General features: G+C 60.2%; 46 protein-coding genes (1 of these 46 running past the window's edge). 28 read left to right on the plus strand and 18 right to left on the minus strand.

Features of this window, described 5'->3' with window-relative positions; all coding sequences use genetic code 11:
- Positions 1-743: the 3' portion of a phosphoglycerate dehydrogenase gene (locus NET03_RS06170; RefSeq protein WP_252128023.1), read on the plus strand. 232 nt of this gene lie to the left of the window's left edge; only the last 743 of its 975 coding nucleotides appear in the window; its start codon lies off the left edge, out of view; its stop codon occupies positions 741-743.
- Positions 744-751: 8 nt separating this feature from the next.
- Positions 752-1,813: a M42 family metallopeptidase gene (locus NET03_RS06175; RefSeq protein ID WP_252128024.1), complete on the plus strand. Its 1,062-nt coding sequence runs from the start codon at positions 752-754 to the stop codon at positions 1,811-1,813.
- Here the strand turns inward: NET03_RS06175 and NET03_RS06180 are convergent.
- Complete coding sequence (locus NET03_RS06180) at positions 1,810-2,706, minus strand: VOC family protein (RefSeq protein ID WP_252128025.1); 897 nt, start codon at positions 2,704-2,706, stop codon at positions 1,810-1,812. The two genes, NET03_RS06175 and NET03_RS06180, sit on opposite strands and share 4 nt — an antisense overlap.
- Positions 2,707-2,814: 108 nt before the next feature.
- Between NET03_RS06180 and NET03_RS06185 the strand changes: the two genes are divergently transcribed.
- A complete protein-coding gene (locus tag NET03_RS06185; protein WP_252128026.1) occupies positions 2,815-3,609 on the plus strand; it encodes a class I SAM-dependent methyltransferase in 795 nt (264 codons plus the stop codon).
- A 303-nt stretch (positions 3,610-3,912) separates the two neighbouring features.
- Here NET03_RS06185 and NET03_RS06190 read toward each other — a convergent pair whose 3' ends face one another.
- The 5 genes from NET03_RS06190 to NET03_RS06210 all read right to left on the minus strand — a co-directional run bounded on the left by NET03_RS06190 (position 3,913) and on the right by NET03_RS06210 (position 8,683).
- Positions 3,913-4,146, minus strand: a complete 234-nt coding sequence (locus tag NET03_RS06190; RefSeq protein ID WP_252128027.1) for a hypothetical protein — start codon at positions 4,144-4,146, stop codon at positions 3,913-3,915.
- The gene (locus NET03_RS06195; RefSeq protein ID WP_252128028.1) at positions 4,143-5,678 is read right to left on the minus strand and encodes an FAD-binding oxidoreductase; all 1,536 of its coding nucleotides are present in this window, start codon (positions 5,676-5,678) and stop codon (positions 4,143-4,145) included. Before NET03_RS06195 ends, NET03_RS06190 begins: the two co-directional genes overlap by 4 nt.
- A gap of 15 nt (positions 5,679-5,693) precedes the next feature.
- On the minus strand, positions 5,694-6,962 hold the full coding sequence (locus NET03_RS06200) for a (Fe-S)-binding protein (protein WP_252128029.1): 1,269 nt from the start codon (positions 6,960-6,962) through the stop codon (positions 5,694-5,696).
- A 100-nt stretch (positions 6,963-7,062) separates the two neighbouring features.
- Positions 7,063-8,478: a purine-cytosine permease family protein gene (locus tag NET03_RS06205; RefSeq protein WP_252128030.1), complete on the minus strand. Its 1,416-nt coding sequence runs from the start codon at positions 8,476-8,478 to the stop codon at positions 7,063-7,065.
- A 25-nt stretch (positions 8,479-8,503) separates the two neighbouring features.
- The gene (locus NET03_RS06210; protein WP_252128031.1) at positions 8,504-8,683 is read right to left on the minus strand and encodes a hypothetical protein; all 180 of its coding nucleotides are present in this window, start codon (positions 8,681-8,683) and stop codon (positions 8,504-8,506) included.
- A 278-nt stretch (positions 8,684-8,961) separates the two neighbouring features.
- Here NET03_RS06210 and NET03_RS06215 point away from each other — a divergent pair, with 278 nt between their 5' ends.
- Both NET03_RS06215 and NET03_RS06220 read left to right on the plus strand, forming a co-directional pair.
- Complete coding sequence (locus NET03_RS06215; protein WP_252128032.1) at positions 8,962-11,274, plus strand: xanthine dehydrogenase family protein molybdopterin-binding subunit; 2,313 nt, start codon at positions 8,962-8,964, stop codon at positions 11,272-11,274.
- A gap of 450 nt (positions 11,275-11,724) precedes the next feature.
- Complete coding sequence (locus tag NET03_RS06220; RefSeq protein ID WP_252128033.1) at positions 11,725-14,055, plus strand: xanthine dehydrogenase family protein molybdopterin-binding subunit; 2,331 nt, start codon at positions 11,725-11,727, stop codon at positions 14,053-14,055.
- Positions 14,056-14,223: 168 nt separating this feature from the next.
- Here the strand turns inward: NET03_RS06220 and codA are convergent, their stop codons facing one another.
- Positions 14,224-15,525: a cytosine deaminase gene (gene codA / locus NET03_RS06225; RefSeq protein ID WP_252128034.1), complete on the minus strand. Its 1,302-nt coding sequence runs from the start codon at positions 15,523-15,525 to the stop codon at positions 14,224-14,226.
- A 217-nt stretch (positions 15,526-15,742) separates the two neighbouring features.
- On the opposite strand from codA, the gene NET03_RS06230 reads away from it, so the two are divergent.
- The gene (locus NET03_RS06230; protein WP_252128035.1) at positions 15,743-15,961 is read left to right on the plus strand and encodes a Sec-independent protein translocase subunit TatA/TatB; all 219 of its coding nucleotides are present in this window, start codon (positions 15,743-15,745) and stop codon (positions 15,959-15,961) included.
- A gap of 147 nt (positions 15,962-16,108) precedes the next feature.
- Here NET03_RS06230 and murJ read toward each other — a convergent pair whose 3' ends face one another.
- The 3 genes from murJ to NET03_RS06245 form a co-directional block, all read right to left on the minus strand.
- The gene (gene murJ / locus NET03_RS06235) at positions 16,109-17,728 is read right to left on the minus strand and encodes a murein biosynthesis integral membrane protein MurJ (protein WP_252128036.1); all 1,620 of its coding nucleotides are present in this window, start codon (positions 17,726-17,728) and stop codon (positions 16,109-16,111) included.
- A 210-nt stretch (positions 17,729-17,938) separates the two neighbouring features.
- Positions 17,939-18,490, minus strand: coding sequence for an adenylyltransferase/cytidyltransferase family protein (locus tag NET03_RS06240; protein ID WP_252128037.1), 552 nt, complete (start codon positions 18,488-18,490; stop codon positions 17,939-17,941).
- 764 nt (positions 18,491-19,254) lie between these two features.
- Complete coding sequence (locus tag NET03_RS06245; RefSeq protein ID WP_252128038.1) at positions 19,255-19,992, minus strand: DUF72 domain-containing protein; 738 nt, start codon at positions 19,990-19,992, stop codon at positions 19,255-19,257.
- Between the two features lie 70 nt (positions 19,993-20,062).
- Here NET03_RS06245 and NET03_RS06250 point away from each other — a divergent pair, with 70 nt between their 5' ends.
- From NET03_RS06250 to NET03_RS06300, 11 genes are all read left to right on the plus strand, one after another.
- Complete coding sequence (locus NET03_RS06250) at positions 20,063-20,662, plus strand: GNAT family N-acetyltransferase (RefSeq protein WP_252128039.1); 600 nt, start codon at positions 20,063-20,065, stop codon at positions 20,660-20,662.
- Positions 20,663-21,341: 679 nt separating this feature from the next.
- A complete protein-coding gene (locus tag NET03_RS06255; protein ID WP_252128040.1) occupies positions 21,342-21,731 on the plus strand; it encodes a DNA-binding transcriptional response regulator in 390 nt (129 codons plus the stop codon).
- A 764-nt stretch (positions 21,732-22,495) separates the two neighbouring features.
- Positions 22,496-23,272 (plus strand): response regulator transcription factor, encoded by a 777-nt coding sequence (locus tag NET03_RS06260; protein WP_252128041.1) that lies wholly within the window; start codon positions 22,496-22,498, stop codon positions 23,270-23,272.
- Positions 23,265-24,401 (plus strand): PstS family phosphate ABC transporter substrate-binding protein, encoded by a 1,137-nt coding sequence (locus NET03_RS06265; protein ID WP_252128042.1) that lies wholly within the window; start codon positions 23,265-23,267, stop codon positions 24,399-24,401. The genes NET03_RS06260 and NET03_RS06265 overlap by 8 nt, the downstream gene beginning before the upstream one ends.
- 186 nt (positions 24,402-24,587) lie before the next feature.
- Positions 24,588-25,466, plus strand: a complete 879-nt coding sequence (gene pstC / locus NET03_RS06270; RefSeq protein WP_353655789.1) for a phosphate ABC transporter permease subunit PstC — start codon at positions 24,588-24,590, stop codon at positions 25,464-25,466.
- On the plus strand, positions 25,463-26,359 hold the full coding sequence (gene pstA, locus NET03_RS06275) for a phosphate ABC transporter permease PstA (protein WP_252128044.1): 897 nt from the start codon (positions 25,463-25,465) through the stop codon (positions 26,357-26,359). The genes pstC and pstA overlap by 4 nt, the downstream gene beginning before the upstream one ends.
- Before the next feature lie 14 nt (positions 26,360-26,373).
- Entirely contained in the window at positions 26,374-27,186 is an 813-nt protein-coding gene (gene pstB / locus NET03_RS06280) for a phosphate ABC transporter ATP-binding protein PstB (protein WP_252128045.1), read from the plus strand.
- Positions 27,187-27,300: 114 nt separating this feature from the next.
- Positions 27,301-28,065 carry a phosphate ABC transporter ATP-binding protein PstB gene (gene pstB, locus NET03_RS06285; protein ID WP_252128143.1) on the plus strand — a complete coding sequence of 255 codons (765 nt, stop codon included), beginning with the start codon at positions 27,301-27,303 and terminating at the stop codon, positions 28,063-28,065.
- 117 nt (positions 28,066-28,182) lie between these two features.
- A complete protein-coding gene (gene phoU, locus NET03_RS06290) occupies positions 28,183-28,899 on the plus strand; it encodes a phosphate signaling complex protein PhoU (RefSeq protein WP_252128046.1) in 717 nt (238 codons plus the stop codon).
- Positions 28,900-28,913: 14 nt separating this feature from the next.
- Positions 28,914-29,189: a YciI family protein gene (locus tag NET03_RS06295; RefSeq protein ID WP_252128047.1), complete on the plus strand. Its 276-nt coding sequence runs from the start codon at positions 28,914-28,916 to the stop codon at positions 29,187-29,189.
- 87 nt (positions 29,190-29,276) lie between these two features.
- A complete protein-coding gene (locus NET03_RS06300) occupies positions 29,277-30,782 on the plus strand; it encodes an aldehyde dehydrogenase family protein (RefSeq protein WP_252128048.1) in 1,506 nt (501 codons plus the stop codon).
- Between the two features lie 22 nt (positions 30,783-30,804).
- Here the strand turns inward: NET03_RS06300 and NET03_RS06305 are convergent, their stop codons facing one another.
- Together NET03_RS06305 and NET03_RS06310 are read right to left on the minus strand one after the other, a co-directional pair.
- Positions 30,805-32,802, minus strand: coding sequence for a glycoside hydrolase family 15 protein (locus NET03_RS06305; protein WP_252128049.1), 1,998 nt, complete (start codon positions 32,800-32,802; stop codon positions 30,805-30,807).
- A gap of 21 nt (positions 32,803-32,823) precedes the next feature.
- Positions 32,824-33,651: a DUF2085 domain-containing protein gene (locus NET03_RS06310; protein ID WP_252128050.1), complete on the minus strand. Its 828-nt coding sequence runs from the start codon at positions 33,649-33,651 to the stop codon at positions 32,824-32,826.
- A 161-nt stretch (positions 33,652-33,812) separates the two neighbouring features.
- On the opposite strand from NET03_RS06310, the gene NET03_RS06315 reads away from it, so the two are divergent.
- Positions 33,813-35,921 carry an N-acetylmuramoyl-L-alanine amidase gene (locus tag NET03_RS06315; protein WP_252128051.1) on the plus strand — a complete coding sequence of 703 codons (2,109 nt, stop codon included), beginning with the start codon at positions 33,813-33,815 and terminating at the stop codon, positions 35,919-35,921.
- 7 nt (positions 35,922-35,928) lie between these two features.
- Here NET03_RS06315 and NET03_RS06320 read toward each other — a convergent pair whose 3' ends face one another.
- The 3 genes from NET03_RS06320 to radC form a co-directional block, all read right to left on the minus strand.
- On the minus strand, positions 35,929-36,354 hold the full coding sequence (locus NET03_RS06320) for a hypothetical protein (protein WP_252128052.1): 426 nt from the start codon (positions 36,352-36,354) through the stop codon (positions 35,929-35,931).
- A 102-nt stretch (positions 36,355-36,456) separates the two neighbouring features.
- Complete coding sequence (locus NET03_RS06325; protein WP_252128053.1) at positions 36,457-36,963, minus strand: hypothetical protein; 507 nt, start codon at positions 36,961-36,963, stop codon at positions 36,457-36,459.
- A gap of 81 nt (positions 36,964-37,044) precedes the next feature.
- Positions 37,045-37,758: a RadC family protein gene (gene radC, locus NET03_RS06330; protein WP_252128054.1), complete on the minus strand. Its 714-nt coding sequence runs from the start codon at positions 37,756-37,758 to the stop codon at positions 37,045-37,047.
- A 316-nt stretch (positions 37,759-38,074) separates the two neighbouring features.
- On the opposite strand from radC, the gene ftsY reads away from it, so the two are divergent.
- From ftsY to NET03_RS06375, 9 genes are all read left to right on the plus strand, one after another.
- Positions 38,075-39,037, plus strand: coding sequence for a signal recognition particle-docking protein FtsY (gene ftsY, locus NET03_RS06335; protein WP_353655790.1), 963 nt, complete (start codon positions 38,075-38,077; stop codon positions 39,035-39,037).
- Between the two features lie 2 nt (positions 39,038-39,039).
- The gene (gene ffh, locus NET03_RS06340; protein ID WP_252128056.1) at positions 39,040-40,500 is read left to right on the plus strand and encodes a signal recognition particle protein; all 1,461 of its coding nucleotides are present in this window, start codon (positions 39,040-39,042) and stop codon (positions 40,498-40,500) included.
- Between the two features lie 27 nt (positions 40,501-40,527).
- Positions 40,528-41,583 (plus strand): sensor histidine kinase, encoded by a 1,056-nt coding sequence (locus tag NET03_RS06345; RefSeq protein WP_252128057.1) that lies wholly within the window; start codon positions 40,528-40,530, stop codon positions 41,581-41,583.
- Positions 41,580-42,245: a response regulator gene (locus tag NET03_RS06350; RefSeq protein WP_252128058.1), complete on the plus strand. Its 666-nt coding sequence runs from the start codon at positions 41,580-41,582 to the stop codon at positions 42,243-42,245. Before NET03_RS06345 ends, NET03_RS06350 begins: the two co-directional genes overlap by 4 nt.
- Before the next feature lie 326 nt (positions 42,246-42,571).
- Positions 42,572-45,925, plus strand: a complete 3,354-nt coding sequence (locus tag NET03_RS06355) for a vitamin B12-dependent ribonucleotide reductase (protein WP_252128059.1) — start codon at positions 42,572-42,574, stop codon at positions 45,923-45,925.
- A 211-nt stretch (positions 45,926-46,136) separates the two neighbouring features.
- The gene (locus NET03_RS06360; RefSeq protein ID WP_252128060.1) at positions 46,137-49,325 is read left to right on the plus strand and encodes a putative bifunctional diguanylate cyclase/phosphodiesterase; all 3,189 of its coding nucleotides are present in this window, start codon (positions 46,137-46,139) and stop codon (positions 49,323-49,325) included.
- A gap of 54 nt (positions 49,326-49,379) precedes the next feature.
- Positions 49,380-49,868, plus strand: coding sequence for a redoxin domain-containing protein (locus tag NET03_RS06365; RefSeq protein WP_252128061.1), 489 nt, complete (start codon positions 49,380-49,382; stop codon positions 49,866-49,868).
- Between the two features lie 113 nt (positions 49,869-49,981).
- On the plus strand, positions 49,982-50,899 hold the full coding sequence (locus NET03_RS06370; protein WP_252128062.1) for a hypothetical protein: 918 nt from the start codon (positions 49,982-49,984) through the stop codon (positions 50,897-50,899).
- A gap of 1,525 nt (positions 50,900-52,424) precedes the next feature.
- Positions 52,425-52,673 (plus strand): hypothetical protein, encoded by a 249-nt coding sequence (locus NET03_RS06375; protein ID WP_252128063.1) that lies wholly within the window; start codon positions 52,425-52,427, stop codon positions 52,671-52,673.
- 350 nt (positions 52,674-53,023) lie between these two features.
- On the opposite strand, the gene NET03_RS06380 is transcribed toward NET03_RS06375, so the two are convergent.
- Positions 53,024-54,085: an Ldh family oxidoreductase gene (locus NET03_RS06380; protein WP_252128064.1), complete on the minus strand. Its 1,062-nt coding sequence runs from the start codon at positions 54,083-54,085 to the stop codon at positions 53,024-53,026.
- 186 nt (positions 54,086-54,271) lie between these two features.
- Between NET03_RS06380 and NET03_RS13800 the strand changes: the two genes are divergently transcribed.
- The gene (locus NET03_RS13800) at positions 54,272-55,144 is read left to right on the plus strand and encodes a universal stress protein (protein ID WP_252128065.1); all 873 of its coding nucleotides are present in this window, start codon (positions 54,272-54,274) and stop codon (positions 55,142-55,144) included.
- Positions 55,145-55,222: 78 nt separating this feature from the next.
- Here the strand turns inward: NET03_RS13800 and NET03_RS06390 are convergent, their stop codons facing one another.
- The gene (locus tag NET03_RS06390; protein WP_252128066.1) at positions 55,223-56,242 is read right to left on the minus strand and encodes an alpha-ketoacid dehydrogenase subunit beta; all 1,020 of its coding nucleotides are present in this window, start codon (positions 56,240-56,242) and stop codon (positions 55,223-55,225) included.
- Positions 56,239-57,276: a thiamine pyrophosphate-dependent dehydrogenase E1 component subunit alpha gene (locus NET03_RS06395; protein ID WP_252128067.1), complete on the minus strand. Its 1,038-nt coding sequence runs from the start codon at positions 57,274-57,276 to the stop codon at positions 56,239-56,241. Before NET03_RS06395 ends, NET03_RS06390 begins: the two co-directional genes overlap by 4 nt.
- Positions 57,277-57,671: the final 395 nt, after the last annotated feature.

Below are 57,671 nucleotides of genomic sequence, written 5' to 3' on the forward strand. Positions count from 1 at the left end.
GCGGCGTCGGCTACGACAACATTGACGTCGCGGAAGCGACCCGCCGTGGCATCGTCGTGAGCAACTGTCATGGTGCCAACGAGCACTCGGTCGCCGAACTTGCCTTCGGCCTTATGCTGAGCCTTGCCCGGCGCATCCATGGATCCGACCGGGCAATGCGGCAGGGACGCTGGGAACCATACTTTGGAGTCGAGCTCTGGGGCAAGACGCTGGGCGTCGTTGGACTGGGCCGCACGGGTCGGGCCGTTGCGCTGCTTGGGCGTGGATTTGGGATGCGTGTCCTCGCTCACGACATTGTGTGGGATACGACTTTTGCCAACGCCCATGAAATCAGCTACGTTCCGCTCGATAAGCTCCTGCGCGAGTCGGACTTCGTCTCGCTCCACGTTCCGCTGACACCCGAGACGCGCTATCTCATCGACGAACGGGCACTCGCGCTGATGAAGCCGACTGCATTCCTCATCAACCTGGCACGCGGGCCGGTCGTCAAGCAGTCGGCGCTGGTGGAGGCGCTACGCCGCGGGCAGATTGCTGGCGCTGGACTGGACGTCTTCGAGGTCGAGCCGATCCGCGACAACCCGTTTATCGAGTTCGAGAATGTCGTCATGACGCCACACCTCGGCGGCTCGACCCAGGAAGCGCGCGAGCGCACCCTCTATCTGGCACTGACCAACGTCTGCAACGTGCTCAACGGCCGGCCACCCCATGCACAGGTGAACCCTGAAGTGCGCCTTGGATGGTGAGGAGAACCATGTTGCGCGACGAGCAAAAGGCGTTCCTACTCCGCTTGCTTGAAGCTCCGAGCCCCTCTGGGTTCGAAGAACCGGCTGCTCGAATCTGGCGGGAGGAAGCAAGTCGATTTGCTGACGAGGTTTGGGTGGACCACAACGGGAACAGCTTCGCCCGCCTGCGCGGCAGCGGACCGACCGTCCTCATCGAGGGTCACATCGACGAAATCGGCCTCATGGTGACCCACATCGACGAGCAGGGCTTTATTTGGTTCCGTGGGATCGGTGGCTGGGACGACCAAATCTTGACTGGTCAGCGCGTACGGATCCTCTCCCGACAGGGGCCAGTGTTCGGCGTGATTGGCCGCAAGCCAGCCCATTTGCTGAGCGAGGAGGAAAAGGGTCGCGCGAGCCGTATCAAGGAACTGTGGATCGACATTGGCGCGCGGGACGGGACTGAGGCTCGCGAACTCGTCCGCATTGGGGACCCGATCGTCATCGAGCAGCCTCCGATTGAGCTTCGCAATGGTCGATTGGTCGCCCGTGGCCTGGATAACCGGATGGGAGCGTTTATTGCACTCGAAGTGCTTCGTGCACTCGCGAGCGAGCGACCGCCGCTGGAGGTCGTGGCGCTTGCCGCAACACAGGAAGAAATTAGTTTTCTTGGTGCTCGCGCAGCGGCATTCGCAGTGGAACCGACTGTGGCGATCGTGATCGACGTGACGCATGCCACCGATCACCCAGAAGCAGAGAAGCGTGGCGGAGGCGACGTGCGGATTGGCGGCGGGCCAGTCCTCGACCGCGGCTCAATGGTGCATCCGCACGTCTTCGAACGCCTGCTCGCAGCAGCTGAGGCGGAAGGCATTCCAGTTACGCTCTCGGCAGCGCCAATTCGCACCGGCACGGACGCCGATGCGATTGCCCCAGCACGTGCGGGCATCCCTTGCGGGCTCGTGTCAGTACCGAACCGCTACATGCACTCGCCGAACGAGTTGGTGAGCCTGGACGACCTGGACGCTGCAATCCGCCTCATCACCCGCTTCGTGCGCGACCTTGGCCCAGAACCAGACTTCCGGCGCCGCTAATCGGCCTCAAGCGGTGTCCAGAGCTCGAGCTCAAGGTCGTCATAGTCGCGTGTCCGAAAACCTTCCCCGAGTTCACCGCAAAGTCCGCGCTCGACCGGTCGACCTGCCCGCTCCAGTCGGTCGAGCGCGGCACTCCAAGCGGAACGGTCAGGAATGACCATCGCAAAACGCACAAGACCACGGCAACCTGGTGGTGCGGGATCAGCACGACGGCTGTTCCAGATATTTAGGCCGAGGTGGTGGTGATAGTCACCGGCAGCAACGAAGAGCGCACCGGGATAGGAACGTTGTGTTACCTGGAAGCCGAGGAGTTCCACGTAGAAGCGTTCCGCAAGGTCCAAGCCAGACACTTGTAAGTGCACATGTCCCACCCGTGCGTCTACAGGCATTGTCTGCCACGGCTCCGGGCTCGCGTCGAGTTCTCGGAGCAGATCCCGTACATCCAGAGGCTCAGTGACCATCGAGATCGACTCGCGCGTTCCGCGCGGCCAGCGCTCTGGCGGGCGATCAGCATAGAACTCGAGACCGTTCCCTTCTGGATCAGTAAGGTAGAGCGCCTCACTGACCTGGTGGTCGGAAGCACCAAGGAGCGGCCAGCGGCGCTCTACCAAGTGGCGGAGCACTCGCGCCAATTCTGTGCGAGTCGGCAAAAGGATCGCCGTATGGTAAAGACCAGGAGCACGCTGCGGTCGAGCAGGCGCCTCTGGTGTTATCTCGAAGAGAAAATGCGGCTTCGCGGAACCTGGTGGAAGTGCAGCCAAACAGCCGTCCGCTTGTGGGACAAGCTGGTAACCAAGGGTCTCCCGGTAAAAGAGTCGGATGAGTCGCTCATCAGCAACACGCAGGGTGACGGGACCAAGCTCAAGCGTTGCGGGAAGCATCATGGTGTGCATGGAGAAGGCTCCTTCCGATGCAAAATCGTCGATGCAAGGATAACAGGCAGGGCTGCACAACTTGCCTGCCACCGTGGACAGTCACTCTGAGGAAGCGAAGGAACAGTGTTGAGGAGACCAACGACTGAACGCGTTACACCAGAAAGCGCTGCGCTGCGCGTCACCTTCTGGCAAAGTCTAGCAGCCTATCACTGGGCATGCAACGTTGCTGAAGGGCGACGTGTCCTCGATGTTGGCTGCGGCGAGGGATACGGCACGAGAGAACTGGCACGGCACGCTCGGTTCGTTGTCGGTCTCGATGTCGATGCAATAGTGTTGCGGGCCGCACGTCGTCGGTATGTGGCTACGAATCTTCGGTGGATCTGCGGAGAGGCTGATGCACTGCCGTTTCGTGACGGAAGTATTGATCTTCTGTGTTGTTTTCAGGTGCTCGAGCACTTCGAGCAGCCAGAGCATTTCCTCCGCGAGGCACATCGGGTTCTGACAACACGCGGACATCTCCTGCTGACAACACCTAACCGAGCTGCCATCCTCAGCGGACTGAATCCGCACCACGTCCGTGAATACGATCCGGAGAGTTTGCAGGAACTCCTCCGTAGGGTGTTCGAGCATGTCCAACTCCTCGGCGTTTTCCCCAGCGAGCGGGTTGCAGCGTACCGCGCTGCCAATCGCCGCACGGTAGAAAAGGTCCTGCGGCTTGATCGATTGCAGCTGCACCGTCGATTACCAGGCAGGTTGCGGGGCGAACTTCACGCGTTGGGTACGCTCCTGGTACGGTGGTGGCTGAACCGACGCCTGCACAGCTTGGTTGAAGGGATCGCTGTTGAAGACTTCCGTGTTGGCGAGGGCGATGTCACGCAAGCAATTGATCTCGTTGCGGTTGCGCGGAAAGAGGAGTACTAGCTCACGAGAGGACAGCGCACAACCTCGAGCCTCCGAGGAGTTCCGGCGGTGTGACAGGCTCCATCGAGCGAATCCTGCACGCTTGCAGCAAACGCGACGCGATCAGCGCGCGACACGGAACGGGTCGGAGAAGAGCTGAACCGAGTCGAACAGGACAGGCACAACAGTGAGCCTGGTTCCGGGTGGGAGTATCCCCGGACGCAACGAGCTCGACCATGAGAATTGATGCGGTTTCCCCAAGAGGAGAGCGGGCAGTGCTCGCTCAGTGAGCACCGCCCGCCCACCGAAAGGAGGGTACCATTCTCAATGTCCGTGGCCGGGCCCGTGTACTGGGGCGTCGGTGACTTCGCTCAGGAGCACCGTCTTGTGGGCGAAGTGGCGGTGCATCCAGTCGAGATACTCCCACCGATTGCGGACGATCCGTGTCTGCTCTGGATCGGTGACATCTTGGGGAACACGAGTCATCAAGCTCGGATCAACCTCAAAGACGTGCAAATCCTCACGGCAGAGCACCACGCCTTTGCGAACCCGCTTCATGCGCCCACCTCCTCGTCGACGTAGGCAAGATGCAAATAATTCTTGCTGGGATTGAGGATGTTGTTCGGATCGAGCAGACGCTTCATTTTCTTCATGAGCTCGAACCCACCCTCATGAAGCTCTACTGGAATGAACTCAGCGTCCCCCTCGCGGCACGCCCCGTGACAAGCGCTGATTGAGCCTTGATGTTCAAGTGTGGCCCGGGTAATCTCCCGCTTGAGGTTCACCCACGCCTGCCAAGTTTCCTCGTTGAGCGCCTGCTCCCAGATCCCGATGTCAATTTCCACGAGATAGTCACCCCAGCCCTTGTAGGGATTGTTGCTGTAGAAGAACATGCCCCAGTTGTCGAAAATCCCGTACTTCTGAATATACCGGTCAGTGATCTCGTGCCACTTTTGCTTGATAGCAGGGAGTTCCGAGTAAATGATCGCGGCGTCCTCGCAGTGCCAGCTCATCGGAACAACCGTTCCATCTGGTAGGCGACCGTGGAGTGGCGTCGCGTACCGATCGTGTCGTGAGGCCCAGTCACCCGCGGAGAGCTCGTCACCGAGGTATTCGCCTCCGGTCTCCTTCGCGATCCGGAAGAGCCGGTTCGCTGCCGCACGCACCTCCTCCTCGACGCCGTAGAGCGCTGTGGCAACGACCGCCTTGATCCGATCTGGCAAAGGAATGTATGCCTCATCGTCACGGCGGAGATAGTCGACCTTGCGCTCATCAAAGAGAATGACGGCGGCCAGTGTGCCCAGCCCAGACGTCGAGAGTGCCCCGGTACTCCGGTAGGCCTCCTCAAACGACTCATACCCGAAGAACGCGGCAAGTTCGGCTTCCGGCTTCGGGAACAGCTCGAGCGTCGCCTCCGTGACCACGCCGAGCGTTCCTTGCGTACCAATGAAGAGCTGCTTCAGGTTATAGCCGGTCGAGGCCTTGCGAACCTTGGGCGCGCCACCTCCGTCACTCAGGCGCACAATCTCTCCAGTTGGGAGTACCACCTGCAAGCTGATCACGAGATCGCGCGTGTGCCCATAGCGCGAGCCGATGAGCGACCAACCACTCGTCCCGATTCGCCCGCCGATGATGGAGACCGGATAGGATGCAGGATCGTCCGGATAGAAGACCCCGTAGGGTGCCAGGTACTCGTTCAGCTTGAGCATATTGAGGCCAGGCTGAACCGTGACCGTGCGATTCACCAGATCCAGCTCGATAATCTTGTTCATCTTCTTAATATCGAGCAGGATTCCCTTGTGAAGTGGCACTGCCCCATCGGCAAGACCGGTCCCACCAGCACGCGGGACGACCGGCACACGGAACTGATTTGCGATACGCAGGATTGCCGAAACCTCTTCCGCGGTCTCCGGCAGCACAACCACATCGGGCATGTGCTCGGCGAACCGATGCACCGGGAACGGCGCCGGCACACGCGTGCGAGCGATCCGCGCTCCGAGATCGGTGCGCACTTTCTCTTTCCCGAGTGCCTGCTCGAGTGCCGTGATGACTTGATCGGTAACCGGATTCGGAACCGTCAGCGTCGCCATCGTTCCCTGCCCTTCTCAGTCGTTCAACCCCATCGCCTCGGCGACCATTTCAAGGAGATCGAGCACCTCAAGCTGCTGTTCACGACCGGATGAGGTCAGCGGACGCTCTGACCACGGGCAGGCACTGACGAGAGCCTGGACGTTCAACTCCTTGGCCCGCGAGATACGGAGGTCAGCAATCTTTTTCGCCAGATCCGGATGCTCGACGGCAAAGCCACCACCCGCACCGGAGCAGTAAGCCCACTGAGTCACGTGGTCGACGTCGATGAAGGTCAATCCCGGGATGGCGCGGAGAATCTTGCGCGGAGCCTCCCACTTCCCCAACCGCTTGTTCATCCGGCAGGGATCGTGGTAGGTGACCGTCTTCTCAATCGGCTTGACAAACTGGATCTTCCCCTGATCCAGGAGCTCGGCGACAAAGTCGATCATAAACACGAACTCCGGGAGTTCCTCTTGCGGGAACAGCTGCGGGTACATGTCAACGAAACTGATGTAGTCGTGAGGATCGAGAACAAAGACCCGCTTGGCCCCGGCCTTCTTCCAGTCGGCAACGTTGTGCTCGGCAAGGTAGCGCGCGTGATCGGGATATCCCATCTCGAGCGATGGACCACCACAGCACCACTGCTCATACATGAGGCCAAAGGGGACACCGGCAGCATGGAGGATCTTGGCGACCGCCTTCGGCAGGCTCGTCCGGTAGTAGGCGGCTTCGCAGTCGACGAACAGGATATTCTCTCCACCCCGGGGAATTTCAAAGGGCAGGTCCTTCGCCCAGTCGGCAACACGATTGGGGTCGACCGGTTGAATATTCTCGTAATCGAGGACTGGCTCGTTCTTTCCCACCATCGTCGCCTCGACCCAGCGCTGCCAGCGCGGCCAGAGACCGAGGCCGGCCTTATTCGCGGCAGCACGCATGTCCTGGACGAGCTTCACCGTGCGCGTTCGGTTACGGTAGAAATCGCCGACGAAGAGGGTGTTGGGACACCGGAGCTCGCAGCCACCACAGAGCGTGCAGTAGCTGTAGTTCTCGGCCACATCCTCCAGATGCGCCGCTCCCTTTTCGATCGCCACCACATTGGCGTGAAAGGCTGTCGGAGTGTGTTGTTCGTTCCGCGTGACCTGATAGACTGGACAGACCTCCCGACAGAACTTGTGCCCAGAGCTGAAGCAGCCATAGGCCTGGAGCAGATGCCCTCGGACGAACTCCTGCTCGATCTCCCGAACCCCATCGTGTCCGTTTGCCGCAACCATTTCCGGCGGCGTCGTGCGGATCTCGTCGCTCATGTGACCTCCCTCCATCCTGGCTCACATCCCACAGACCGAGTTCCTCAGTGCGCTTGCGACATTCTCACCTCCACCGGAACCGCACCACCAGCCGACCGCTTCAGTCTCCCTTCTGCGCTGCCACCAACTCCCGCCGGGAGACCGTCAGACGCCGGGTCAAGAAGGTGAGCGCAAGATAGACAGCAGCAGTCAGGAAGAATGTCGGGATGCCAGCCGTAATGTAGGTGAACAACGGTCCAGCACGGTCAGTCGCCGGGTCATAGGTCCAGAAGTAGAAGATGCCGCCCAAGACAATCGCGGCGTATGCTTCCCAGTTAAAGCCGGCCACATACTGGTAGCGGCCCGCATGCTGACGGTACAGGTCACGCAACGAGATGTGGAAGCGCTGGACGAAAACATAGTCGGCAACCATTACACCACCGAAAGCGGCCATGATAAAGGAGATATAGGCAAGGAACTTCGTGTAGCTGTCATACATGGTCGGGGTAAGCATGAGCAACGCCGCAGGAACGGTCGTCAGGAGGGCCCAGAACCACTTCCAGCGTGGGAAGAGCGTCTTGATGCTAAGGCTCTGTGAGTAGATGAGCACCGTCGCGGAGGTCAGGTTGGCCAGAATCAGCATGAACAGGCCAAAGAGACCAAAGAGTGGACCACCTGCCTCAATCATCCACTCAGTTGGTTCATACGTTCCGACAAGCAACGCTGTCAGTGCGCCAAGGATCGCGGCGACGTTGAGGAGAACGCCCCATCCCAAGTAGGTTCCAATCAGTGCCGTCCGCTCATCTTTGGCCAAACGATTCCACTGGCCAATGTACGGGAGCCAGGAGAAACCAAGACCGACATTCCACTCAATCGCCGAGGCGAGTCCGCGCACTGAACTGTCATACGGCGCTGGTGGCTGAGCGTTCCAGACTGTGGAGACTCCTTTATCGACGAAAATGTAGAAGATCAGCCCAATGATGATCAGGACCATCGCCGGCACGCCGACTCGGATGAAGAGCCGGATCGCGATCGGTCCCTGCAATGCAAGCCACCAGGCGACCGCGAACGCAGCGAGGGCGAACATCGGTGCACCAACCGTTCGGGAGGCCAGCCATTCCGGCCCTCCGAAGGCTGCAACGACGCGGATCGCCGACTCGCCGAGCATGAAACAGGCAATGGTGATCCACCCAAGGTTCAAGATAGCGAAGATGATGAGGAAGAGATTACTGCCGCGTGGGCCCAGGATAGCTCGTGCACCAATGAAGGTATCAACACCATACCGGGCGTAGAGGATCGCCAAGACACTAATCAAGAAGACCGGAATCGCGTTCCCAAAGAGGATCGCGGCAATTGCCGGTCCTGCAGGGAGCACAGACCCCGTGTAGCCACCAACGAGGAAACTCCAGGCAGCGATTCCAAAGCCGACCTGAACTAGAAGGAAGTCTAACAAACCAAACTGCCGTTCCCCTCGGAGAACCGGCAGGATACCAAAATAGACCTCCCGCTGAACTGCCTGCTCTCGCCCTTCAGCCATGTCTCGCCCACCTCCTCCTGCCGTCTTAGCGATGTAACAAGAGGTTCAGTACCAGCGCCGCGAAGAGGAACAGCACCACTGCCGTCACCACCCACATGTAGACCCAGTCGAGGTTTGAGAAGGGCTCAGGACGCTCGCCCTCTTCGATGCGCCGAATCCGCTCATCCAACTCTGCTTGCAGTTGGGGCTCCAGTAGCTGCTCCATAGCCACCTCCTTTATGCCGAAAATGACCACCTGAGTCCCCATTAGTAAGGTAAACACGCGCGACCCGCAGTACAAGATTTCCGAATACAATTCCCATGATGCATTTTTGTAGTCAGACACAACGAGCGGGACATTGCACAGCGCGTCGCGAACAACTCCCAGCTAAAGTTCCTCCGAGACAACAGCGTCGACATGACAGTTCAGTCCTGACAATGAGGCAAAGATCCGCTATACTGGGTGCGAAGCAGGATCGTCAGCGTCAGGGAAGGGGTTAGGCGATGGTATTGAGTCGAATGGTCGGGGCTCGCGTCCGCCGGAAGGAAGACCCTCGCCTTATCACAGGAACGTCTCAGTATGTCGATGACATGACGCTTCCTGGCATGCTCTATGCGGCCTTCGTCCGCAGCACGTACCCGCATGCGGCCATCAAGAAGGTGGACGCCTCCGCGGCACTGGCCATGCCCGGTGTCGTCGGTGTGATCACTGCTGAGCAGCTCGGCCACTGGCTGAAGGGCACGGTACAGCTTGGTGGAGGGGAAGGAGAGGGAGAAGCCACACCGCAGGAGGCTCCATCGGGGCCGCCACAGCACGAACTCCTGGCCGTCGATCGTGTCCGCTACGTTGGTCAGCCGATCGCAGTCGTTTTGGCGACAGAACGCTATCGTGCCTATGACGCAGCAGCCGCTGTCCAAGTCGAATACGAGCCGCTCCCAGCGGTTGTCGACCCCGAGGAAGCGATGAAGGACGGTGCGCCGCAGATCCATGCGACGCTCCAGAACAACATCGCGATGCACACCAGCCATCAACACGGCGATGTCGACAAAGCGTTCGCCGAAGCAGACATCGTCATCAAGCAGCGCTTCTACCAGCAGCGGCTCGTTTCCGTTCCCATGGAGCCCCGCGCTGTCGCTGCAGCACCTGACCCGTTGACGCGTGGTGTCACCGTCTGGTCATCCACACAAGCTCCTCACAACAACCGGAACACACTGGCTCAGGCATTGGGGCTCAGTCACGGCCAAGTCCGCGTCATTGCACCGGAAGTCGGTGGCGGCTTTGGTGCCAAGATCGGAGCCTATCCAGAGGACATCATCCTTGCGGCGATTGCGCTCCATTTGCATCGCCCCGTCAAGTGGTATGAAACACGCTCGGAACACTTCATCGCCACCAACCAAGGACGTGGGCAGGTGGCCTACTATGAGCTCGCCGCGACGAAAGAGGGGCGGATCCTCGGTTTGCGCCTCAAGGTCATCCAGGATCTGGGCGGCTACCCGAAGGTCATGCTCTTGGCACCACTCACCGCAATGATGTCGGTCGGTGTCTATGACATCCCCAATCTCGCGATTGAGACCTATAGTGTTTGCACGAATACTACGCCAATTGGGGCTTATCGTGGTGCCGGTCGACCCGAAGCCGCCTACTATATCGAACGGATGATGGATCTCCTCGCCCGCAAGCTCGGGAAGGACCCGGCCGAGGTACGCCGGATCAATTACATCCCGCCAGACAAGTTCCCCTATCAGACACCCGCCGGCGCTCGCTACGATTCCGCCGAGTACGAAAAGTCGTTGAACAAGGCGCTGGAGATCTCGCGCTACCACGAGTGGCGCCAAAAGCAGCAGGAGCTCCGCCAGCAGGGTCGCTATATCGGCATCGGGCTGGCCACCTACACGGAAATCTGCGGCTTTGGTCCCTACGAAAGCGCTTCGATCCGGGTCGAACCAACCGGAGCCGTTATCGCCTATACGGGCACGTCCCCACACGGACAGGGGCTGGAGACCGCACTCGCTCAGATCATCGCGGACGAAATCGGCGCCGACTTTGACCAGATCGTCGTGCTGCACGGGGATACTCAGAGCGTCCCGGAAGGCGTTGGCACGTTGGGCAGCCGGAGTTTGGCCGTCGGTGGCGGCGCCATGCTGATGGCCGCGCAGCGTATCCGCGAGAAGGCGATTCGTATCGCCGCACACTTGCTTGAGGCGGCGGTTGAGGACGTGGAGTACGCCGACGGTAAGTATCGGGTCAAGGGCGCACCGGACCGCGCGGTCACCCTCGCCCAGATCGCCCAGGCTGCCTACAGCCCGGGGCTCCCAGCTGACATCGAGCCCGGACTCGTCGTGACCGACTACTATGCGCCACCAGGAACGCTGTTCCCCTTCGGCACCCACGTGGCGGTCGTGGAAGTCTTCCCCGAAACAGGCGAGGTCAAGCTCCTCGAGTACTACTCGGTCGACGACTGTGGCCCCCGCATCAACCCCCTCCTCGTCGAAGGCCAGGTCCACGGTGGCCTCGCCCAGGGTATTGCCCAAGCCCTCTGGGAGGAGGTCCGCTACGACGACTCCGGCCAACTCCTCACCGGTACCCTCATGGACTACGCCATTCCGAAGGCGCACCTGCTACCGAGCTTTGTCACTGACGAGACGGTCACACCGAGCCCAATCAATCCGCTGGGGGCCAAAGGGATCGGCGAGGCAGCAACGATCGGGGCTACTCCAACCATCGCCAACGCGGTGATGGACGCCTTAGCGCCCTTCGGGATTGAGCACCTCGATATCCCGTTGACTCCAGAAAAGATCTGGCGCGCTCTGCAGTAGGCCAGGGCAAGCGTCTAAAGGCGATATCAGGTGAACTTGAGTGGCCCGGGGCAATGCTCCGGGCCACCTGTCTTCAACGCTCCTCGTTTTGAGCGCCGTATCGTTTCAAAAATGAGCACGGCGCGCCTTCCAACCGGATTGCGTGACCAAGGTATCCCGCGCATGAGTAGTCAGCCTACCTGTGCCGGGAGACTTGTGTTTCAAGGAAGTACAGTCCCTTCTGCTGCAGAGCACCGGGATCTGCGCAATTGCCAGCGAAACTGTTGTAGACCTGGAGGGCAATACGATTTTCATGACTCACGTGAGTCCGCCGCGGCTTTAGTATTTAGCCCCTAACCAGATACCAGTCATGTGATGACCCTTGACTTTTCAGGCGATTCGTCTCAGGCTAGAGTTGTGTACTTGGCATGGGAGCAATCGACGGGAGCCGTCGAGGAAGGGAGTACAGCAATGGTGATCAGTCACTATGTCGGCGCCCGGGTACGGCGGAAGGAGGATCCCCGTCTCATTACGGGAACGTCTCAATATGTGGATGACATCAAGCTTCCCGGAATGTTGCACGTCGCTTTTGTCCGCAGTAGCTACCCGCATGCTCGCATCCGGAGCATCGACAGTTCAGCCGCCCGAGCCATGCCAGGCGTCGTCGGTATCTATACCGGGCGCGATTTGGCCGCGTCGCTAAAAGGGAAACCAGAGCTCATGCCTGGTGAAGCACCGCACCCCGAGGAACAGAAGCCCGAAGGAATTCCGGTGCCACCAGAAGAGCCCATCGCCGTCGACCGCACACTTTTCGTTGGACAGCCAATCGCCGTTGTGGTCGCGACGTCCCCAGCGATCGCCCGTGACGCTGCCGAGGCGGTCGTGGTGGACTATGAGCCGTTGCCGGCAGTTACCGACCCCGAAGCGGCCATGCAGGAGGGAGCACCACTGCTCTATCCCGATATCCCCAACAATATCGGTGAACGTTGGGAGCGTGTCGAAGGTGACGTGGACGGTGCCTTTGCACGAGCCGATGTGGTCGTCAGGCAGCGGTTCCGCCAGCAACGGCTGGCTGGGATTCCCATGGAGCCGCGGGCGATCGTTGCCGCACCGGATCCTCTGACGCAAGGAGTGATCGTTTGGAGCTCGACCCAGGCACCACACTGGAACCGTAACGCCCTCGCCGCAGCGCTTGGCCTTTCCCACGGCCAGGTCCGAATCATCGCTCCGGAGGTCGGTGGTGGCTTCGGAGTGAAAATCGGAGCGTACCAGGAGGACTTTATCCTTGCTGCCCTCGCCTTACAGCTGCATCGGCCTGTCAAGTGGGTAGAGACTCGTTCTGAGCACCTCATGGCCACTAACCATGGGCGCGACCAGGTCGTCGACTACGAACTTGCAGCCACCGGTGAGGGTCGGGTCCTGGCACTGCGGGCGCGTATCGTGCAGGACCTCGGCGCCTATCCGCGCGGGCTGTATCTCCCTTCCACAACCGGTCTTATGGCCTGCGGCTGTTATGACATACCTGCAGTCGACATCAAAGCCTATGGTGTGTACACGAATACGATGGCAGTTGGTGCCTACCGTGGTGCTGGCCGGCCCGAGGCCGCTTACTACATCGAACGGATGATGGATCTCCTGGCCCGCAAGCTCGGGAAGGACCCGGCCGAGGTACGCCGGATCAATTTCATCCCGCCGGACAAGTTCCCGTACACCACGGCGGCCGGCGAGAAATACGACACTGGCGATTATGAAAAGCCGCTGGCCAAAGCTCTCGAAATCTCGCGCTACCAGGAGTGGCGTCAGAAGCAGCAGGAACTCCGCCAGCAGGGTCGCTATATCGGCATCGGGCTAGCCAGTTACGTTGAGATTTGCGGCTTCGGTCCCTACGAAAGCGCCGTCGTCCGAGTTGAGCCGAGTGGAGCGGTCACCGTCTACACCGGCACGTCTCCGCATGGCCAGGGACTGGAGACTGCTCTTGCACAGCTGGTCGCTGAGAACCTCGGTGCGGACTTTGATCAGATCACTGTTTTGCACGGCGACACACAAAGCGTCCCCGAAGGACACGGGACCATGGGCAGCCGGAGTCTTGTCGTTGGCGGCAGTGCCGTTCTCATGGCAATCGACCGCGTGAAAGAAAAGGCGACGCAGATCGCGGCGCACCTGCTCGAGGCAGCAGCGGAGGACATTGAGTTCGCAGATGGCAAGTGGCGCGTCAAGGGAGCGCCGGACCGCGCGGTCACTCTCGCCCAGATCGCCCAGGCCGCCTACGGCCCCAACCTTCCGCAGGGTATGGAACCGGGACTTGTCGCCACTGATTTCTTTGCCCCGCCTGATGAGGTCTTCCCCTTCGGCACCCACGTGGCGGTCGTGGAAGTCTTCCCCGAAACAGGCGAGGTCAAGCTCCTCGAGTACTACTCGGTCGACGACTGTGGCCCCCGCATCAACCCCCTCCTCGTCGAAGGCCAGGTCCACGGTGGCCTCGCCCAGGGTATTGCCCAAGCCCTCTGGGAGGAGGTCCGCTACGACGACTCCGGCCAACTCCTCACCGGTACCCTCATGGACTACGCCATTCCCAAAGCAGCAATGCTCCCCTCGTTCACCACTGATCAGACCGAGACTCCAACCCCGCTCAACCCGCTTGGCGCCAAAGGAATCGGTGAGGCAGCAACGATCGGCTCAACCCCAACCATCGCCAACGCGGTGATGGACGCCTTAGCGCCCTTCGGGATTGAGCACCTCGATATCCCGTTGACTCCAGAAAAGATCTGGCGCGCTCTCCAGGAGGCCAAGGTCGCTTCCTGAACCGGGGCGGGAAGGGGAACCGGGTGGTGCCTCAACACGACGGCACCACCCGGTTCATTGTCCTCGGTGCTGAGGGGATTCTGCCCTTGTCGGGCGCTCTGTAGGCGCAGGCTTTCGGCACGCGAGACTCTGCTGAGGGTAGACGGCCACAACCCGAAACACCATCAATCATCCACCGAGCAAGAGCCCTTCGCCTGGCCGCTCATAGCGAATCATGACAAAATCCTCGCCGCGCCACACCTCCACCCGTGGTGCTGTTGCACGACTCACTACGCGCCCGTCCTTCACACACCAGAGTGCTGGCGAGAGCATGCGCAGCGCATCGCGGTCGCTTGCGGCGTCGAAGACCACGAAGTTGGCCGGTTTCCCGATCTCAATGCCGTAGCGATCAAGAATTCCAAGCGCTTTGGCAGCGTTCGTCGTTATCAGATCCCAGACGAGCGGAATCTCGTCGTAGCCAGAGAGCTGCGCCATATGCAGCCCAAGCCACGCTGCATGGAGCATGTTGCCTGTTCCCAGTGGATACCAGGGATCCATCACCGAATCGTGCCCGAAGGCGACGTTGATTCCAAACGCAAGGAGCTCCTTCACACGCGTCATTCCGCGGCGCTTGGGATAGGTATCAAACCGTCCTTGGAGGATGGAATTGTCTGGTGGATTCGCGATGATGTTCAGCTCAGCCCGCTTGAGCCAGCCAAACAGCTTAAAGGCATAGGCGTTGTTGTATGATCCCATCGCGGTGGTATGGCTGGCTACCACCCGACCCTGCAGTCCGCGCCGGATCGTCTCGGCAGCCATGACCTCGACAAAGCGAGATTGGTCATCGTCTGTCTCATCACAGTGTGCGTCCAATGGACGATCGTAGCGCTCAGCAAGCTCGAAGGCGATCCGCAGTGATTCCACTCCCATCTCTCGCGTGGTCTCATAGTGCGGGATGGCGCCGACCACATCGCAACCCATCCGCAGGGCTTCTTCGAGGAGTTCCGCACCCCGTGGATAGGACAGGATCCCTTCCTGCGGAAAGGCAACAAGCTGAAGGTCGACGAGGTGGCGCATCTCCTCACGTACCTCGAGTAGGGCACGCAGACCGACGAAGTTCGGATCGCAGACGTCGACATGACTACGGATCACGAGGGCACCCTGGCTGGCATACCACTCGATCGCTCTTTTGGCCCGCTCCTTCACCGCTTCGACGGTCAGCTGCGGCTTGGTCTGTGCCCAACGCTGGATCCCCTCGAGCAGCGTCCCAGTTTCGTTGTGGCCCGCCAGACCTTCGGTGAGCGCAGCATCAAGGTGGCAGTGCGGTTCGATCAACGGCGGTGAGAGAAGCCGTCCTGCAGCGTCAATTGTCTCGGTCGCCTCTCCAGCCAGCTCCGCCTCGATGGCAACGATTCGTCCCTCTGTGACACCGATATCAACCAGCCGACCATCACGGAGCCGTGCCCGGCGGACAATCAGGTCATACGTCATCGTCTCGTCTCCTTTCTGTACAACGTGTCGGTCTTCCATCCCAAGCCGATGTCACCATCTCGCAGAAGGCGCGAGACACGGTGCATTGCACCCTTGCTGCACACAGGCTGTCAAGGCACGGCGAATGAGGTGTTGAGGACGAATCCCGACAAGGTGGTACTCATGGCCACGCTATCATGCTCGCGGCGAACCACTGCACCAGTGGCGGAGGTGCATTATGTTCGAGGGGCTGTTCCAACCGAGCCACCTGCTGGTGATCCTGCTGATCGTGATGATCATCTTCGGTCCTGGGAAGCTACCGGAAGTTGGTGCAGCGATCGGCCGTAGCATTCACGAGTTTCGACACAGTGTCCGTGATGCCACCGCAGAAGGTGGGGCAGAGTCATCTGGGACCGCGATGCGAGAGTTGTTCTCACGCCCGACTCAACAGCAGTAAGGTCCCTCGCCTCTACCCAAGGTGGGCGGCACGCATCCCAACGGTGTGCCCGTGGGGTCAGTGCACATCTGGATCGTGCCGCTTCTCCGTGACGTGACGAGCAATTACAAGACTCCCGCAAACGCACATCAACGACCAACGACCACCTCAGGCAAGTCGCGCACGCAGCGCCTGCAGCAAGAATTGGAATTCGGGAACCTGGAAGCGCCGAAGCACAGCCCCATAGATGAGAACGCCCACTATGAGGCCAAGGCAAACAAGTGCTGCCCGCGCCAGCAGTGATTGTTGTTCTGGTACGACCCAGTGGGAAATTGTCAGCACCACAATTGTGACGATGAGTGCCATCACCAGTGAAGCGATTCCCGCTGCCCGCAGTGTCCGAGCAACGGTTCCGTCACCGACCCGACCGAGCCAGCGGCGCAAGATCCACCACATGACGAGCGCGTGTGCGATAAATTGCGCCGTATTCCCCAGTACCAACCCAAGCATGCCGAGCGGACGCACCAGTGTCAGCGCGACGAGGAAATAGATCCCGACCGAGAAAACACCGACCAACACCGGTGTGCGCGTGTTCTGCCGCGCGTAAGCTGCGAAGATCAGTACCTGGTCAAAAGCCGCACAGAGTGTCCCCGGGAGATAGCCGAGCAAAGCTATCCAGATCGCACGCGCTCCCTCCAGATCAGTCGCACCATGATAGAAGAGTAACGTGACGACCGGCCAGCTCAAGGCTGCCATGCCAAGCGTTGCGGGGAAAATTAGGAGCGCCACGAATTTGAGCCCCAGCGAGAGTGTCCGCTGATAGCTGTGTTCGTCGCCTGCTGCAGCATGTCGCGAAAGGGTCGGCAACGCAGCGAGCGAGGTCGCAGCAGCCACCAAGCCGAGGATCATCTGGTTCAGGGCCGTTGCATAACGCATCGCGCCGAGCGCATGTGGGTCGACTCCCCACGCTAAATTCCGGTCAATCGTCAGTGCTACGGTGTTCGCGAAGAGACCAAGAAAAATCGGCAAGTAGAGGATGAAGATGCGGCGGATCGCTGGGTGCCAGAGCTGGAGGTTCAACCTCGGCAGGCAGTCACGCAGCCCCCACAACTGCAGCACGACGAGACCGAGCGCGCCAAGGAGCACCCCAAGAACCAGACTCGCAATCCCGATCGTGTGCCCGAGCAGGAGTGCGCAGGTAACAATTGCGGCGTTACGCACGCTGAGCGCAAGCGACGGTTGCGTGAAGCGTTGCAATGCGTAGAGCGCGGCCATCAGGACTGTGGAGACGGCCAGGAACAGCACCGCGGGCACGATGAGCCGGACCAGCCGAATCGTCAGTTGGAATGTCGCAGCGCCCCGAGCTGCCTCTCCGCCGCCGAGCGCTGTCATCGCCCAGACGACCCAGGGAGCAGCCAGGGCCACCAGCGCGACTGCCCCACCAACGACGAGCAGCACCCACATCAGAAGACCACCAACGATGCGGCGGAACTCGTCTCGCTGATCCGCGTAGGTACTCAGCACCGGGACAAGTGCGGCCTGTAGCATGCCGCTGATCACGAGGTCGAAGAGCATTGTGTGGACGTTATCTGCAATGGTAAATGCCGCAACCTCGTTCGTCGTTCCCCAGAAGTAGGAAGTGATCTGTTCCCGCACGAGCCCGAGGATGCGGCTGAGCACTACGCCGACCATGAGCACCCCAGCCGCACGCGCGACCTGAGCCCGCTCGCGGTGCGCGGCTTCTGCCAAACCTGTCTCAGTCGCCGACGGTGTGGGATCGCGTGTCACACTCTCGCTCCTGCCCGCTCACCCGAGCCAGCAGGAGTGTACCGAGTGCGGCACGTAACGCGGCCGCGTTGGCAACTCTCTGATAGAAGCGAGGGAGAGCCAACTGGTGCTCATGGGCCCTCCAGGCAATCACTCAGACGCAGGGGGAGAACAACATGGTGCACGATCCCCCGAAGGCCCATTCGCCGAGAGGCCCGTCGTCAGGGAGCATCATTGGTCGGTCTCCTCACTGGAGAGCAGTCGGTCGCCGCTTCCAGCACAGCCATAGGCAGCAAGGATCCGGCGGACAAGTGCTGTGGTTGAACGCTCGGGAACGTACGGGATCAAGACGACCTCTCCGCCGAGTGCACGAACCAGCTCCGCCTCTGGGAGTGGTTGCTTTCCACTGGCAAGCTCTTCTGGTGTCACCCCGTAGTCTCCACCCTTCACGTAGACATGCGGTCGGAGGAGCTGGATCACTCGGTCTGCCGTGTCGTCGGGGAAGACTGTCACGTAATCCACACAGGCGAGGCCAGCCAGGAGTTCAGCCCGTTCCTGGGCCGGGACGAATGGCCTTGTTGGTCCCTTGCGTCGACGCGTGGAAGCGTCGTCATTCACCGCGACAACGAGGACATCACCAAGTCGCCGGGCAGCTTCGAGGGAACGAAGATGCCCCACGTGGAGGAGATCGAAGTGCCCGTTCGTCAGCACGATCCGCTTCCCAGCTCGGCGGAGCTCGTCACCGAGCGCTGCGAGATCATCGAAGTCGATTCGCTGGCCCATGCTTCCTCCCACATCTGCTGCGCCAAGGCACAAGGGTAGGACGCGTGTTGTTTCTCACTTCGCAACCATCATTCGTCTGCGGTTCATCAATGACAAGTAGCACGTGATGACACTCCAGGACGAGAGAAGATGGATGGCACGACGGTGTTCGGCTACCGGCTCCTTCATGCGGTTCGACCTGTTCTGACCATGTGGCTTGCATTCACCAATGTGTCCGTGGGCCTACAGCTGTCAGACAACCTGGTCCAAGCACTTCTCGGGTCAGAAGCGTCAAGGAACGCAATCGATGAATCAACAGTTGAGCGACCCGTCCCAGTGCCAATCCGACGTAGTTGGAGGAGCGCAATCCCTATGGTGTTCCACCAACAGTCTTTGCGCCCACCGAACAAGCCATGCTCCGCTTGGCCAACGGCGCTGGCTTATCATTCAAGGCAGAAAAGCCCGCCCAGATGCTCACCCGAAGCATTCGAGTGAACCGAATATATATCAACTAGACGACGAGAATTGATACTAGCATTCACGCTGTGCTACTCGTGATCCTGAATTACCATCGAAGTTTTGTGCCATAATGCGAACCTTATAAGATCTTCAGTATTCCGCGAGCTCAAATCGTGACCAGCGAAGACTCGATTGCTGGTAAGGATCACTTGATCCGTGGTTGGCGCGTCTTTGGCGCGTTTTACCCGGACTACGTCGCCGGGTCTCTCGCCATCAAGGACAGGCGGCACTCCTCTCATAACAACCAACATATTCTCGTGCGCGACTTACTCGACGGCTACGCGCCGCTGAGCGAGCGCCGTACGCAGCCGGCGGGCGTCCATCACCGCATGCGCAAACGCGTCATTGTTGAAGTAGACGTAACCTGGATGATCGGCACACCGCTGGAGTCGCCCGGCAAGCAGGTCGATCTCCTCATCAGTCAACCCGATGTCGTAGAGGCCACTGTGCACGCGCACGTAACAGAGCGGCCCCACATGCGGGAAGTCCTCGGGGGTCGGATGCACTCCACCGTACGCATAGACAACGGTCCCGCCTGCACTGGCAATCACTTCAGCAACAGCGGGAACAAACCAACTCGGATGACGAAACTCAAAGGCGAACGATTGGCCGGCCGGTAAGAGTTCTAAGAACGCTCGGAGACGATCCAGATCGCGCGTGAACCCAGGTGGCAGTTGGAAGAGCAGCGGGCCGAGAGCCGAGCCCAGACCAGCGATCGCCTCCTGAAAGCGGCGGAGCTCTTCGGCAGCATCGACGAGTCGCCGCAGATGCGTGATCGTGCGAGGTGCCTTCACTGCGAAGACAAAGCCGGGCCGCTCAGCAGCCAGGCGCGCCCATTCCTCGAAGCGCTTGCGCGCCGGCAAGCGGTAGAACGTCACATTCAGCTCGACTGTGGCAAACTCCCGGAGATAGAACGAGAACCACTGCCATGGGGGAAGTTCAGGAGGATAGAAGCGCCCGCGCCAGTGGCGATACGACCATCCCGAGGTACCGACGAGCAACATGGGAGAAATCGCCTCCGCAAAATGTCACTGGTGGAAGGGTAACACGCCGAGCCGAGGGAGCAGCGCGGGGATGGAAGAGCACCTTCATCTCCAGGTCATCGTTCCGGGCAAACTCGTCTATCTCGGCCCTATCCGTCGAGACTTGGCCCCGATCTACCAACGCTGGATGAACGACCTCGAGGTCTCTCGGACACTCACAGCACATTGGCGCGTCCCTTTCACAGTCGAGGACGAGCTCGAATGGTTCGAGCAGGCACGCCGCGACCCGACCCGCCGGGTCTTTACGATCTACGAACGGCCTGACGATCGACCAGTGGGCAACGCAGAGCTCTTTGGTATCGATTTCGCAGTCGGAAGTGCTGAGGTTGGAATTGTCATCGGTGAGCGGAGTGTCTGGGGAAGAGGATACGCGACTGAAGCCTTGACTCTCCTGCTGGACTTCGGATTCACGGTGCTCGGCTTGCATCATATCTGGCTTCGCTACTACGCCTCCAACGAGCGAGCTCGCGCGGTCTATGACCGGGTGGGCTTCCGGGAGGTTGGACGCCTACGGCAAGCGACACGGATTGGGCCATACCGTGATGACATCGTCATCATGGATATTCTGGCGAGCGAGTTCCAAAGTCCGGTGCTCGCGGAGAAACTCCATCTGCGGCACTCCCGTGAGTGAGCCCTTCGCGTTCTGAGTGACCGCTCGCACCCCCTGGAACGACGCTGCGCCCTATAGCCCGCGGCATGCATCCTCTGTTCGGTCGGGACGCTGCCACCATCAGCGGAGGAATACGGCATGCGATGCCCAACGGCCTACAGCGCCGGGACTCGATCCTTCCCCACTGCGACGTTCGTGATTGACGGTATACTGGAGACGGAACCCAGCCCCCGCGGGAGCACAGCCCACGGCGGTTTCAAGCTGGGAACGCTTCCGGGATGACCGGACGAATGTGAGGTGACCGGCGCGATGCTTGCAGCGAAGGTATTTCGGCCCGCGCCGGACACCGACTCCGAGGAACAACTCTGGCTCGGCTGCCCAATGCTGAAGAAGGTGACCTTTCAAACCAAACGTGGACGCAAGCGTACGGTTCTGCGCTGTGCATTGGGTTATGCACTGAACTCGCCAGCAGCGGTCGATCGTTGCCGAGAGACTGCTGGCCCGCACCAGTGTTGGCAATGCCAGGAATCTCTCGAAGCACGGCTCATCCGTGACACGGAGTGAGACCGTCAGTGCACTCGGAGTCGGATTCCGGCACCTGTCGTGGACAGCGGTCGCCTGAAAGCTTTCAGGCGACCGCTCTGCCTGTCAAAGCGGTCGCGAGCTCCGACCCGCAAAGATAGCCGTGGAGTGTCTTCCCGTGCAGCACCTTCCTCTCATCGTCCTCGTTGAGCCTGAATGGCCAACCCGCTCGTACGTGCGAGCAGAACTGGAAGAACTCGGATACGACGTCTCGGTTCACGCGCGAGCGGCGGATGCCATCGCGTATCTCGAACGTTGGGGACTCCGGCCGCACGTTATCGTCGTAGACTTGGCACAAGACGGACAGCAAGGAGAAGCGCTACGAACCCTCTTGGAGCATTATCCCGAGGCTGCGCTCATCCTTCTGGTCAGTCCACTACGAGCCGTACCACGCTGGCTGGAACAGCGGGCAGCGATTGTCCTCAAGCGACCCGTCACGATTCGGGATATCATCGCCACTGTCCAGCGGCTGGCCCCTTTGCCAGGAAATCCCAGCCGCGAAGCTTGAAGGAGAAGCTGTCGGAACACAGCAGCGTCATCGCGCCCTTCTTTTCCCACTCCGAGCCAGCCGGATAACCCAGAGCAATGGTCGGTCATGCAGCTGCGATCGCTCGCCCACCTGACTGGCGGGTGCGGGAAGGGGAAAGACAGTTCCCCTCCTCCCGACGTTGCTGCCTCATGTCCCTTGCCATTCACCGCACGTCAGGCCCGATCCTCTGTCTGGTACCACAGCAGCCGCTGTCTGGTCTGCTTCTCCCTACTCGATGTGTTTCGGAAGAGGAGAAGAGTAAGGAAGAGTTCGGGAAGGCAGAAAAAGGTGTCAGGACCTGTGTCGGCAACAGCGATCGTGTGCGCTGTTTCGAATCCCGTTCAGGGTCGCCACAGCCAGACGGAGAGCATGGACGTGCGCCACGTGCAGAGCCATGGTAGGAGCGAACGATCACGCCCTGGGAGGCGATGACATCCCCTGGGGTACCAATGCCGGGCGAAGAAGCAAGGTACGCTCCCCAAGGTAACCCACAGTATCCTTCAACAGCATCAGACCCAGTCGAAATACAGGACTGTGCTGCCCTCCGGTGCTCGCGGCTCATGTGGCAAGGCTTTCAGCAAGACAACTGGATGGTGATCCTCTCCAGACCCGTCACGGCGCCTGCTGTACTGGGCGACCAAAGCCAAACTTTCGGATGTGGTCGTTCAACCCACGTTAATGTAGCGCGAAACTGCAGTTAAACTCCGCTTCCTATACTGCAAACAGAGGATGGAGGACGGCCGGTGCGGCAGGAACGAACAGCAGTGCAGACCGGTAACCCAGCGCCGAGCCCAACCACGCAACAGCGCATCCTGGTTGTCGAGGACGATCCGACATTGTCACGGATCCTCGCCTACAGCCTCCAGCAACGTGGCTACAGCGTGTGGACCGCCAGCGAGGGGCGCCAGGCGATCATGCTTGCCCGAACTGTCCGCCCTGACCTTATTGTTCTTGACCTCATGCTGCCTGGCATCGACGGACGCGACGTCTGCCGGTTGATCCGCAAGTGGTTGAGCGCGCCGATTCTCGTTCTCACGGCTCGGGACAGTGAGGATGACATCGTGGCACTCTTCCAAGCGGGTGCCGACGACTACGTCACGAAGCCGTTCCGGACACGCGAACTCTTCGCTCGAATAGAAGCCCTCCTGCGCCGCTGGGGTGACTCCTCGCCAGGAAACGTTTTGACAGCGGGAACCCTGGTCATCTTCCGCGACGAGCATCGCGTCGTCTACCGCGGACGCGAGATCCGGCTGGCTCCCCGCGAGTTTGCGCTCCTGGCAGCACTCGTCGAGCGAGCCGGGCGGGTCTGCACACGGCAGGAGCTGCTCGATCTCGTCTGGGGCCGCGATATTGTCGACCTGCGGAATGTCGATGTGCATGTGCATCGCATCCGCGAGGCACTCGGAGGGGAGGCAGAAGGAGGACGACTCATTCAGACCGTGCATGGGATTGGGTACCGGTTCGTTCCAGAGATGCGAACAGAGGACGTTTTGAGCGAGGAGGGAGAAACTCATGGCTGAGACACCAATCCGCTGGAGCCGGCGACAGCTCATGACCCGCGTAGCGGCACTCGGAGTGGCTATGCCGGTAGCCAGCGCACTGGTCGCGGCGTGTCGCGGAGCGGAAGCAACGCCGACCACGGCACTCGGCGGACAGACACCTGCGGCTGGCGCGAGCCCCACGGCAGGAGAAACACCGGCGACAGTAGCGACACCGACGCGGCCCGCAGAGCTCAGCGGGACGATCGCTATCGATGGATCCAGTACCGTCTTTCCTATTTCGGAGGCCGTCGCCGAGGAGTTCCAGAAGCAGTATCCCAACGTCAAAGTCACGGTTGGAATTTCCGGCACCGGCGGCGGCTTCCAGAAGTTCTGCAATAAGGAGACCGATATCTCCGATGCCTCGCGTCCGATCAAGGATTCTGAACTCCAAGCTTGCGAGCAGAAGGGACGAGAGTTCATCGAGCTGCCGGTCGCTTTCGATGGGCTTGCCGTCGTTGTGAATCCCCAGAACGATTGGGTAAAAGAGCTCACTGTCGATGACCTCAAGAAGATATGGCAACCAGAAGCCCAAGGCACGATCACTCGCTGGAACCAGGTACGGCCAGAGTGGCCAGACGCCCCTCTCAACCTCTATGGACCGGGCACCGACTCCGGAACGTTCGACTACTTCACCGAGGCTATCAATGGGAAATCCGGCGCCAGCCGTGGCGACTACACCGCCTCGGAGGACGACAACGTGCTCGTGCAGGGAGTCGCTGGTGATAAGAATGCCCTCGGCTACTTCGGCTTAGCCTATGCCGTTGAGAATCAAGGCAAGGTGAAGATCGTCCCGATCGTCAACCCCAAGACAGGCCAACCAGTCGAGCCAAGCCTAGAAACCGTCAAGACGGGGCAGTACCAGCCACTTTCCCGGCCGCTCTTCATCTATGTCGCGCGAGATCAAGCTGATCGGCCGGAAGTGGAAGCGTTCGTCGAGTTTTACCTAGAGAATGCAGCGACGCTCGCTGAAGAGGTCGGATATATTCCGTTGCCGGACGAGGCGTACCAACTTGCCATGAAGCGCTTCCAAGATCGCAAAACGGGTTCCGTCTTTAAGGGTGTTGAAGTTGGCGTCTCGATCGAGGACGTGCTGAAGCGTGAGGAGTAACTTCCGGCGCCCCCGGGTGACCGGGTACAATCCGCGAGCGAGGGTTGAATCCCTCGCTCGCGGTCGATTGCTGCGCAGCGAGGTGACGAGGTGACGACCGAACCCTTTCTGGCGCCGGTGACGACTCCTGCGGAGCGTCGAGAATGGATTCTGCGTCTTCTCACCGGAACTCAACGGGTCGATCGGATACGTCGTCTCCGCGAGTCGATCATCCTCAGTCTACTCTTCCTCTCCGCACTGATCTCAGTTGCGACGACGATCGGGATCATCTACACGCTCAGCATTGAGACATTCCATTTCTTTCAGAGAGTATCGCTTATTGACTTCCTCACTGACACGCAGTGGACGCCACTCTTCACTGAGAAACACTTTGGTATTTGGCCGCTACTCACCGCCACACTGCTTGTCTCGGCCATCGCCATGCTTGTCGCATTACCGCTCGGACTTCTCGCTGCGATCGGGCTCTCGGAATACGCTTCTCCACGCCTCGCCAGCATCGTGAAGCCAATTTTGGAGATCTTAGCTGGTGTGCCGACAGTAGTGTACGGGTACTTCGCTTTGCTCTTCGTGACACCGCTCCTTAAGCGCTTCATCCCGCAACTCGAGGTATTCAATGCACTATCTGCTGGACTCGTCATGGGCATCATGATCCTACCGCTCGTCGCTTCGCTGTCCGAAGACGCGATGCGTGCTGTGCCCCAGAGCCTGCGCGAAGGTGCCTATGCACTCGGAGCAACCAAACTCGAGGTCGTCTGGCGTGTCGTTGTCCCCTCGTCGCTTTCCGGCATCGTGGCAGCATCTATCCTCGCAATCTCACGCGCGATCGGCGAGACGATGATCGTTGCTATCGCGATGGGACAAGTACCCCGCCTCACGCTGAATCCACTCGTGGCAATGGAAACAATGACTGCCTACATCGTCCAGGTAAGTCTGGGTGACACTCCACATGGATCGCTCGAGTACCAGACGATCTTTGCCGTGGGAACAGCTCTTTTTCTCATTACCATGGTGCTGAACCTCTTGAGTTACCGCTTCCTCCAGCGCTTCCGGGAGGTTTACGAGTGACAGCGCACGAAGTCCTGCCAATCGATCGAGAGTTCACTCCGCGCCTGGCGCTGCGTAAGCGGCTCGGTACGCTATTCGGCATTCTCAGCGCGCTGGCAATCATCATCGGGCTCACAACGCTCGGACTGCTCATCGCTGATGTTGTGCGCGATGGTTGGCACGTCCTTTCCTGGGACTTCTTGACAAGTTACCCCTCGCGGCGCCCCGAACAAGCAGGCATTCGCTCAGCGTTAGTTGGGACCTTCTACATCCTGATTCTGGTTGCCATCATCGCCTTCCCACTCGGTGTCGCGGCAGCGATCTATCTCGAAGAGTTCGCGCCGCGGAACCGGCTCACGGCGATCATCGAGGTCAATATCTCCAATCTCGCCGCGGTTCCCTCGATCGTGTATGGCCTCCTGGGAGTTGGTGTCTTTGTACGGACCTTCATGCTTGGGAGAAGTCTCATCGCAGGTGCCTTGACGTTGAGCCTCCTCGTCTTACCGATCATCATCATCGCCTCGCGCGAGGCCTTGCGAGCGGTCCCACCCTCGATCCGTGAGGCAGGACTGGCCCTTGGTGCGTCCCATTGGCAGACAGTGCGGCACTTCGTTTTGCCTGCTGCCCTTCCCGGTATCCTCACTGGGACGATCCTTGCCTTAGCACGCGCCATCGGCGAGACAGCACCGCTCATCACCATCGGGGCCTTGACCTACGTAGCGTTCACGCCCAAGAGCTTGTTCGACCCGTTCACTGTGCTTCCGATTCAGATCTTTAACTGGATTTCGCGGCCGCAAGCGGCCTTCCATGAACGAGCAGCTGGAGGCATTATCGTGCTGCTCGCCGTGCTGTTACTCTTCAACGGGCTCGCTATCTTCCTGCGCGCACGCCTGCAACGCCGTATCCGCTTCTGAAGGAGAGCAGTCCCATGACCCTGGTCACCCGTGAACCAGCCCGCTACATCGTCGAGCCAAGCGAGCCTTCAGCTCTCCGCATCGAGCGACTCAGCGTTTGGTATGGCCGGCACCAGGCCATTCGTGACGTCAGCTTTACGATTCCTGCACGTCGTATCACCGCGATTATCGGGCCTTCGGGATGTGGGAAGAGCACACTCTTGCGTGCCCTCAACCGGATGCATGACCTGACGCCAGAGGCGCGAGTCGAAGGCTCGGTACGGTGGGGAGAGATCGACCTCTACGCACCGACGACCGATCCGGTCTGGGTGCGACGCCACATCGGGATGATTTTTCAGAAGCCGAATCCTTTTCCAAAGAGCATCTTCGAGAATGTCGCTTTTGGCTTGCGCGTGAACGGATATCGTGGAGATATCGCCGCTCGGGTCGAAGAAGCTCTCCGCAAGGCTGCGCTATGGGATGAGGTGAAGGACAAGCTGCAAAAGAACGCCCTCACCCTCTCTGGCGGGCAGCAGCAGCGGCTTTGTATTGCCCGCGCCATCGCACTCGAGCCGCAGATCTTGCTCATGGACGAGCCCTGTTCAGCTCTCGACCCGGTGGCTACCATGCGGATTGAGGACCTGATGATCGAACTTGCTCATACCTACACGATTGTCATCGTCACGCACAACATGCAGCAAGCCTCGCGCGTCTCCCACTATACGGCCTTCATGCTGGCAGGGGAGGATCGTACCGGCGAGTTGATCGAGTATGCCCCAACTCGGGAGCTCTTCTTGCGCCCACGCGACCGACGCACTGAGGACTACATCACTGGTCGGATCGGGTAACCGTCCGACCACGGAGGAGTTCGGCTCATGGCTGACCCGATCGCCGCACTGACCAACGCGCAAGCGGCACGTGCCGAGGCAGCGCCCCGCGTGCAGGCACCGACTGCTGCTGGCATGGACGTGGAGCAGCTCTCCGCCTTCTACGGACGTTTCCAAGCGCTGGCCGAAATCACCCTTCCTATTCATCCCGGCGCAGTCACTGCGGTCATCGGCCCCTCCGGGTGCGGGAAATCGACCTTCATTCGCTGCTTGAACCGCCTACACGAGCTGACACCTGGCGCGCGGGTGACCGGGAGCGTGCGCTTGGAAGGTGTTGACATCTACCAGCCTGGGGTCGATCCGGCACGGGTGCGACAGCTGGTTGGTATGGTCTTCCAGAAACCAAACCCGTTTCCGACCCTCTCCATTTACGACAACGTCCTGGCAGGCGTCCGGCTCCATCGCTCTCGGCTCTCCCGTGCGGAGGCGGACGAGATCGTCGAGCGGAGTCTCCGTGCCGCCGCCCTTTGGGACGAGGTGAAGGACAAGCTGAAGGCTCCGGGGAGTTCTCTTTCCGGTGGACAGCAGCAGCGACTCTGCATCGCCCGTGCACTTGCTGTTGAGCCGCTCGTTCTCCTGATGGACGAGCCGACGAGCGCGCTCGATCCGATCGCTACCTACCGCATTGAGGAGTTAATCTGGGAGCTCAAGCAGCGCTATACGATCGTGATCGTCACCCACAATATGCAGCAGGCGGCGCGCATCGCTGACTACGTCGCCTTTCTCCTTGCTGGCGAGGAACGAACTGGACGCTTGATCGAATTCGACACCGCGCAGCGGATCTTCACGAATCCCAAGCGCAAGGAGACCGAGGACTACATCACTGGAAAGATCGGATAGTACACGATTGCGTTTTCGGCGTACACTTGTCACACTTCGCGGATCGTCTGCCGTGTCCTGAAGCGAGCGTGGATACGTGATCGACGTATCCACCGGGAGCGAAAGCGAGGTATCGAGATGGCAACTCGAGCGCGTGCAGAATTCGAGCGCGACCTGCAGACCCTGCGCCAAGAAGTACTCAACCTCGGCAGTATGGTCGAGAAAGCGGTCGAACGTGCCGTCGAAGCGCTCAAGCGTTATGACGTGTCTCTCGCACAAAGCATTATCGAGCGCGACCGCGAGATTGACGAGCGCAGCTATGCGCTGGAGGAACGTGCGCTTCTCCTCATCGCAACGCAACAGCCGATGGCTACTGACCTCCGGATCATCGCTGCGACACTGTTCATCATTAGCGAACTCGAGCGAATCGGCGACTATGCCGAAGGGCTGGCGAAGATCGCGATTCGCCTCAGTGCCTGGCCACCGCTCAAACCACTAATCGACATTCCCCGCATGGCCGAGATCTCGGTCGATATGTTGCGACAGGTCCTCGACGCTTTTATCGAGATGGATTTGGAGCGGTGTCGGGCAATCTGGTGTCGTGACGACGAGGTTGATGCCCTCTACGATCAGGTGTACCGCGAATTGCTCACCTACATGATGAGTGACCCTCGGACGATTGAGCGAGCCACACTGCTCTTGTGGGCTGCGCACAACCTGGAGCGGATCGCCGACCGGGTGACAAACATCTGTGAGCGGGTCGCCTTTGTCATCACGGGGGATCCACGGGCACTCGTCAGCCCTGCCGAACCTGATTATGCTGGTGAGCGTGAAGCCGAGTTCGACGTTGAGTGAGGAGGGGGCTCACCATGCTTTGGGCAGCGGTCATCCGGTACGGCAATCCCGAAAAGATCCAGGAAGTCCGCCCCGTCCACCGACAGTACTTGCGCTCCTTGCGTGAGCAAGGCAAGCTCTGGGCATCCGGCCCGTTTGTTGACGATAGCGGCGCGCTCATTATCTACGAGGCAGAAACGGAAGAAGAGGCGCGAACGCTCATTGAAGGCGACCCGTTCTTCGAAGCGGGAGTCTTTCAAGACATTCACCTGAAGCCGTGGAACATCGTGTTCACGCCGCCATCCCAGTGACCAATTGCATCTGGCCTGCTACGATGTCACTGCCGTACCATCCGGTACGGCGGTTCATCGTGGCAGCGTTTGGACGGGAGGACCGCAATGGCGATCGAAGCTGGCATCCGGACGTATCATCTTCTGATTGATGGGCAGTTCGTGCCGGCTGCAAGTGGTGAGACATTCCCCACGTACAACCCAGCAACGAACGACGTTATCGGCTACGTCGCCAAGGCTGGACGCGACGATGTGGACCGAGCCGTCCGTGCTGCTCGGCGCGCCTTCGACGAGGGACCGTGGGGCCGCATGACGCCGAACGAGCGAGCCCGGCGGTTGCGCAAGGTTGCAGAACTCCTCCGTGAGCGATTGGACGAACTCGCCCGCTTGGAGACACTCAATTGTGGGAAGATCATCGTCGAGTCACGCATGGATGTGGCATCCGCGGCAAATTGCTTTGAGTACTATGCCAATCTCGCGGGTCAGATCTGGGGTGAGACGATTCCCATGAATGGACCGCTACTCGACTACACGGTGCGTGAGCCATATGGCGTCTGTGGTCAGATTATCCCGTGGAACTTCCCGATCTTGATGGCAGCTTGGAAGCTTGCACCAGCGCTAGCAGCGGGGAACACGGTCGTTCTTAAGCCCGCGAGTTACACCCCGATCACTGCGCTCGTTCTTGGACAGATCTGTTTGGAAGCGGGAATTCCGGAAGGTGTTGTCAATGTCCTCACTGGGCCAGGCAGTGAGGTCGGCGCGGCAATCTGCGAACATCCGCTCGTCGACAAGATCGCTTTCACCGGCGAGACGGAGACAGGGCGTGAAATCCTGCGGCTGAGCGCAGGGACAATCAAGAAGGTCTCCCTCGAACTCGGTGGCAAGTCCCCGAACATCGTGTTCCCAGACGCCGATCTGGAGGAGGCCGTCAATGGCTCGCTGTTTGCGATTTTTTCCAATGCTGGTCAGCGCTGCACAGCACGAACGCGCCTGCTGCTTCACGAGTCGATTCATGATCACTTCATGGACGATTTCCTGCGCAAGGCCAGCCAGCTCCGGATTGGTGACCCGCTCGATGAGAAGACCCAACTCGGTCCACTCGTTTCGCAGCGGCAGTGCGAGCGTGTGCTGAGCTACGTGGAGCGCGCTACGAGCGAGGGTGCCACACTCCGCCTCGGCGGCAAGCGACCAGACGATCCCGCCCTGCAGCGAGGGAACTTCGTCGAACCGACAATCTTCGATGACGTCCAACCGCAGATGACGATCGCTCGGGAGGAAGTGTTTGGCCCGGTGCTCTCGGTGATCCCCTTCCGCACCGAGGATGAGGCTGTAGAGATCGCCAACGCGACGATCTATGGGCTGGCAGCAACAATTTGGACAAACGACATCAAGCGTGCCCATCGCCTCGCCGCGCGCATTAGGGCTGGCAACATCAGCATCAACTATCCAGTCGTCAATCCACCGGAAGCACCGTTCGGCGGCTTTAAGCAGAGCGGGATCGGTCGAGAGCTCTCACGGCACGCTCTTGACCTCTATACGCAGGTCAAGAACGTGGTGGTTGGACTCAGCGAGCAGCGCTTCGATTGGTACGGCAACTGGCCTCCGGGACGGTGAACCACCAATTACTTCCGATTACTTAGGGAGCAAGGAACGAGGGCCAGCCTGCAGCCGCGAGCTGGCCCTCGCGTTCCAGATACTGCAAGACAGTCTCGATGAACGTCCCGTGACTCCAGCTCAAGGGGCTCACCGAGAGCGGTTCGCCGGTCTCCGGATGCACCTGCTCGGCCAGCACCCCGCTGGGGAGTGCATGGGTCACGACCCAGTCAAGGAGCTCCTGCGCCCGCCCAAGTTCTCCGGGCGAAACGGCTCGGGCGATATGCCACTCCGCGAGCCAGAGCGTGCAAATGAACCAGGGGTTACCAGGAACGCGTTCCAGATCCCGGCTCATCTGATAGTAATAGTCATCCTCATAGCGAGCGACACCGCCGACCGGCGTCTTGACCCACAGCCGCTCCTCGATCGCCCGCATCGTTGCCACAATGCGAGGATCGCGAGGAGGAAGAAGACCGAAGAGAAAGAGGCCCGCGAGACTGGAGTCCAGCGTCGGATCTGGTTGAACGTCCCCGCTGGGTCCGACCAGGAGTGTACGGGCGAATCGCCCGAGTTCCGGGCGATAGAGGTGACGCAACGCAGCGTCCCGCATGTCGTTGGCGGCTCGTTCCCACGTGTCGGCAAAATGATCATCACCAAAGATCCGCGCTAACTGTGCCGCTGCACGAAGCCCCGAAAAGACGGCCGCGACGGTGAACGCGTGGATCCCGCGGCGCTCTTCCCACAGGTCGTACGACGGTGCCGGGAGGCCAGTGACAGGATCGCGGTAGGAAGCAAGGAAGCGGGCGGAGGGAACCACCATCGGACTATAGAGTTCCCGGAGGAGCTCGAGGTCGCGCGTCTTTCGGTAGTACTTCCAGAGCGCCGCTAGCACAAGCGCAGTGCTGTCCTCCTGGATCGGGAATTGGAGTTCGCCGGACGGGCCAGCCCAGGGATGCCAACTGGAGCCAGCTGAGCCGTCCGGATTGTACTTGTGGAGGAAGAACCCGTAGTGTGTCACCAGTCCTCCCATGAATACGAAGAAGCGGCGCGCCAGCTCTGGATAGCCTGCGTCAAGGAGCGCCTCGGCAATGAGCGCGCCATCCCGCGGCCAAACGTAGCTGTAGGTATCGCGCCCAAACTGCAGGATATCCGAGTCGTTCGCAGCTAGAATCGCTCCCCCCTCGTCAATTTGTGTGCGGAGGATCAAAAGACTCTGGCGATAGAGTCGCTGGAGAGGGACGGGCAGCATTGCAAGTCGCGGGGGATCTGGCTCAATCCAGCTCCGCCAATATCGGCGGACGCGGGTGAGCAGGGTGTCAGGGCGATACTGCAGCACGAACTGGTGCAACCGGTAGACATCCGCAAAGCGCAGCCCTGCCGCCATCCAAAAGGTTACGGTCGCTGTGCCACCGGCGGAAAGCGAGAATTCCAAGCCGCCGATCGAGTCGACCGACCCTTGTGCGATCGGATTCCCACTGAGCTGTCCGTCCTCGGCATCGCGCCACGTCCCCTCGTGGCCTCGGAACGCCTTATTGCCACAGGCAAAACAGTGATATCCCGGGCGATCACCCGCCCAGCCGGAGAACCAGAAATACCGCTTCCCTTTGTAGTGGACGAGTGCCCGTGCCGTCGGCTCATAGTAGACCGTCTCACCGTCGGCGTAACCCCAGAGATGGCCATCGAAATGCAGGAAGAGGCGGACTTGCCGTGAGCTGCCACGCTCGTCCCGCACCGTGACCTGGCGGATCCAGAGATCGTCCTCAAGTCCGACAGCGTCACGGATATGCAGGGAGAGACCAAGCCGCAGATGCCGAAGGCGCACATCAGTGACCAGCGTTCTTTCCTCATAGCGAAGCTCGCGCTCCCATCCCTCGTCAGAGAGCCAGGCGAACTCCCCATCACACCAAATTCCAAAACGGTTAAGACGCCCCTGAGTATGATTCTCTTGGCCCACTCGGGGATAGTACACGTCGCGGAGGGTATACGTCCGGTCGAAAGCGAGAAGGAGACGGCCGTTCCCAATGGGGAGATCCCGAGGCATCGGCAATCCTTCCGACCACATTCACGGCAACGGTGGTATGGCCAGCGCCGCCTCCAGGGCATAGCGCAGGAGACTTGTCACTGTCATCACAGATGTTGCGGCGGCAAACGCAAAGAGGCCCGGACCTCCGAGGTCCTGCCAGCGTTCCGCTCGCTCAAACCAGTGCGTTACCAGCAGGGCCACCGGCCAAGCGAGCAGCGCGAGCGTGACAACCGCCGCGATGAGGAGCATCACTGCGACTGGGACGTACCACTTGATTGGCCCAGTCATCACAAGCCAGCCGAATCCCGTGAGCGCAAGCCCAAGCGGCAGACCATCACGGCCAAGGTGAAACGATGGCGACGGATGTCGGAATGCTGGCCGCCAGGTCGTCGACTGGAAGACCCACCACAGGAGCACCCCCAACGTCACCCCCGTCCACCCGCCGGTCAGATAGCGCAGTGTGTTTCGCGGCTCGTACAGTGTCGGGAGATGGAGGTCGGCAGCGAGCGCATTGAGCCCATCGATACCGAGAAGAGCGATTCCCGCCGCGAGCACAGCGAGGGTGGCAGCCCGGGGCGAGCCAACTGCGCCACGCGAGTGACGGAGAGCGAGCCAGGTGACCGTGAGCAGCGAGCCTCCATAAATACCCGTCATGCGGGCATCGAAGGGAAGCTGATGCGGGCCGAACCAGAATGAGTGGCTGGGGCGCTGCGCACAGAGACCATGGAGTGCAGCGCGCGTCGCAAGCTCCACCTGGCTCGGTGAGACAAGCCAGCTTCCAAGAACAACAAGGAGCAGCACGACTGGCGGAAGCAGCTCCCGGATCGCCGCAAAAATGACAGCTCGAGAACGAACTCTCCCGGTCACGCTCGACGCTCCGCTCGCAACGCCCCAGCATACCACTTTCCAGTCCAGACGAGGGTATAGGACGATCGGGGGTGTTCGGACACATTGACCGTACACCCTCTGACGGGTACCATTGCCGCGGCATGCCATCTGGCAAGGCCAGCCACAGCGAGGGGGACACGATGCGGGAGCTGCGACTCACACGACGGGTGCTCCTGCGGGTCGCTGGAGGCGCTGTCATCGCGACGGTGACAGAATTCCAGGGAACACACGCCCGAGCCGGTACCATCACTCGGACAAGCTGGCTTGTGGAGGGGCCGTTCCCGTCAGTCGGTCAGCTCCTCACGCCGGTCTATCCGCTCCCGACGCCGTTCACGAGCATCGAAGTCAGCTGGCGAGCCAGTGTCCCCCCGGGCGCACTCTTCCAGGTTCTGGTTCGTCTTGCTGGGGCAAATGACTCGTGGAGTGACTGGATTGCACTCACTGCTGATCCGCACACGCCGCCGCGCGAGCCGGATGGGTGGACGTACGCGCCTCCCATCCTGGCAACGGGCCAGCAGCTGCAGCTGCTCATGCGCTGCGAGCCGGGGATCGATGGAGCGACTCCCCGAGTCGATGCGGTCCGCGTGACGGCGGTCGATACACGGGGAACAGATATCCAATGGCTCGCGGTGACCGATTTGCTTGACGGATGGATCATTTCGCGCGCTGGCTGGGGTGCGGATGACACACTTCGCTTCGATAAGCAGGGGAACGAGATTTGGCCACCGCGCTATGCGCCTATCCAGAAAGTCATCATCCACCACACAGTCACCCGCAACGACCCACCTGATCCAGCAGCGACCATCCGCGCCATCTATGCGTATCATGCGGTGACACTCGGCTGGGGAGATATCGGATACAACTTCGTCGTCGACTGGCAAGGTCGGGCGTACGAGGGACGCTACGGCGGGCCGAATGTGATTGGCGCACATACGGCCGGGTACAATACCGGAACACTCGGCATCGCCGTCCTGGGTGACTTCTCCGCGACCCCGCCACCGCAGGCCGCGCTCGATGCACTGGCCCGCTTGATCCGCACGCGGGCCGGCAACCTGGATCCGGCAGGGATCGGAGCATTCCGCGACCTCGTTGATGTCCCGAACATTGGCGGGCACCGTGACTACAACATCACCGAGTGCCCGGGGGATCAGCTGTATGTGCAGCTTCCGGTTCTCCGCGGCATGCTCAAGGGAACCGGCCCAATCGTCTTCCCCTCGAGGCCGCGTCGGCTTGAGCCGAAAGCAGAGCTTGTCCGTGTGACCTTCACTCCATCCAGCGAACTTTACGCCGGCACGCTGGTGCGGGTCGATGCCGTTGTGCGGAACGTCGGGCCCATCGATGTGCCGACACAAGGGCCACCACCCGGGTTCATCTACGAAGAAGGGCAGACCTTTGACACCGTCGGTTATCCCAAAGAAGAAGGAGCGTTCCGCATCGGCGTCGACTTTGACGGGAACACCGGCATCCCAAACCCATTCCGCTGGGGGTTCCCGGGACCACTTCCGCCAGGACAGGAAGTGACCGTTACCGGGTTCATCCGCCTCCGCTCGGTGCGCCAATGGAAGCTGAGCGCGAGCCTTGTTCGCGAGTTCGTGCGCTACGAGCAACAAGGAGTCTTCCCACAGGAACTCCGGACCTTGCCGCCCCCTACCGCTCCTGTCCCGCCGAGCACCGACCCGGAGATGGTCTACTTCGACGTGACCGGACACAACGTGCCGCGCCTATTCTATGAGTTCTGGCGAGCAAATGGCGGGCTCGAGCGCTTCGGTTACCCCCTCACCGAACCCTTCGTTGAAGTGTCGGCGACTGATGGCCAACAGTATCTGGTGCAGTATTTCGAGCGTGCTCGTTTTGAACACCATCCGGAGCTGGCAGGTACCCCCTTCGAAGTCCTGCTCGGTCTGCTCGGGGTCGAGCGAACACGTGGTCGGGAGAATGAGCCTCCATTCCGACCAGTTTCACGACCAGCTGATCCTCATGTGGACTTCTTTGTTGAAACGCAACACACGCTGCGACCGCCCTTCCAAGCGTACTGGTGGAGCCGCGGTGGCGCGGCGGTCTTTGGCTATCCGATCAGTGAGCCGTTCGAAGAGGTCAGCAAAACCGATGGACAACGGTATCTGGTGCAGTACTTCGAGCGGAACCGCATGGAGTACCATCCAGAACTGCGTGGTACGCCGTTCGAGATTCTGCTTGGTCATCTTGGCCGCGAAACACTGATCGACCGCGGTTGGCTACCTGGTGCTTAAGTTGGTGTCAACCGAGCAGGCTCACGAGTTGTCGACGGAAGACGGAGCGGGTGACCTGGCTTAGGATCGGAAATTCGGTCTGCCCCGATACGAGCACGCGGGAGGCAATGGCAACGCCGACCGCGAGCGGAAGGAGAAGGCCGAGCCACACTACACAGGCCAAGAGGGGTTCAAGGCTCCTGAGACCAATCGCCAAACAGGCAAAGAGCAGGAGGAAGATCAAACCCACCCCGCCGAACACCAACCCTTGCAGGGCATGGACTGTGGCAAACCGGCTCCGTCGCTCATTTGCGAAGAGCACGATGAGTGGCACAACGACCCAGAAGATGTAGCCAAACGCCGCGAGCAAACGGTCATTCTGCCCTTCAGGAGAGAGGGATTTGAAATCAGGGTCAGGCTCACCGTTGGATGGTGAAGAGACGCATCCATCCACGAGAGCCTCCTTCCATGAACGAAGTTTCACAACGTTCGTCATGGGATCGTGACCGAACGGGATAGCTGAGCGAGCCCGGAGGAGTACGGAGACCGAAGGCGTTCAATCGTCAGCACTGGCCGATTCATCATTCTCACCCTCATGGTTGTACGTAGGCCTGCCTTGTCCCGGTGACTCTCCCGGGCTCAAGATCGGTCCAAGCTGGTGGCGGAAAAGTGCACGCGTGAGCTCGCTGAGCAGCGGAAACTCGTTCTGCCCGACCGTGTAGGTTCGGTATGCACAGTAGATTCCCAACGCGAGCGGCAGGAAGTAGCCAAGCCACAAGATACAGGCAAGTGGTGGAATGATCGCAGTAAGGGCCGCGCTCACGCACGTATACAGAAGCACGAACAGAATACTGGCTCCACCAAGGACGAGGCCTTGGAGCGCGTGGACATAGGCGAATGCGCTACGTCGTAGATCTGTCAAAAGGACAATGACTGGAACGACGATCCAAAAGATGTAGCCAAGTGCTGCAAGAAGCCGATCGTTGTCACTACTTGGTTGCAGGTGCGCGAAACTTGGGCCGGTCGGTTGGTTCGGCGTCTGTGCAGTTCCCGACGCGTTCATGGGGACCCTCCTTGCTTCACTATCATCGGACGACGTTTTACCGGTGTGCTCCTTGACCACCCCCGGTGAACGCGCAAGACGTCACGTTCCGTCGAAACCGAGCCGGTGACGACGCAACGAGACGAAACACCCGTGACCGATGACCAGGTGGTCGACGACGTCGATCCCCAGCAGCCGGCCTGCCCCGACCGCACTCCGTGTCAACTCGATATCTGCTCGCGACGGTGTTGGATCTCCGGAAGGATGATTGTGCAACAGAACAAGCGCTGGCGCATTCGAGCGGATGGCTTCCCGAAAGAGCTCCGCGATCCGCACCTGTGCACCGTTGACGTGCCCCTGAGCCACCGTCACTGTGCGGAGCACACGATTGCGTGTGTCGAGCAACAATACCCGGAGCTGTTCCTGTTCCAGCGTCGCCATGTCTGCGCCGGCAACCGCGTACGCGTCTTCTGGCGTCCGAATTGTCGGGCGCTCCTCCGGTTGCGCGAGTGCAAGCCGCCGTCCAAGTTCCAGCGCAGCCTGAAGCTTGGCCGCTTTCGCCTCACCGAGACCATGGAAGCGCTGCAGCGTGGCGAAGTCCGCTCGGGCCAGTCCGACCAATCCACCAAACTCGACGAGCAACCGCTGTGCCAACTCAAGCACCGACTCCCCACGCGTGCCAGTGTTCAAGATGACGGCCAGGAGCTCGGCATTGGTCAGCACCTGCGGCCCGAGTTGGCGCAAACGTTCGCGCGGTCGCTCGCTCGCTGGTAACTCCTTCACCGAGATGTGGTAGTTCCCCTGTCCTTCGCTCATCGGTAACACGCTCCCTGGAAGACAGTCAGGGCCGAGTGTGCAGGGATAGACACAAACAGTCAAGGGACCTCCTGCAACCTTGAAAGAACCCAGGCAGAGGGTCAGGACGGTACATCATCCGAACCAGCGAGAATCCGCCGCTTGTTGCGCAATCAGCCCAAGTTGCGAGACGAGCATCGCAAAAGGTGCCACCCCGCTCGGATGGAGTGGCCACGACGGAGGAGAATGAGGCGCAGGTATACTTGTTCTCGGCGCCGCGGCAACCGCTGCGGCGCCACACTCCAGGGAGATGATCCCGAGCACCGAGGAGATGACCGTGATCTTTAGTCGTTTTTTCCGCCGGCGCACACCGCCGACTCCGCAGTTAGAGAGTGGGCTCAGGCGCAGCCGGCAGGGCATTTTCCGTCAGATTGTGCAGCTGTTCGAGCGCAACCAGGTCGACGAGGAGCTGTTCGAAGACCTTGAGGCGCTTCTGATCCAAGCTGACCTTGGCGTGACAACGACCGAGGCGCTTCTGGAGCGGCTGCGCGAGCGTGTTCGCCGTGGCGAGGTCCGTGACCCGGTCGAGGCACGGGAAGCGCTGCGCGACGAGATGGTTGCCTTGCTGGAATCAGCGATGCGGAACCGTCGCGTGAAGATCTACCAGCGTGGTGTTCCGTTCGTCTCACTGGTTGTCGGTGTGAACGGAACGGGCAAGACAACGACCATCGCCAAGTTGGCACGCTATCATCTCGACCAAGGGCGGTCCGTTCTGCTTGTCGCTGCTGACACATTCCGCGCTGCGGCCATCGATCAGCTCAAGACCTGGGGAGAGCAACTCGGGATACCAGTCATCGCGCACGCCCCGGGCGCGGATCCGGGTGCCGTGGTCTTTGATGGCATGCAGGCCGCGCACAATCGGGGGATCGACGTCCTCTTGATCGATACGGCCGGACGGCTGCACACGAAGTCGAACCTAATGGCCGAGTTGGCCAAGATCCGGCGTGTCATTCAGCGGCACGTCCCGGAGGCTCCGCACGAAGTGCTGCTGGTGATCGACGCGACGACAGGGCAGAACGGGCTCAACCAGGCCCGTGTTTTCACCGAGGCCGCAGGCGTGACAGATATCGCGCTCACCAAGCTGGACGGCACGGCCAAGGGCGGTATCGCTTTCGCCATCGCCCGGGAGCTGGGGATCCCGATCGCCTACGTCGGCACGGGCGAAAAACCAACCGACTTTGCCGAGTTCGACCCCGAGACCTACGTTGACGCCCTGTTCTTCGGGGACGAGGAGGACTGAACATGTTCGAAGCCCTAACCGATCGCCTCACCGAAGTCTTCCAGCGAATCGGGCGCAAAGGGCGCCTCACCGAGCAGGACGTCGACGAGGCGTTGCGCGAGGTCCGTCGCGCACTTCTTGAGGCCGACGTTCACTACACCGTGGTCCGCGACTTCATCGCGGCGGTGCGGGAGCGAGCAGTGGGCGAGGAAGTCCTGCGCTCCCTTACCCCTGCACAACAGGTCATTGCCATTGTCCACCAGGAACTCGTCCGTGTCCTCGGGACAGAACGAGTACCACTGCAATGGGCCTCTCAGCCCCCGACCGTTTTCCTGCTGGTGGGACTCCAGGGCTCTGGCAAGACAACCCAGGTCGCTAAGCTCGGCTACCACCTTCGCAAGGAGGGTCGGCGACCGCTCCTCGTCGCTGCCGATATCTACCGGCCCGCAGCAGTGGAGCAGCTGCACACACTCGGACGGCAGCATGACCTCCCGGTCTATGACGAGGGAACGAAGGCCAATCCGGTCGACATCGTCAAGCGGGCAGTGAAGCTGGCGCGGGATCAGGGCTACAACCCAGTCATCGTGGACACGGCGGGCCGCCTGCAGATCGACGAGCCGATGATGGAAGAGTTAGAGCGGATCAAGGAGGCAGTGCGGCCGACGGAGATCCTGCTGGTCGCCGACGCGATGACTGGGCAGGAGGCGGTGAACGTCGCCCGCGAGTTCCATCGTCGTCTCGATCTGACCGGCCTGATCCTGACCAAGATGGACGGTGACGCACGGGGTGGTGCTGCGCTCTCCATCCGTACGGTCGTGGGCGTGCCAATCAAGTTCATCGGCACCGGCGAGCGAGTCGATGCACTCGAGCCGTTCTACCCGGATCGACTCGCCACGCGCATCCTCGGCATGGGGGATATCCAATCGCTGATCGAGAAGGCACGCCAAGAAATCAGTGAAGAAGAGGGGAAGAAGCTCCAGGAGAAGATGTTGGCTGGGGCCTTCGACCTCGAAGACTTCCTGCGTCAGCTGCAGCAGGTGAAGAAGATGGGGCCACTCACCCAGCTCTTGGAGATGATCCCGGGGATGAGCCAGCTCCTGCGTCAGCAGCAGGTGCAAATCAGCGACGACGAGTATAAGCGTGTCGAGGCAATCATCCTCTCCATGACACCAGAGGAGCGCCGCAATCCCGACATTATCAACTACAGCCGGCGCCGGCGGATCGCCCAGGGAAGCGGCACGACCGTCGCAGAGGTTTCCCAGCTGCTCACACAGTTCAAGCAGATGCAGCGGATGATGGCCGAGCTCGGTCAGCTGGCCGGCGGCCGTGGGCGTGGCGCACTCCATGGCCTCTTGGGTGGCAGAAATCCGTTCGGTGGTCTGACTGGACTCGATGGGATGCCCAGTCTCGGAGGTCTTCCAACCCGCCCGACGCAGGCTCCTCATCCGGCTCGACACACGAAGAAAAAGAAGAAACGTCGCTGAAGCGGAACCCGCCGAGGTGATGTCGCTGTGAGCAGGTTCGCACATAGCCTCGTGAGGCAGCTCTCGCATCTCCCGATCTTCTACAAAGTCTTGGCTGCCAACTCGCTCATCGTCGTTGCGGGAGCAGTTGTCGGGACGACGCTGACGCTGTTGAGTACCGGAAACACTGAACACCTACCGGAGTTCGTCGCGCTGTTCGCCATTAGCGGAACTCTGCTTTCCGTACTCATCAACTGGATCGTCCTGCGAGCGGCCTTCCGCCCCATCGACGTCCTGGAGCAGACGGCTGACGAGGTGCGGCGCGGCAACTTTCACGTTCGCGCCCCGTCTGTCCCGCTGAGCGATCCGGACCTTGACAACCTTACGGCTACTTTCAATGCGATGCTTGATACCCTGGTGGGATACCAGGAACGACTCCGGGAACTGTCGCAGCGCGTTTTGACGGCGCAGGAAGAAGAGCGACGCAGGATCGCACGGGAACTCCATGACGATCCAGCGCAGAGCCTGACAGTGCTTTTGGTGCTGCTCAAGATGCTCCAAGATCGGCAGCAACCAACCGACGGCACGCTCCTTCGGGAACTCATCGACCTCACAAGTGCAACCCTCGAATCGATTCGGACTATCGCTCAGGAACTGCGCCCACCGGTCTTGGACGATCTCGGCCTTGCAGCAGCCCTTGAAGGGCTGGCGGCTCAGTATCGGCAGCGCTTCGGCCTTGCCGTACAGGTACAAGTGCGTGGCCAACGACAACGGCTTGCCCCTGATGTAGAACTTGCACTCTATCGCATCGCCCAAGAGGCACTCACGAACGTCGCCAAGCATGCGAGCGCCAAGCGAGCGACTATGGAACTCGCTTTCGGGGAGGAGGTGGTAACACTCCGGATCGAAGATGACGGTCATGGTTTTGAGCCACGTGAAGCGCTCGGCCGCGGGCTTGGCCTTTTCGGCATGCGTGAACGAGCCCAACTCGTTCACGGGACATTCGAGCTTCGTGCCGCACCAGGAAAAGGGACTCGCATTGACGTTCGTGTACCACTGGAACCGGTCGCGACACTTTTGGAGAGCGGGAAGGAGAGACGATGACGTCTGAGCCGATCCGCGTGCTCTTGGCCGACGATCATCCGATTGTCCGCGTTGGCCTTCGGACACTGCTCGAAGCAGAACCCGATATCCACGTGGTCGGAGAAGCGGGCACGGCTGATGAGGCAGTGGAGTTGGCACGCGAACTCCAACCCGATGTCGCTGTGTTGGACATCAGCATGCCAGGAAACGGGCTCGAAGCACTGCGACGGATTGCGGCATTGGGTCTTCCAACGCGCATCCTCATCCTGACCGTCCATGCCGAGGAGCGCTATCTTCTGCCGGTACTGCAGGCAGGTGGCTCAGGCTACGTGCGCAAGTCAAGCCTCCATACCGACCTGGTCGAGGCGATCCGGACCGTCGCGCGTGGTGAAGTCTTTATCGACCAGGCTGCGGCTCGAACCTTGCTACAGGGCTACCTCGATCGGGCACGCACTGGCGAGGTGCAGGATCCGGCACAACTCCTCTCAGAACGCGAACGGGAGGTGTTGCGGCTCACCGCTGCCGGCTATACCGCTCAGGAAATTGCCGACCAGTTGTTCCTCTCGCCCAAAACGGTGGAGACGTATCGACATCGAGTGATGCAAAAGCTTGGCTTCTCGCGTCGATCTGAGCTCGTCCGCTTTGCGTTGCGCATTGGCCTCCTTGACCCGCAGACCGAGTGAGACACGCTGGCACAGCGCTGTTCCTTCAAGACAAATCGAGCAATCTCCCGCGTTCGTACGCTGACACTCTTGCACCAGCTGACAAGCCCTGCTACACTGTCCCCGGGCTGTACGTACAGTCGCAGTGTCACGAGGAACCGAAGGCGAGAGTCGCACATTTGACCGAAAGACACATCTGGACAGGGGCGGTCGGTGCGGCTACACTAGAGCTTGGGCTGGTCGGCCGGATCAGACGCAACATGTAGTGGTGATGCGTCTCGCTTCGACCGCTGGCGACAACTCTGGAGTCCGGCTCGACGTGCGGAAGGGATTGTGGGGGGCCGATCATGGTGGAGCAAGAGCGGCAGACGAGACGCGGACTACACATCACGCGTTTCTACACTCAGCCAGGACACGATCCGTACGAGACAGTCCGTTGGACGCGGCGGACGTCACGCATCACCAATCCTGACGGCACTGTCATCTTCGAGATGACCGATGCCGAGGTGCCAGAGCACTGGTCGCAGGTTGCCACCGACATCGTCGTTTCGAAGTACTTCCGTAAGGCGGGTGTCCCACAGTACGACGAGCAAGGCCGTCCGATGCTCGACGAGCACGGGAAGCCAGTTCTCGGACCGGAGCGCAGTGTTCGTCAGGTGGTGCGTCGGCTCGTCGGTTGCTGGCGCGATTGGGGAGAGCGTTACGGGTACTTTGCGACGTCGGAGGATGCTCAGGCCTTTGAGGATGAACTCGCCTACATGCTCCTCCATCAGATCGGTGCACCGAACTCACCGCAGTGGTTTAATACCGGCCTCTCCTGGGCCTATGGGATCGCTGGGCCACCGCAAGGCCACTGGTACGTCGATCCGGAGTCTGGCGAGCTTCGACAGTCACCAGATGCCTATTCCCGTCCCTCAGCCCACGCCTGCTTTATCCAGTCAGTTGAGGACGACCTGGTGAATCCGGGCGGCATCTTTGATCTGGTGCTCCGTGAGGCGCGTGTCTTCAAGTACGGTGCCGGATCAGGAACGAATTTCTCGAAGATCCGTGGTGAGGGTGAGCCACTGTCCGGCGGCGGAACATCCTCGGGACTGATGAGTTTCCTCAAAGTCTTTGACCGCGCAGCCGGGGCGATCAAGAGCGGCGGCACAACCCGCCGCGCGGCCAAGATGGTCGTCGTCGACATTGATCATCCTGACATTGAACAGTTCATTCGCTGGAAAGCTGAGGAGGAGAAGAAGGTTGCTGCTCTGGTAGCCGCTGGTTACTCGGCCGACTTCAACGGCGAGGCATATGCGACAGTCTCCGGCCAAAACTCGAACAACTCGGTCCGGGTACCCGACGAGTTTCTGCAGGCCGTCCTTGAGGATCGGGAGTGGCATCTGCGATGGCGCACCGATGGGCGCATTGCCAAGACGATCCGCGCCCGTGAGCTCTGGAACATGATCGCTGAAGCAGCCTGGCAATGCGCCGATCCTGGCATTCAATACGACACTACCATCAACGATTGGCACACGTGCCCGGCTTCCGGACGCATTAACGCCTCGAACCCTTGCTCCGAATATATGTTCCTTGACGATACCGCCTGCAACTTGGCCTCTCTCAACCTGATGACGTTCTACGACCCCAAGACCGGAGTCTTTGATATCGCTGCCTTCCGTCATGCAGTCCGGCTCTGGACCATTGTGCTTGAGATCACGGTGCTCATGGCCCAGTACCCGAGCCGCGAGATCGCGTGGAATAGCTATCGATTCCGTACGCTTGGACTCGGTTATGCCAACCTTGGCTCTCTCCTGATGACCATGGGGCTCCCCTACGACTCGGACGTGGCACGAGCCGTCGCAGCGGCCATTACGGCGATCATGACTGGTGAGGCGTACGCCACCTCCGCGGAGATGGCAGAGGTACTTGGCCCCTTCCCGGCCTTCCCGGAGAACCGGGAGCATATGCTGCGAGTCATCCGCAATCATCGTCGCGCAGCCTACGATGCGCATCCCGAGGAGTACGAAGGGCTGCATATCACCCCGCAGGGCCTTGATCCCACGCACTGCCCACCAGAACTGGTCGCAGCTGCGCGGGAAGCATGGGATCGTGCACTTGAACTCGGCGAGCGCTTCGGCTACCGCAATGCCCAGGCCACGCTTCTGGCTCCGACCGGGACTATCGGGCTGCTGATGGACTGTGACACCACCGGAATCGAACCCGACTTTGCACTGGTCAAGTTCAAGAAGCTTGCTGGTGGAGGGTACTTCAAGATTGTCAACCGCTCGGTCGCTCCAGCACTTGAACGGCTCGGCTACTCGCCGGAGCAGATCGAGGACATTTTGCGCTACGTCCTTGGCACACTGACGCTCGAAGGCGCACCGCACATCAATCGCGAGACGCTTCGTGCGCGCGGCTTTACCGACGAGGAACTCGAGCGGATCGAAGCTGCCCTCCCAGGCGTCTTTGAACTGCGTCATGCCTTCACACCGTTCGTGGTGGGAGAGCCAGCACTGCGTCGACTCGGGTTCACCCCTGAGCAGTGGAATCAGCCGGGATTTGACCTACTGAGCGCGCTTGGTTTCTCCCCGCAACAGATCGAGGAGGCAAACGACGTCATCTGTGGGCGACAGACCGTTGAAGGTGCACCGCACCTCAGGCCGGAACACTTGCCAGTCTTTGACTGTGCCAACAAGTGCGGCAAACACGGGACACGGTTCATCCATTACATGGGACACATCCGGATGATGGCGGCTGTGCAGCCGTTCCTCTCGGGGGCCATCTCCAAGACGATCAACATGCCGCACGAAGTGACAGTTGAGGATGTGGCGAAGGCCTACTTCGAGGGCTGGCGGCTCGGACTGAAGGCACTGGCGATCTACCGCGACGGTTCCAAGCTCTCGCAACCACTCTCAACACGCTCGAGCAGCGAGAAGGAGAAGGCAGCAGCAGCCGAAACCCGAACAGCAACAGAGCCGGAAAAGCAGGTGCAGGTAGTCGTCGTGGAACGACCCCGCCGCCGTCCATTGCCACCGAAGCGACGTGGCTTCACCTACGAGGGACGCGTCGGTGGCCAGAAGGTCTATTTGCGCACCGGCGAGTACGAGGACGGAACTCTCGGCGAGATCTTTGTCGATGTTGCCAAGGAAGGCGCAGCCTTCCGCAGCCTCATGAACTGCTTCGCCATCGCCGTATCTAAGGGGCTGCAGTACGGCGTGCCCCTGGAAGAGTTTGTCGACACCTTCACATTCCAACGATTCGAGCCGCAAGGCATTGTAGAGGGACATCCCAACATTAAGATGGCCACGTCCATCATCGACTATATCTTCCGTGTGCTCGGGTACGAGTATCTCGGGCGAACCGACTTCGTCCAGGTACCGCCGTCCGAGCAGGCAGCGCAAGCTCTTACCACGGCAACCGAGACACCCCACGAACGCAAGTCGGCAACGGACTCAACGAGCAGATCGGAGGAGGCACCGAATCTCTCCCCGGCTCCGAAAACGCGGATCAACGGCCAGGCAGAACTAGCTCCGGAGCTTGTAACCGTTCAGGTTGCTCACAATGGGGCCATTCACCGCGTGCAGCGGGACGCACTCGATGAACAGCTCGCGCACCTCATGGGCGATGCTCCATTCTGCGATGTCTGTGGACACCTGACGGTCCGCAACGGCTCCTGCTACAAGTGCCTGAATTGCGGGAATAGTCTCGGCTGTAGCTAATCACACCGTACGCTGGTGACGATGACGGGTCGCCGCATTGAGGCGACCCGTTTTTCGTTCCTCCTCTGAAGTATTTTGGACGATCAGGCTATTTCTCAGACGGGTACTGTGCCGTTATAAGAGATCGTATCCGCCCTCGCGGGCGAAGAGAATGGCAAGCGGTTGCAGTGGTCAGATCCAGTGGAGACTCAGCCTTCGCCTGAGGATATCTATGATCGATTCAGTTCAACGGAACAAGCAGCATTCCCCCACAAGTGGGCGTGTCGTTGATGAATTTCGGAAGCGTTCTGCCTTATGGTCCCGGGATGTAGTTCCCGGACTGCTCTGGATTGCCCTGAGTACCAGCCTTACAGCGTGGGGCGGTATTCCTCACGGGAATGGGATCATCCAAGACCGAAACATCGTTCTGATCAGTGTCCTGGTGATCCTAGGAGCCGCTCTGCTCGGCACATTCAGCATTCCGCCACATTGCTGGTATCGCTTCGCGATCCTGACAGCGAGTGGGGTCGCCTTTGGCCTTGCCATCGCGACTGGGTGTCTGGCCAGGAACGGACCCAATGGCCAAATGAACCACAATCTGATCGTCGTCGCATCGCTCGCTCTCACAGGGCTCGGACTCCTGACACTGGCATTCGGCAAGCATCCTCGGCTCATCTGCATTTCTGCAGTGGCCTCAACCCTCGCTGCAACATTGCACTTGCTTGCCCTGTTCGCCCCTTTCACCCGCATCGAACCCTTGTTGACCCTGCGAGGTCATCCCTTCACTACCATCCCAGCGCTCCTCGCAGTCGCCAACCTCCTCACCATGCTGGCTAGTGTGCGGCACGATCGTGCGGCAGGACGACTCCCCTTCCGCTGGGCACCCTGGACAGCACTCGCGGTCGGGCTCCTCCTCACAACAACCACGACCCTTGCCGTTGAGCGATGGCAACAGAATGCATTGCTGGCCCAGACACGCAGTGAAGCACTAGCAGTCGCGAACCACATCGGAATGCTGCTTGATAACCGGCTCCAACGCCTTCGTCCGAGCCGCATCGAGCGAGCCGGGATCGACGATCAGAGCGTTCCAGGACTTATCTGGTACGGACGCAGGAACCCCTCAGGCACAACAACGCAGTTCATCACTGATGTTTGGAAGGCACGCGAAGGCGATCTGCTCGCTACGGTGACCATGGCAGCACCACGGATTCCTCTGTCGAGCGTCATGCTCACACGCGCAGAGCTCCCAGGAGGGCAACCTGCTTTGCTTATCCTGTGGGCTAGACCAGATGGAGAAGTGATGGCCGTCTTGGATCCCGAGGTGTTCTTTGCTCCGGCCGTGCAAGCAACGGTTAACCGTGGGAGCGCGCTGACACTCTTTCTGAATGGCGAGCCACTCCTGGCAGCCGGGACTCCACACCGTCGGGCACCAGCCGTGAGCGTTCGTGTCCCTATCACGCAGGCAGACATTGGTGTGCTGCGCGTGAGTACCCAGCTGGGTACAACGCGTGCCGAACTACTGCTCATGCCATTTCCCTGGGTCATCGGGGCTCTCGGCTTCTTGGCGACGCTTCTGCTCGCCGCGGCCCTGGCCATTGGCTGGCGACAAGCGGCCACCAATCGACGACTGCACCAGATTCGCCAGCACCTTCAGGAGGAGATTGACGAACGCCGGATGATTGAGCGTCTCTTGGCTGATCGGGAGGCACGCCTCCAGGCAATCCTCCGACAGCTTCCGGCTGTTGTCTGGACGGTGGATCACGATCTCGTTTTCACCTCAAGCGAGGGAAGCGGGCTGGCACAGCTTGGTCTTCGCCCTGGGCAGGTGGTTGGCCAGACGTTGTTCGAATATTTTGGAACCAGTGATCCAGATTTTCTGCCGATTCGCTTGCACCGTCTGGCACTGGCTGGCGAACCACAAGAATACGAGTTCGAGTGGAATGAGCACGTCTACCGGGTTCGCCTCGAGCCGCTACGCGACCGCTCTGCGGCGATCACCGGTGTGATCGGGATCGCCTTTGACATCACCGAGCAAGTACGCACCCGCCAGCAATTAGAGCGAATGGCAACGACTGATAGCTTGACAGGTCTCGCGAATCGTTCAGCGGTCATCGCCTCTCTAGAGCAGCTGATCGAAGCAGGCCAACCGTTTGCCGCACTTCTCCTCGACCTCGATGGGTTCAAAGCGGTCAATGACACCCTTGGGCACGCCGCTGGTGACGTGCTCCTGCGCGAGGTCGCAATCCGACTCACCCGCACCGTCCGACGGGATGACATCGTGGGTCGGCTTGGAGGCGACGAGTTCCTCATCATCGCTCCGCTCTGCGATCGGGACGGAGCGCGAGAACTTGGAGCACGGCTGCTCGTTGCACAGTCACATCCTTACCACATCGATGGGCAAATCGTGACGCTTGGGGCGAGTATCGGCGTTGTGCTATGGACCCCAGACAATCCGCGCGAGGCTGCGGAAGTTCTGCGCAATGCCGACCTTGCACTCTACAGCGCTAAGCGACGCGGCAAGGGACGCATCGTGTTCTTTCATCCAGAACTGGCTGAGGAAGCACCGCAGGAGTTCGCCCTTGCACAAGCACTGCGCGAAGGGATCGAGTCTGAGACGGTCGTCTTTCGCGGGCTTCCAATCGTGCACTTGCGGACCGGTGAACTCGTTGGAGTGGAACTCTTCGCGTCCTGGGTTGATCCGCAGGGGAAAGAGCGGCGGGCCGAGGATCTTGCCGGAGTAGCCGCCCGCGCGGGATTGGACAGTATCCTAGCCCAGCGTGCCGTTAGGGAAGCATTGGCCTGGTTACAAGACCTCCCACAGCGTTGGTTTGTTATTCTCACCTTTCCCAGCGCAGCGCTGCTCGATGAGACCATCACAGAGCATTTGAGAGGACAACTCGCTGCGCAACCAGCGTTACACGGCAGACTGTGGTTGGACCTCCCAAGCAGCGTGCTCTCTGCTCCGGGTTCGCTCGAACGGCTCACTGCCTTGGCCGACCAGCAGATCGGCATACTGGTCCGCGACCCGGTGCTCACTCCCGAAGGAATCGATCCGTTCGTCAACCTCCAACGGGTAGGAATCCGGATTCCAAGAGGATTTGTCCGGTCGTTCCTCACCGATCCTCGTGCCGCTGCCCTGGCACGGGGACTCTTAGAAGTGGCAAACGATCTCTCCTTGGTCAGCCTCGCTGAATCGATCGACGAGTTTGCCGTGTACCTGGCACTGGCGCGGAGTGGCTGTACGTTGGGACAAGGCCCACTCTTTGGTGGAGATTTCGACCGCCAAAAGGCAATCGAGGCTGCACGGCACCTACGACATTGGCGGCACCTGGCAAGCACCTCGGTCGATACGACAGTGACGGAGAGGCTTCTCTCCTCACCCACCGCGACTAATCAGAATGAAGAGAACAGACTCACATAGTACTATTGATGCAGATAGTCGCTTGCGAGACGGGAAGGTTCGAGGCATCAACGCATGCCGCTTGCACCGGGCCATCGTCTACCCGATTTCGAAGCTGAGGGAATAGACGGTCAGCTGATTTCAACGCGCCGGTACTACCTGCGTTCGGGCCTGGTGGTGGTCTTCACGCATGCGTGGCCCTGCGCAGCCTGTCGAGCGTACCTTTCAGCACTGGATCAATACCTCCCAGAGTTTCGCACAGAGCGGACGGCACTGCTGGCGATCGTGCCGCTTGTACGCACCCTCGTTGTTGACTGGGGAGAAAGAGTGCCACAGTTTCCGATCGTGCTCGCCGAGGGAAGCGAGCTCCACAGCCGGTGCGGATTCCTCCTGGGAGAGGAGATTCCTGCAGCGGCCCTGGTGGTGACGGACGACACTGGTACAGTTTGGCAGGCATGGGATGCCGGAGATGGACACGAGCTTCCAGATACTGGAGAAGTTCTTGCATGGGTCCGCTACGTCTCGTATCAGTGTCCCGAATGCTGGGAGGCCAACCGCTGGTGAGCCGTACCGCTGCAGGGAACTCTTGTCACTCTGCATGGTCATGAATTTTCCTTCACAGGCTGTGGACGAATTCCGCATCTCGGTGGTGGGGTGACCGACCTCAGGAGGTTGGCATGGTACCTGTTCCAGAAGCACTTCTGTTGCCAGTGCTCCGGCGGTGTGGAGAAAGCTGCGAAGCCTGGAGGGGGCTGATACTCTGGGGAAGCGTTGAAGCAGCGCTTGTGCTGACGGCAATCGGGGGAATATCACTCGGCCTTCTCCGCTTGTTCCACCTCCTGCGTGTCATACGGTCACAGAGGGACACAATTGCCCAACTCAACGAGCGTCACCTCGGCCGAATTGTGGAACTCTTCGGGCGTGCGACCAGCGAGATGCCCCGTCGTAGCCCGCTGAGTGAGCAGCTTGTCGCCGCCTCCCTTCTGAAAATTTCTGGAAAGTGGCAGCGTGGCAGTGGGAAGCAAAAAGAAAGTGTTACGACAGAACGAGTGGAGGAGTTCCTTGATGGACTCAAACTCGACGACGGGACTGGAGAAGTCCGCATCGCTGTCAAGGATACGCTGCGCTACTGGCCGGAGCAGGGCGCAGAGTGGCCAGCAAGCGAGGCTCCGTCTTGGGCAACTCCGCCGCCGCCAGCGGACGAAGGCTACACGCTCATCTGTGTCACCGCGTCTGAAGAGTTTCTCCCCGTCGGCACTGACTTGTATGTCATTGGTCGATTGACTGCGCCAGGGGTTGTCGAAGCACAAGTGGCGAGTGCGACAACCGAGGAGACGACGAAACGTGCCTTGACTGCAGAGTGGCTCAGCGGCTGGATCGTTGCCGCCGTGTCATTGCTCCTAGCAGTGTGGTTGATCGATCCCGTGCTTGGTTCTTGGCAACGCTATTGGATGACATGGTCAGGCACGCCGCTCTTTCTCGCCGCTATTGTCCATACCTTGGCGTTGTTTCTCATTCTCGCTGCGAGCATTGTTGCTCTCTTCGTCACCTATGGACTCGTCCGAATCATTGGAACGATCGTCGTACAACCGTGAGCCTGCCGCGCACATCTGCGTTCCCGATGGGAAGGAACTAGACGATCTTGTGGGGCACATCGACTGTCGCACTGTCCGAAAGCAGACGATCGGTTGCACACCGCCGACACAAAGTGCACCGAGACTCCAGGACTCCTCCCCACTTGGCCTTCAAAGATCCGGGAATCCAGCTCGGCAGTGTACGCACCACGGAGGGTACCATGCCTTGTGGACATTACACGCCTCACCCGGGCGGAATATGATCTCTGGATCATCCTCAACGCATCGGAACCCAACATCACTGCTCAAGCGACACGAAGAGCTTCTGACCAAGTCTTACATCCTGTAAGAGGATGACACGGTCAACGGGAACCCTGGCTCACCTCCCACGTGCGATCGCTGACTGAGGAGGATCGTTGATACAGCCGGCTCCGATCGCGATGGCGGTACGGTCATTAAACAAGCGCGGTCAAACCACCAATGGCCAATGTGACACTTCAGCGCTCGTTGCTCGTCGCGACGAGCAGTCTTCTGCAGGATCTGATGTCCCTCGCTCGACGTCTGGCCCTGATCATCGCCCCTCCCAGACAGGAACTCGCCTCTCGGCCCGGTTTGGTACACGCGCCAAGACAACGCCCTTGCAGGGGTCAGGCAAGCCCTCTGGTAACGAGTCAAAATCTTCCCCTGCTGAGATTGATGGGAAGATTCTGTCGGGTGCAGCCTCTTCATGACAGGGCAGGATTCCCCTATCGGCTCTCGGTTGCGACAAATCGCGAATCGTCTCCGAAGGGCGAGTGGTGCCGCAGCGCGATCACGCTCAAGCACAGACGAAACGACCGCAACCGGTCGTCCGTCATCATGCGATGTGGCTACAAGAGACGCAGGAATCGACAAGCTTGGTCCCCAAAAAGGGTAGGGGAACAGGGATTACAGCGAGAGAAACAGGGAGCTTCATGTTGTGGCTGATGAACGTGGTGAGCGGATGAGGGTTGCCGGCGAAAACCACAGGCGCAGTGCCTCCAATCGGTATCGCCTGGTTATCACCGTCCCTGCCAGCCTGATGTGCCAGAAGACGTCGGGAGAGCAGGAGGTCCTGTTGCACAGAGCACACGGTTCCTACGCGGCACACCGAGGGCCAAAGGGGTGAAGCGTCATTTTGGCACTGCTCAAAGCGGTACTCCCACTGTGGTGTGAGGCAATCGTGCTTCCTGTTCTCAGAGGCGTACGTTGTCACGCAGACTGGTGTGATGAACAGGTGTGCCTCCTTCACTGGGGAACAGTGCTGGGTGGATTGGTCGGACTTGGCCGCAGGGCGAGCATCACTGACCTCCAGCGTGTTATTCACCGGCGGAGAACTCAACACCTCCGACAGGATCGCTGCGGTGACCCCATTCTTCAGAATGTTGGTCGCCTGATTGAGGTCGAGGGAAGGGTCGTGAGCTATTCACCACCTATCGGCCCCCTGAGTCAGCGCAAGGTGATCGGATAGGAGCTGGAAAGAACGGCGACGCGGACAACACCGGGAATCGTACGGAAAACATGGGCCGTGTCGACGACATTCCGATCATTTACAGACATCTTCTTCCATGAAGGCACTGGTGCCATACACCTGGAACACCAGAACACCTTGCTTTCTCAGTCGCCTGCCCGTGCAACATCGGCACTGGTGGAAGCACCAGAGTCGGCAGTATCGGTGGATTCCCTTTCCATGGAGAAGGACAAGCTGGTGCCGGTCACTGCGGCAGAGCACTCTACCCCACACGGCACGACGCTCTTCGTCCTCGGGAAGCTCTGAGCGACGCAGACTCCGCGTTGCGACAATCCTGAGTATGGGGACCGAGCGGATTACTCAGCGAGTGTTTCTTGCTGCAGGGATCACCTCCTTGGTAGTAGGGCTTCGGTCGCTGCTGCTGGCTATCTGGCTGAGTGACAACGCCTGCAACGCTGCATTTCAGTATCTGGAGGAACCAAATTTGCGCGGCTTCATTGAAAAGTCGAGCGCCACAGCATCACCTGGTTTTGGTCAGTATTCTTCGTCACGGGAATATTCATGGTACTCATCCGCTCCAAGTAGAGGACTGGTAACTCCATTCTCACTTTCGCCTTCCAAGGCACATTGAACAGAGCTGACTGGACGGCCGAGAATTACAGCGGCAACACGACATCATACCCCCGTGCGATCTCCAGAAGTCGCTCCAGTACTTCTGGATGCACAGGAATTCCCTGCGCCAGCCGTTCTTGCTCTGTCTCAAACTCGAGGTCTCCGGGGACCAATACCCGCTCCGCACCCTCAGCCGGCTTGGCTCGCCGCAGCTGACCAAGCATGTCGTCCATTTCCGCGAGAAACTCCTCGAGCGGCCGAAAGACATCGACCCGGATAGCCAAAAAGGCGTGTCCTGTGCCTGAGGGGCCGATCGTTTCGGAACGTGACCCACCGACATACTTGGCCCAAGGGCCACCCGCCAGCTGCCCACAGAGTACTTCAATCAGTAGCGCTAGTGCATACCCCTTGTGACTGCGGAGCTCCGGGAAGGCGCCGAGCGGTGTGAGGTAGCGTGCAGCAAACGGATCGGTGGTTGGCCGACCTTCGGCATCCAGCGCCCAGCCAAGGGGAATCGGTTCCCGATTGCGGCGTGCAATCTCAATCTTCCCCCAAGCGACGGTGCTTGTTGCCCCATCGAAGACCAGAGGCCGCTCTTTTCCAGCAGGAATAGCGAAAGCAATTGGTGCAGTACTCAGGTACGCGTCCTGGGCATGAGGTGGCACAACCAGCGGCGTCGCATTCGTCATGGAAACACCGATCATCCCCGGCTCTCGAAGTGCCATCGTTGCGTAGTAGCCGGCGATGCCATAGTGGTTGCTGCGGCGCACTGTCGCAAGGCAGATCCCGCTCTCGCGCGCCTTCTCCAGACAGCGTCGCATGGCACGATACGCGCTGGGAAAGCCCATACCATTGTCGGCATCAAAGGCGACTGTCGAAGACGTCTCGGCGATCGCCCGGAAGTGCGGGCGGAGATTGATCGCCCCAGCTTCGAGGCGCCGCACATAGTAGTCCAGTCGGGCAATTCCATGGGAATCAAAGCCGCGTACATCCGCGGCCACCAGGATCTCAGCGCTGATCGCAGCATCCTCTCCAGTGAGTCCAGCACGCTCGAAGATGGTGGCAACAAATCGCTGAAGTTCCTCGACCGGGATCCGTACGGTCACGTCTTTCCTCCTCCACGCCATCGGCCAATCCGACGCACGCGCATGATAACGCAGAAAACTCGTGACAGGGATGCAACTACATGTTATGCTGGAACTGTCTCAACGGCGACGGGTAGAAAGACTGGGTAGAGATGACGAGACTCGGGTGCGTGGGGAATTGATAGGTATCGAGGGAAGGGGGAAGGCGTGATCGGGACAGTGGTCGTACCGCTTGACGGCTCCGAACTCGCAGCGGCCGCAGTGCCCTACGGGAAGGCGCTCGCTGAAAAATTTGGCACGCGGCTGTATCTGGTGCGGGTCGTCGACATTGACGCGCCGGCCGAGGTGGCGGCCGACGCACGTGACTACCTCGCCCGCATCGCGCAGGAGACTGGGTTAGCAACCGAGATCGTTGTGCGCTACGGTGATCCTGCTGCCGAGATCGCGGATCTGGTGTTGGAACTCCCTGAGCCGATGATTACCATGACCACCCACGGACGTAGTGGCATTGGGCGCTGGCTCTTCGGGAGCGTCGCAGATCGTGTGGTACGCAATGCTGGCGTCCCGGTATTACTCATCCGCTCCTCAATGCCGCAGCGTGAGCCAGGAGTTATCCGATCCATCCTGCTTCCGGTAGACGGATCCCCCCTCGCCGAGGCAGCAGTGCCATACGCGACGGAACTCGCCCGCCGCTTCGACGCAATGATCCACCTCGTCCGCGTTGCAGAGACACCGGAGATCTACAGTCTGCTCAGCGTACCTGCAGGCGCCCCCACCTCGGCAGAAGTCCTCAACCAGCTGGCACAACAGCTGGTGGAGACGGCTACGAGCTACGTCAACGAACTCGCTGAACGCCTGCGCAGTGAGGGACTGCGAGTTGACACGCACGTCTTGGAAGGGATCGCGCCAGAGCAACTGCTTGCCTTCGAGCGTGAGCGCCAGCCCGATATCGTCGTCATGGCGACACACGGGCGAAGTGGACTGAGCCGGGTTGTCTTTGGAAGCGTGGCTGAGCGTCTGCTGCGTGAAGGAACGGTACCACTACTCTTGATTCGGCCGCCCGAAGCGGCCCAAGCATAAACAGCGTCCAACAAACAAGCAGCACGTCGCCCTGGGTCTTCCCCAGGGCGACTGTTAACTATTCGCTGCGCGCTCTGATTAAGCTCGAGCACCTGCTGCCAACAGCGCCCTGGCTTCTGCGACGATCTGCTCGACGCTGGGTATAACGGTTCGCTCGAGCGGCTCGGAGAACGGAATCGGAACATCGGGAACTGCCAGGCGGCGAATTGGGGTCTTGAGCGCATCCAGCGCACCAGCCTGGACGTGGAAGGCCACCTCACCGGTCATCCCGTAGCTCCGATAGTCCTCGTCGACAATCAAGACCCGCCCCGTCTTACGTGCTGAGGCAACGAGCGTCTCAGAGTCGAGCGGAACCAGTGTCCGGAGGTCGATCACCTCCGCCGAGATCCCGTCACGGGCGAGCTCGTCGGCAGCGCGCAGGCAGCGGTGAACCATAAGCCCGGCTGCGATCATCGTGAGATCGCTTCCCTCACGACGGATAGCAGCTTTCCCGAACTCAACCGTGTAGCGCTCTTCTGGCACTTCTTCTTCCTGCCCCTCAAACGGCAGGAACGGAAGACCAGTGAGCAGCTTGTGGCCAAAGATCACGACCGGGTTGGGATCACGCAGAGCGCTGATCGTCAACCCTTTTGCATCGTAGGCAGTCGCCGGCACCACAACCTTAAAGCCAGGGACATGGGCAAAGAGCCCATACAGCACTTGTGAGTGCTGAGCTGCATCGCCGTATCCGCCCCCGATCGCCGTCAGGATGGTCACCGGCATGGCGAACTGCCCACCGGACATGTAGTGGTTCTTGGCGATGTGGTTGTACATCTGGTCAAAGCCAGCACCCAGAAAGTCAACAAACATCAGTGAGACGACTGGATGCATGCCGACCGAAGCAGCACCGCAAGCCATACCGAAGAACGTTTGTTCGGTGATCGGCGTGTCGATGACCCGATCACGCCCATACTTCTGGTGCAGTCCCATGGTGAAGCCGAACACCGCGCCCCAGTACGTTACGTCCTCACCGAGCACAACGATGTCGGAGCGTTCAGTCATTTCCTGATCAATCGCCTCAGCAATCGCGAAGGCGATACCCTTCATTGTCCTGGTCATCGGAACACCCCCACCAATGCTTCCTGAGGATCCGGCAGCGGACTCTGCTCTGCGAAGGCAATGGCACGTGCGACTTCTTCTTCGGCCTCGCGGCGGAGCCGCTCCAACGTCGCATCGTCAGCCCAGCCGAGCCGCTTGAGGCACTCGCCCAGACGCGGGATTGGATCGAGCTGACGCCAGCGCTCCACTTCTTCACGCGTCCGATATTCCTCGGCATCCCCCTCAAAGTGGCCGCGGTATCGGTAACAGACCGCCTCGATGAAACTCGGTCCGTAGCCAGCGCGAGCGCGTTCGATAGCCTCCTTGGCAGCGCGCCACACGTCGATGAGATCCATCCCATCGACGAGGTAGGTCGGCACATTGAAACCCAGCGCACGCTGGAACTGATGCGGCTGGGCGAGCGCTTGCCACTTTGGCGTGGAGTCGGCGTACATGTTGTCTTCAATCACAATCACAAGCGGCAGCATCCAGAGTACTGCGGCATTGAGCGTCTCCGCCAGGGTTCCGTGGTTCGCAGCACCCTCCCCAGCAAACGCGACAGCAACATAAGGCTCGCCGCGGTGACGAAAAGCGAAAGCAGCACCAGCCGCCTGTGGAAACGACGCCCCGACGATCCCACTGCAGGAGAAGCGATGTTCTGCATCAAACAGATGCATGTGCCCGCCTTTCCCGCGGCAGAGGCCCGTCACCTTCCCAAAAATCTCTGCGGCTAGCTTGTCAGCCGGAACCCCTTTTGCCAACGCATGATGGTGGGGACGATGTGTGCTCACTACGACGTCAGCATCTCGAAGATGCATGCCGAGCCCGACCGCAACCGCTTCCTGCCCCACAGCGAGGTGCATCTCTCCGCGGATCGGTCCCGCTGCCATGTTGAACTGAGGCGTCTTCCCAATGTAGTAACGGTCGGCGATTGTCTCCTCAAACGAGCGGATGAGGCACATTTGCCGGTACGCCGTGAGAAGCGTCTCAGGCGTCAAACCTGCCTTCTCCACGGTGTACCGCAGGTCAGCGAGACTCGGTTCAGGCTTCCACATGCCGCACCTCCCTCACTGTACCGCGGCCCGTCCCATGTGGGAGATCACCACTTTCCAGACTAGGAGAGTTCTGCTCACCTGTCAAGATCCGCCGCATGCGAGACCATCGCAGTGTACCGGCGTGCAACGCCACCTCTTTCTTCAGCACAGCGAGCACCATGACAGGCAGCAGCGATCACCTGACCCAAATGTGGCTCTCCGATTACACAGTCAGCAGTGCCGGTATCCGTTCGCATCGGCGGCAGACAGTTCGCCGCTCCAGGCTACATCAGCGTTCTCCACCCCCGTCACTACGTACAGGACTCCTCGGTCGCCAAACCCAAAAGAGTTCAGCAGCATGCTCCAATCGAGAGGAAAGCGCGCCATGCTGGGCAGGTGACTCCCGTCACCTATGG

It is taken from the genome of Thermomicrobium sp. CFH 73360 (assembly GCF_023806465.1).
In the GTDB taxonomy this organism is placed as follows: domain Bacteria; phylum Chloroflexota; class Chloroflexia; order Thermomicrobiales; family Thermomicrobiaceae; genus Thermomicrobium.

Bases quoted from the DNA above. Each gene is read 5' to 3' on its own strand.
- NET03_RS06355 (WP_252128059.1), top strand. From the start codon at position 42,572: ATGGTGGAGCAAGAGCGGCAGACGAGACGCGGACTACACATCACGCGT.
- NET03_RS06195 (WP_252128028.1), bottom strand. From the start codon at position 5,678: ATGGCGACGCTGACGGTTCCGAATCCGGTTACCGATCAAGTCATCACG.
- NET03_RS06245 (WP_252128038.1), bottom strand. From the start codon at position 19,992: ATGTTGCTCGTCGGTACCTCGGGATGGTCGTATCGCCACTGGCGCGGG.
- NET03_RS06325 (WP_252128053.1), bottom strand. From the start codon at position 36,963: ATGAACGCGTCGGGAACTGCACAGACGCCGAACCAACCGACCGGCCCA.
- NET03_RS06370 (WP_252128062.1), top strand. From the start codon at position 49,982: ATGGTACCTGTTCCAGAAGCACTTCTGTTGCCAGTGCTCCGGCGGTGT.
- NET03_RS06220 (WP_252128033.1), top strand. From the start codon at position 11,725: ATGGTGATCAGTCACTATGTCGGCGCCCGGGTACGGCGGAAGGAGGAT.
- ffh (WP_252128056.1), top strand. From the start codon at position 39,040: ATGTTCGAAGCCCTAACCGATCGCCTCACCGAAGTCTTCCAGCGAATC.
- NET03_RS06295 (WP_252128047.1), top strand. From the start codon at position 28,914: ATGCTTTGGGCAGCGGTCATCCGGTACGGCAATCCCGAAAAGATCCAG.
- NET03_RS06175 (WP_252128024.1), top strand. From the start codon at position 752: ATGTTGCGCGACGAGCAAAAGGCGTTCCTACTCCGCTTGCTTGAAGCT.
- radC (WP_252128054.1), bottom strand. From the start codon at position 37,758: ATGAGCGAAGGACAGGGGAACTACCACATCTCGGTGAAGGAGTTACCA.
- pstB (WP_252128045.1), top strand. From the start codon at position 26,374: ATGACCCTGGTCACCCGTGAACCAGCCCGCTACATCGTCGAGCCAAGC.
- NET03_RS06215 (WP_252128032.1), top strand. From the start codon at position 8,962: ATGGTATTGAGTCGAATGGTCGGGGCTCGCGTCCGCCGGAAGGAAGAC.
- NET03_RS06305 (WP_252128049.1), bottom strand. From the start codon at position 32,802: ATGCCTCGGGATCTCCCCATTGGGAACGGCCGTCTCCTTCTCGCTTTC.
- NET03_RS06360 (WP_252128060.1), top strand. From the start codon at position 46,137: ATGATCGATTCAGTTCAACGGAACAAGCAGCATTCCCCCACAAGTGGG.
- NET03_RS06205 (WP_252128030.1), bottom strand. From the start codon at position 8,478: ATGGCTGAAGGGCGAGAGCAGGCAGTTCAGCGGGAGGTCTATTTTGGT.
- NET03_RS06365 (WP_252128061.1), top strand. From the start codon at position 49,380: ATGCCGCTTGCACCGGGCCATCGTCTACCCGATTTCGAAGCTGAGGGA.
- NET03_RS06390 (WP_252128066.1), bottom strand. From the start codon at position 56,242: ATGACCAGGACAATGAAGGGTATCGCCTTCGCGATTGCTGAGGCGATT.
- NET03_RS06210 (WP_252128031.1), bottom strand. From the start codon at position 8,683: ATGGAGCAGCTACTGGAGCCCCAACTGCAAGCAGAGTTGGATGAGCGG.
- NET03_RS06200 (WP_252128029.1), bottom strand. From the start codon at position 6,962: ATGAGCGACGAGATCCGCACGACGCCGCCGGAAATGGTTGCGGCAAAC.
- NET03_RS06180 (WP_252128025.1), bottom strand. From the start codon at position 2,706: ATGCACACCATGATGCTTCCCGCAACGCTTGAGCTTGGTCCCGTCACC.
- codA (WP_252128034.1), bottom strand. From the start codon at position 15,525: ATGACGTATGACCTGATTGTCCGCCGGGCACGGCTCCGTGATGGTCGG.
- NET03_RS06300 (WP_252128048.1), top strand. From the start codon at position 29,277: ATGGCGATCGAAGCTGGCATCCGGACGTATCATCTTCTGATTGATGGG.
- pstB (WP_252128143.1), top strand. From the start codon at position 27,301: ATGGACGTGGAGCAGCTCTCCGCCTTCTACGGACGTTTCCAAGCGCTG.
- NET03_RS06265 (WP_252128042.1), top strand. From the start codon at position 23,265: ATGGCTGAGACACCAATCCGCTGGAGCCGGCGACAGCTCATGACCCGC.
- NET03_RS06350 (WP_252128058.1), top strand. From the start codon at position 41,580: ATGACGTCTGAGCCGATCCGCGTGCTCTTGGCCGACGATCATCCGATT.
- NET03_RS06240 (WP_252128037.1), bottom strand. From the start codon at position 18,490: ATGGGCCAGCGAATCGACTTCGATGATCTCGCAGCGCTCGGTGACGAG.
- NET03_RS06315 (WP_252128051.1), top strand. From the start codon at position 33,813: ATGCGGGAGCTGCGACTCACACGACGGGTGCTCCTGCGGGTCGCTGGA.
- NET03_RS06250 (WP_252128039.1), top strand. From the start codon at position 20,063: ATGGAAGAGCACCTTCATCTCCAGGTCATCGTTCCGGGCAAACTCGTC.
- NET03_RS06190 (WP_252128027.1), bottom strand. From the start codon at position 4,146: ATGAAGCGGGTTCGCAAAGGCGTGGTGCTCTGCCGTGAGGATTTGCAC.
- NET03_RS06230 (WP_252128035.1), top strand. From the start codon at position 15,743: ATGTTCGAGGGGCTGTTCCAACCGAGCCACCTGCTGGTGATCCTGCTG.
- NET03_RS06395 (WP_252128067.1), bottom strand. From the start codon at position 57,276: ATGTGGAAGCCTGAACCGAGTCTCGCTGACCTGCGGTACACCGTGGAG.
- phoU (WP_252128046.1), top strand. From the start codon at position 28,183: ATGGCAACTCGAGCGCGTGCAGAATTCGAGCGCGACCTGCAGACCCTG.